Genomic DNA, 57,068 nt, shown 5'->3' on the forward strand with positions numbered 1-57,068 from the left:
AACCTTCCGGTGGCAGGTAGAAGTCGACGATCTCCGGGAACTGCTTTTGCAGGATCGGCACGAACACTTCGTTCAGCGCCACGCCGAGAATCGCCGGCTCATCCGGCGGACGGCCCGTGTAGGTGCTGTGGTAGATCGGTTTTTGCCGGTGAGTGATGCGCTCGACCGTGAACACCGGGAAGCTGTCCACTTCGTTGTAATAGCCGGTGTGGTCGCCGTAGGGGCCTTCCGGCGCCATTTCGCCTGGGTGAATCACGCCTTCGAGAATGATCTCGGCGGTGGCCGGTACCTGCAGGTTGCTGCCACGGCACTTGACCAGCTCGGTGCGGTTGCCACGCAGCAGGCCCGCGAAGGCGTATTCGGACAGGGTATCCGGCACCGGCGTCACGGCGCCCAGGATGGTTGCAGGGTCTGCGCCCAGCGCCACGGCCACTGGGAACGGCTGGCCGGGGTGCTTCTCGCACCATTCGCGGTAATCCAGCGCGCCGCCACGGTGGCTCAGCCAGCGCATGATGACCTTGTTGCAGCCGATGACCTGCTGGCGGTAGATGCCCAGGTTCTGGCGGTCCTTGTTCGGGCCGCGGGTAACGGTCAGGCCCCAGGTGATCAGCGGGGCCACATCGCCTGGCCAGCAGTGCTGGATCGGCAACTGGCCAAGGTCGACGTCGTCACCTTCGACCACGACTTCCTGGCACACCGCATCCTTGACCACCTTCGGCGCCATCGACACGACCTTCTTGAAGATCGGCAGCTTCGACCAGGCATCCTTCAGGCCTTTCGGCGGCTCTGGTTCTTTGAGGAAGGCCAGCAGCTTGCCGATTTCGCGCAGTTCTTCGACCGACTCGGCGCCCATGCCCATGGCCACCCGCTCGGGCGTGCCGAACAGGTTGCCCAGTACCGGGATGTCGTACCCCGTGGGCTTCTCGAACAGCAACGCCGGGCCTTTGGCACGCAGGGTGCGGTCGCAGACCTCGGTCATTTCCAGGACGGGAGAAATCGGAACCTGGATGCGCTTGAGTTCACCGCGCTGTTCCAGGCCACGGATGAAGTCGCGCAAGTCGCGATACTGCATGCAGGAGCCTCGTGTTGGCCGTATCGGTCGGGGTGCAGAGTGTAGCGCCGTTCGGCGCCTAATGGCCAAAAATGACTTGGGGCCGCTTCGCCCCCATCGCGACACAAGGCCGCTCCTACAGGTAATGCATAATCCTGTAGGAGCGGCCTTGTGTCGCGATGGGGCGCGAAGCGACCCCAATCGATTCCAGCCTGAAACGCTTACTTACGCTTCATCGACAAGAAGAACTCGTCGTTGGTCTTGGTCTGCTTGAGCTTGTCGACCAGGAACTCGATGGCGGCGATTTCGTCCATCGGGTGCAGCAGCTTGCGCAGGATCCACATGCGCTGCAGTTCGTCGTCGGCGGTCAGCAGCTCTTCGCGGCGGGTGCCGGAGCGGTTGATGTTGATGGCCGGGAACACACGCTTCTCGGCGATACGACGGTCCAGGGGCAGCTCCATGTTGCCGGTACCCTTGAACTCTTCGTAGATCACTTCGTCCATCTTCGAGCCGGTTTCGACCAGCGCGGTGGCGATGATGGTCAGCGAACCGCCTTCTTCGATGTTACGCGCGGCACCGAAGAAACGCTTCGGCTTCTCCAGGGCGTGGGCGTCGACACCACCGGTGAGGACCTTGCCGGAGCTCGGGATCACGGTGTTGTAGGCACGTGCCAGACGGGTGATGGAGTCGAGCAGGATGACCACGTCTTTCTTGTGCTCGACCAGGCGCTTGGCCTTCTCGATGACCATCTCGGCAACCTGCACGTGGCGGGTTGGCGGCTCGTCGAAGGTCGAAGCGACCACTTCGCCGCGCACGGTGCGCTGCATTTCGGTCACTTCTTCCGGGCGCTCGTCGATCAGCAGGACGATCAGGTGGCACTCGGGGTTGTTACGGGTGATGTTCGCCGCGATGTTCTGCAGCATGATCGTTTTACCCGCTTTCGGCGGGGCGACGATCAGGCCACGCTGGCCTTTGCCGATCGGGGCGCACAGGTCGATGACGCGGCCGGTCAAGTCTTCGGTGGAACCGTTACCGGCTTCCATCTTCAGGCGCTTGTTGGGGAACAGCGGCGTCAGGTTTTCGAACAGGATCTTGTTCTTCGCGTTTTCAGGGCGATCGAAGTTGATCGTGTCGACCTTCAGCAGGGCGAAGTAACGCTCCCCTTCCTTCGGCGGGCGGATCTTGCCGACGATGGTATCGCCGGTACGCAGGTTGAAACGGCGGATCTGGCTAGGCGAGACGTAGATGTCGTCGGGGCCGGCCAGGTAGGACGCATCAGCCGAACGCAGGAAACCGAAACCATCCTGGAGAATCTCCAGCACGCCGTCACCCGAGATCTCTTCGCCGCTTTTCGCGTGCTTCTTCAGCAGGGCGAAAATCACGTCCTGTTTGCGCGAACGGGCCATGTTTTCGATGCCCATCTGTTCGGCCATTTCCAGCAGATCGGTAATCGGCTTTTGCTTGAGTTCAGTCAGGTTCATAAGGGGAGTGACGTAATCATGTATGAAGGGAGGATTAAGCTTCTGGCTTAATGAAGCCGCGCCGCTAGAAGGCGATAGGATCGCGCACAGATTCTAATTAGGAGTGCGTCGGCGACGGCGTGCAGGGGGCACTGGAGAAGCAGTGCGAGGCCGAATGTAACACTTGCTTTTTTCGACGTCTAGTGGGTTGGAAAAGAAAAGCCCCGGTATTTCCGGGGCTTTTTCACATCACAGGTGGGCGTCGAGGAACGCGGCCAGCTGCGATTTGGACAGTGCGCCGACCTTGGTAGCCTCGACGTTGCCGTTCTTGAACAGCATCAGCGTCGGGATGCCACGCACGCCATGCTTGGCCGGGGTTTCCTGGTTGTCGTCGATGTTCAGCTTGGCGACAGTCAGTTTGCCTTCGTAGGTGGAAGCGATGTCGTCCAGAACCGGAGCGATCATCTTGCATGGACCGCACCATTCAGCCCAGTAGTCGACCAGCACCGGGCCTTGGGCTTGCAGGACTTCGGCCTCGAAGGTGGCGTCGGTGACGTGTTTGATCAGATCGCTGCTCATGGATATCTCCGGGGTCGTAAGCATAAAAACGTGGCCCATCATAGCCGCAGAGGCTGACTACAGGAAGTCACAGACGATTGAGTGTAACTATAGTTGTGCAAGACGCCGCGAATCGAAACTGTCATATGCGTGTCATAACATCGAATGGCACATTGCCCTGCATCAAGCCTTGGCGTGCCACGCGTTGGCGACAGCCCCGTATCGTGTCACGATTGCCAGGTTAACGACCGAGAACATCCAGATCATGCCGCATACCAACGCGAAGAACCTGTCTCTGATCGCCGCCATCGACCTTGGCTCCAACAGTTTTCACATGGTCGTGGCCAAGGCCCACCACACCGAGATCCGCATTCTCGAACGGCTGGGGGAAAAGGTTCAGCTGGCCGCCGGCATCGACGAAGAGCGCAAGCTCAGCGAAGAAGCCATGGAACGGGGCCTCGAATGCCTCAAGCGCTTCGCCCAACTGATCAACGGGCTGCCCGCGGGTGCGGTGCGCATCGTTGGCACCAACGCCCTGCGCGAGGCGCGCAACCGCAACGAATTCATCCAGCGCGCCGAGGCCATTCTCGGGCACCCGGTGGAAGTGATTTCCGGCCGTGAGGAAGCCCGCCTGATCTACCTCGGCGTCTCCCACACCCTGGCCGACAACCCCGGTAAGCGCCTGGTCGCCGACATCGGCGGCGGCAGTACCGAGTTCATCATCGGCCAGCGGTTCGAGCCACTGCTGCGCGAGAGCCTGCAAATGGGCTGCGTCAGCTTCACCCAGCGCTACTTCCGCGACGGCAAGATTACCCCGGCGCGTTATGCCCAGGCCTACACCGCCGCGCGCCTGGAGCTGATGAGCATCGAAAACGCCCTGCACCGCCTGACCTGGGACGAAGCCATCGGTTCGTCCGGCACCATCCGCGCCATCGGCGCAGCTATCAAGGCCAGCGGCCTGGGCAATGGCGAGGTCAACGCCGAAGGGCTGGCGTGGGTCAAACGCAAACTGTTCAAGCTGGGCGAGGTGGACAAGATCGACTTCGAAGGGGTCAAGCCAGACCGCCGCACCATCTTCCCGGCAGGCCTTGCGATTCTCGAGGCCATCTTCGACGCCCTCGAACTGCAACGCATGGACCACTGCGACGGCGCCCTGCGCGAAGGTGTGCTGTTCGACCTGCTCGGCCGCCATCACCACGAAGACGTGCGCGAGCGCACCCTCAACTCCTTGATGGAGCGTTACCACGTCGACCAAGGCCAGGCCGCGCGCGTCGAGCGCAAGGCACTGCACGCGTTCGACCAGGTAGCAAAAGCTTGGAATCTGGAAGAGGGCAATTGGCGCGATCTTCTGGGATGGGCCGCGAAAGTGCACGAAGTTGGGCTGGACATCGCCCACTATCACTACCACAAGCACGGCGCCTACCTGATCGAGCACTCCGACCTGTCGGGCTTTTCCCGTGAGGATCAGCAGATGATGGCCCTGCTGGTACGCGGCCATCGCCGCAACATCCCCAAGGACAAGTTCGCCGAGTTCGGCGATGAAGGCGTGCAGCTGATTCGCCTGTGCGTGCTGCTGCGCTTCGCCATCTTGTTCCACCACATTCGTGGCACGCAGCAAATGCCGAAGGTACAGCTGCAAGCAGGCGACAACAGCCTCGATGTGGTCTTCCCAGAAGGCTGGCTGGAGCAGAACCAGCTGACCCAGGCCGACTTCGCCAACGAGGCGGAGTGGCTGGCCCGGGTCGGCTTCGTCCTCAGCGTACGTTGAGGACCGGGTTGCTCAGGCGCTCCAGCAGGGTCGCCTGGGCACTGCGCGGGTTCTGGTTACCGGTCGGGGTGCTGCGCACGTAGCGCCCATCCGACTGCAGCGTCCAGGCATGGGTGTTGTCGGTCAGGTAGCTTTCCAGCTCTTTCTTCACCCGCAGCAACAGCTTCTTGCCTTCGACCGGGAAGCAGGTCTCGACGCGCTTGTCGAGGTTGCGCTCCATCCAGTCGGCACTGGACAGGTAGATCTGCTCCTCGCCGCCATTGAGGAAGTAGAACACCCGGGTGTGCTCCAGGAAGCGGCCGATGATCGAGCGCACGTGAATGTTGTGCGAAACCCCCGGAATACCTGGCCGCAGGCAGCACATACCGCGCACCACCAGGTCGATGCGCACCCCGGACTGGCTAGCCTTATACAGCGCCTTGATGACCTTGGCATCGGTCAGCGAGTTGAACTTGGCGATGATGTGCGCAGGCTTGCCGTCCAGTGCGAACTGGGTCTCGCGGGCAATCATGTCGAGCATGCCCTTCTTCAGCGTGAAGGGTGCGTGCAGCAGCTTTTTCATGCGCAGGGTCTTGCCCATGCCGATCAGCTGGCTGAACAGCTTGCCGACGTCTTCGGTGAGGGCGTCGTCAGAGGTCAGCAGGCTGTAGTCGGTGTACAGGCGGGCGTTGCCGGCGTGGTAGTTGCCGGTACCCAAGTGCGCATAGCGGACGATTTCGCCCTGCTCACGCCGCAGGATCAGCATCATCTTGGCGTGGGTCTTGAACCCGACCACCCCGTAAATCACCACCGCACCCGCCGCTTGCAGGCGGCTGGCCATCTGCAGGTTGGACTCTTCGTCGAAACGCGCGCGCAATTCGATCACCGCAGTGACTTCCTTGCCGTTACGGGCAGCGTCCACCAACGCGTCGACGATCTCCGAGTTGGCACCGGAGCGATACAGGGTCTGGCGCACGGCCAGCACATGCGGGTCCTTGGCGGCCTGGCGCAGCAGGTCGACCACCGGCGTGAACGATTCGAACGGGTGCATCAGCAGCACGTCCTGCTTACTGATCACGCTGAAGATGTTGTCAGCGTTCTGCAGCAGCTTGGGGATCGCCGGGGTGAACGGCATGTATTGCAGCTGCGGGTGGCTGTCGAGGCCGGTGATGCTGAACAGGCGGGTCAAGTTGACCGGGCCATTGACCTGGTACAGCTCGCTCTCGCTCAGGCTGAACTGCTTGAGCAGGTAGTCCGACAGGTGTTTCGGGCAGGTATCAGCCACCTCAAGCCGCACGGCATCACCGTAACGGCGCGAGAACAGCTCGCCGCGCAGGGCGCGGGCCAAGTCGTCGACTTCTTCGGAGTCCAGCGCCAGGTCGGCGTTTCGGGTCAGGCGGAACTGGTAGCAGCCCTTGACCTTCATGCCCTGGAACAGGTCGTCGGCGTGCGCGTGGATCATCGACGACAGGAACACGTAGTTGGCGCCCGGGCCACCGACTTCTTCAGGCACGCGGATGACCCGCGGCAACAGGCGCGGCGCCGGGATGATCGCCAGGCCCGAGTCGCGGCCGAAGGCATCGACGCCTTCGAGCTCAACGATGAAGTTGAGGCTCTTGTTCACCAGCAAGGGGAACGGGTGCGTCGGGTCGAGGCCGATCGGGGTGATGATCGGCGCGATCTCGTCACGGAAGAAGCGCCGCACCCAGGTCTTGAGCTTGGGCGTCCAGTGACGGCGACGGATGAAGCGGATGTGGTGTTTTTCAAGCTCTGGCAGCAGCACGTCGTTGAGGATCGCGTACTGGCGATCCACCTCGGTGTGCACCAGCTCGCTGATGCGCGCCAGCGCCTGGTGCGGCTGCAAGCCGTCGGCCCCGGCCTGTTCGCGGGCGAAATTGATCTGCTTCTTCAGGCCGGCGACGCGGATCTCGAAGAATTCGTCGAGGTTGCTGGAGAAGATCAGCAGGAATTTCAGACGCTCGAGCAGCGGGTAGCTCTCGTCCAGTGCCTGCTCCAGCACCCGAATGTTGAACTGCAGTTGCGACAGCTCGCGATGAATGTACAGGCTGCTGTCGTCAAGGCCCGGGACGGTGATCGCCGGTGCCGGCGCGGGGGCCGGTGCCGCGGCCTCGACCACAGGCTCGGGCTCTGGCTCTGGCGCCGGCGGCAGGTCTGGCGGGGTTTGCACCATCTCTTCGGGGACTGCCTGGGCGTCCTTGATCGCGACAGGGGTGAGCACTTCATTATTCATCTGGACGTTCCTGGAGGACGTTAACGCCCTATCATCAATTGAGCGGGACGATAAGCGGCCATTATGACGCCTGTGTTACACCCACTGGCAAGCCTGCGACTTGTGGCCGAAGGCATTGTCCTTGTAGGAATTGTTCACGTCGAGACACATTTGGACACTTTCATCCACGCGCGCGAAGGGGTAGGCTGCGCGTTCATTTCGCCAGCACCTCAGAAAATGCTTCAACAATTCCTGCAGGATTTCGGCTACTTCGCCCTTTTTCTAGGCACCTTCTTTGAAGGCGAGACCATCCTGGTGCTTGCGGGTTTCCTCGCGTTCCGCGGTTACATGGACATCAAGCTGGTGTGCCTGGTGGCCTTCTTCGGCAGCTATGCCGGCGATCAGCTGTGGTACTTCATGGGCCGTCGCCATGGGCGCAAGATCCTGGCACGCAAACCGCGCTGGCAGGCCATGGGTGATCGGGCGCTGGACCACATCCGCCGCCACCCCGACATCTGGGTGCTGAGCTTCCGCTTCGTCTATGGGCTGCGCACGGTCATGCCGGTGGCCATTGGCCTGTCGGGCTATCCGCCGCGCCGCTACCTGCTGCTCAACGGCCTCGGTGCCGCCATCTGGGCGCTGGCCCTGGGCGCAGCGGCCTACCACTTCGGCGCCATCCTCGAAGGCTTGCTGGGCAATGTGAAGAAGTACGAGCTATGGGTGCTCGGCGGCCTGTTGTTGCTCGGTGTCCTGCTCTGGCTGCGCCGGCGCTTCCGCACCCTGCGCGCGGAGCGCAAGGCGGCGGCACTGGCTCAGGCCCCAGAGGCTGAGCAGGCTGTAAGCCAGGAGCAGGACCCACCCAAGCGGCGTGATCACCGCTAAGCCCAGCGCGCCAGCCAGGTACAGCGCTGGCACATTCGACAGCAACCGCGCCCACTCCAGGCGCACGGCCCAGGGCCGGTTCTCTAGCAGCGCGCCGAGCACGAACAGGCCCAAGGCCATGACCGACCAGCCCAGTATCAGGGCGGCGGCAGGCACGCGCTCCGCGGCCTCCATCAAATAGCTGCCCAAGGCCACATAGACGACGAACTGCGCCGCTACATAGGCCTGCTGCGCCCGCCCCAGGGCAACCTCGAACTTGCGAAACAGCGCCAGGTCCGGCTTGGCCTGCGGGTAACGCGCCGCGACATCGGCCGGGCGCCAGCCCGTGGGCATGAACCAGATCCGCCATTTGTCCCACACGCTGCGCGTGCGCCGGGCATCACGCCACAGCTGGGCGTAGAACTGCAGGTTGGCCCACAGCGGGTTCCAGCTGGCCAGTGGGGTGGTCACGCCGAACACCACGGGCTCGGCCGGGTCCTCTTCCTTGAACGTTCCGAACAGGCGGTCCCAGAGAATGAACACGCCGCCGTAATTGCGATCCAAGTAAACAGGATTTTGCGCATGGTGGACGCGATGGTTGGATGGCGTGATGAAGATCCACTCAAGCCAACCGAGTTTGGCAATGTGCCGGGTATGCACCCAGAACTGGTACAGCAGGTTCAGCGACGCCACGGTGATGAACACCAGGGGCGGCACGCCGATCAGCGCCAATGGCAGGTAGAAGATCCACGAAAAGATGAAGCCGCTGCTGGTCTGGCGCAGCGCCGTGGTGAGGTTGTACTCCTCGCTCTGATGGTGCACCGAATGGGCCGCCCACAGCACGTTGCGTTCGTGCCCCAGGCGGTGCAGCCAGTAGTAGCAGAGGTCGTACAGGACGAACGCCAGCACCCACACCCACCACGCTTGCTGGGGCAAGCGCAGCAGCGCCAGATGCTCCCAGGCCAAGGCATAGGTCAGCAGCCCGACCCCTTTGGTCAACAGGCCAGTGCTGGTCGACAAGGCGCCTGTACTCAGGCTGTTGATCGCGTCGGCCAAGGTGTAATTACGCTGGCCACGCACGCGGTCAGCCACCAGTTCAACGGCGATCAATACGAAGAAGAACGGCACGGCCAGCAGTATCAGGTCCATGGTGACGACCTCAGGCGTTATCTACAAAGATTAGGCCGCGACCGCGGGAATCCCTATGGCTACATCTGCCAAACTAGAGGACATTTAGCGCCTCGACACTGGAGTAATGAGCATGACGAAAAAAGTAGCGGTGATACTTTCCGGCTGTGGCGTCTATGACGGCGCCGAAATCCACGAAAGCGTGATCACCCTGCTGCGCCTCGACCAGCGCGGGGCGCAGGTGCAGTGCTTTGCGCCGAACATCGCGCAGATGCATGTGATCAATCACCTGACCGGCGAAGAAATGCCCGAGTCGCGCAACGTGCTGGTGGAATCGGCGCGTATTGCCCGTGGCGAGGTCAAGGACATCCGCGAAGCCAATGCCGAAGACTTCGATGCACTGATTGTGCCCGGTGGTTTCGGGGCGGCGAAAAACCTCTCGAACTTTGCCGTCGAAGGCACCAACTGCAGCGTCAACCCAGACGTACTGGCCCTGGCCGAAGCCTTTGCCGATGCCTGCAAGCCGGTTGGGCTGATCTGCATCTCGCCAGCACTGGCGGCGAAGATTTACGGCCCAGGCGTGGTCTGCACCATCGGCAACGATGCCGGCACGGCTGCTGCGGTGGAGAAGATGGGTGGCAAGCATGAAGAGTGCGATGTGCACGACATCGTTGAAGACACCCAGCGCAAGCTGGTGACGACCCCGGCCTACATGGTTGCGAAGTCGATCAGCGAAGCGGCCGGTGGGATCTACAAGCTGGTAGACCGGGTGCTGGAGCTGACCCACGAGGGCGACCAATAACCCAAGCCTGCCCTGCCTTTGTAGGAGCGGCCTTGCGTCGCGAAAGGGCTGCGCAGCGGCCCCGGCAATCTATGCCTGATGCGCAGATCGTGGGGCCTTGCGCAGCACAAGGCTGCTCCTACAAAAGCCGTGGACGTCAGGTGGGCTTGGACAAGCGCGCGATAATCCGGTCCAGCGCATTGGCGAATGCCTGCTTCTCGCGCTCGCCATAAGGCGCCTGCCCTCCCCCAACCTGCCCTTGCTCGCGCAAATCGGTGAACAGGTTGCGCGTCGCCAGCCGGTCACCCATGTTGCGCTCGTCAAACTCGCGCCCGCGCGGGTCCAGCGCCGCCACGCCTTTCTTGACCAGCCGATCGGCCAACGGCACGTCGCTGCAGATCACCAATTCACCCGGCGCGGCGTTGTCGACCAAATAGTCGTCGGCCGCATCCATACCGCTGGGTACCACGATCAGCCGCACACAGGCAAAGGCCGGTTTGCTTTGCGCCTGGCCGGCCACCGTCACCACCTCGAGTTTGCGCTTGAGGGCGAACTTGACGATCAAATCCTTTGCCGCCTTGGGGCAAGCGTCGGCATCGATCCATACACGCATCCGTAAACACCTCTAAATCAGCGAGACTACGCTCATGCAGCCCATCATGCCCGAAGCGGGCTGAAAGCTGGAGTCGGCGGGTTTCACCCACACGCAAGGACGCTGGAAAAATGACGCCAACAAATCGATTTAGCGCTTATCCGACTGGTTCACTCAGGCTAAACTCGCCGCAGCCCTACTGGCCTGCCACGAGCGCGCAATGAACCACCCCCAAGAAATCCGCCCAGACCTGGACGAAGGCATCGACCGGAAAGTTCTGGCGACCTTGCGTGCGCGCTTTCTGACACTCAACCAGGGTCGCCTGCAACGTGCGATGGAGGGGCTGTCGACGCGCCAGCAACAGGTACTGACGCTGTTGCCGCTGCTGTTCCACGTCAACCACCCACTGCTGCCCGGCTATGTCTCGAGCAGTACGCCCGCCGGGGTGGCCGGTTTCGAGCCTGCCGACGACCTGGTCGCCGAAGCGCAACGGCTGGCACGCTCGTTTGCCTACAAGGCCCGCCAGGGGCAGGCAGCGCGCCCAATCCATGGCGTGTTCCTGATGGGCAGCCTGGGCTCGCTGGCCCAGGCCGAACAAAGCGACATGGACTTGTGGGTCTGCCATGCGCCAGGCCTGGGTGATGACCTGCTGAACGAGCTGCGCCGCAAATGCCAACTGCTGGAAACCTGGGCCGCCAGCCTAGGCGCCGAAGCACACTTCTTCCTCATCGACCCGCAAGGCTTTGCGCAAGGCGAGCGGGACGGCCAGCTTGGTTCCGACGACTGCGGCACCACCCAGCATTACCTGCTGCTCGACGAGTTCTACCGCACCGCCATCTGGCTGGCTGGGCGCACGCCGCTGTGGTGGCTGGTGCCGGTCTACGAAGAGCACAACTACAGTGCCTATACCCAGACCTTGCTCAGCAAGCGCTTCATCCGCAGCCAGGACGTGCTCGACCTCGGCAACCTGGCGCATATCCCCCCCGGCGAGTTCGTGGGTGCTGGGCTGTGGCAACTGTTCAAAGGCATCGACTCGCCCTACAAATCGCTGCTCAAACTGCTGCTGACCGAAGCCTACGCCAGCGAGCACCCCGCCGTGCGCTGCCTGAGCCTGGACTACAAGCATGCGGTGTTCGCCAACCAGCTCGACCTCGACGAGCTGGACCCTTACGTGATGGTCTATCGGCGCATCGAGCACTATCTGCGGCAACGCGGCGAAACGGCGCGCCTTGAGCTGGTCAGGCGCAGCCTGTACCTGAAGGTCAACAAGAAACTCAGCGGCCAGGTGCGCGCCAACGGTTGGCAGCGCCAATTGCTGCAGCGCCTGGCGGACGAATGGGGTTGGGACGAGCGCCAGCTGGCCCTGCTCGACAGCCGCAGCCAATGGAAGGTTGGCCAAGTCGCGGTCGAACGCCGCGAGCTGGTGGCTGAGCTGAACCACAGCTACCGCTTCCTCAGCCAGTTCGCCCAGACCCGCAACGCCAGCAGCCGCGCCGACCAGCGTGACCTCAATGTGCTGGGCCGGCGCCTGTACGCCGCCTTCGAGCGCCGTGCCGGCAAGACCGAGGTGATCAACCCAGGGATCGCCCCGGACCTCGCAGAAGGCACCCTCACCCTGGTCCAGGCCCCCAACCGCAAAGAGCCGGGCAGCCACCACTGGGAGCTTTACACCGGCAACCTGAGCACGCACGAGGTCACGCATTTCAGCCCGATCAAACGCTGCCGCGAGCTGCTCGAACTGCTGACCTGGGCCCATCGCAATGGCGTCATCGACAGCAGTACACGCTTCGCCGTGCACCCTGGCGCCAGTGACCTGCGCGAGCTCGAGCTGTTCAACCTGCTGGGCAGCTTGCAGCAGACCCTCGACCTGCCGCTGCCGACCGTCAGCGAAGTCCGCCTGCTGCAACCCAGTGTGGCCGACGAAATCCTGTTGCTGATCAACGTCGGCATCGACCCGCTGCGCCAGCACCGCGACCTGAACATCCTGATGACCACCGAGCGCACCGACTCGCTGAGCTACGCCGGCGTGCGCGAAAACCTGGTGCTGACGCTGGACCAGGTCACCCTCAACAGCTGGAATGAAGTGCTGGTGCAGCGCTACGACGGCGAGCACGCATTGCTGCGCTGCCTGCGCGACTACCTCAACAGCCTCGGCCAGCGCGGCCACCGCCCCCGGCTACGGGTACGCTGCTTCTGCCACAACCGCGCCCAGGCCATCGAGCAGCGGGTCGAGGAGGTTTTCGCCACGGTGCAACAGTTGCTCGACCAGGGGGCGAACTACCGCTACCTGCTGCAGGTAGCCCAGCACACCCATGTGCTGGAGCTACTGCCCGGCCAGGTAAGCCTGGCGACCCTGGCTGACCACCAGGCGCTGCTGGACTACCTGAGTGAAGAACGCAGCCGCTACAGCCCGCTGCACCTGGACGCCAATGCCCTGCAGGACCACGACCTGGCACTGGTGCTGGAGCAGGGGCGGCCCGCGTGCATCCAAGTGTTCTATCGCCTGCAAGGCGCCTGGGCCGATCTGTATGTGCTGGATGAGTACAACGCGCTGTGGCAACAGCGCCTGCCATTGCAGGATGAAGCCCATCTGCTGCTGCCACTGCAACGCTTCCTGCGTTCGGTGCTGATGCGCCGCGATACTCAACTGCCGCTGGACGCCCTGCGCCCCGCTTCGCTGGATATCCACTATGGGCAGTTGTTGCCGTCAGGCCCGGGCAGGGCGCGCAGCATCGAGCCACGGCTGGTGCCTGTCGAGGGCAGCGGCCAGCCGTACTATGAGGTTCAGGCGATTATCCAGGGCGGTGCCGCGGGCGCCGTGACGGTCACCTTGTACTGTGACCAGCAGGAGTTCTCCGAGCTGGACCATGGCGACCAGCTGTACGCCGTGGTCGCCCGGCAGATCATCGGGCAACGCCGCAGCGCCGGTCATTACCGCTGCTACATTACCGACCTGGATTTGTCCGAGCTGCTGGGTGATGAGCTGGGCGCGACCGTTTTGTACCTGCGTTATAAGCGGGAGCTGGAACAGGCGCTGAATGAGGGGCTAGAGCAGTTGCAGGCAGCGGTCGAGGGATGAACCAGTGGGGCCGCGTTGTACCCCTATTTACTGGGCATGCGCGAACATTGTGGGAGCGGCCTTGTGCCGCGATGGGCCGCAAAGCGGCCCCCAAAAGGCTCACAGGTCAAAATCACCCGCCGCTTCTGGCTGGTACTCGACTTCCAGCAGCTTCAGCTTGAGGGTCTTGCCGCCCGGCGCCGGCCAGTCGATCTGCTCACCGACCGAAAGGCCCAGCAAGGCACAACCAATCGGCGCCAGGATCGACACCTTGCCTTCCGGCCCAGCATCCTTCGGGTACACCAGGGTCAAGTGGTAGTCCTTGCCGCTGGCCTCTTCACGGCAGTGCACGCGCGAGTTCATGGTCACCACCCCGGCCGGGACGTCCTCGTGACCGACCACCTGTTCGGCGCGGTCAAGCTCGTCCTGCAGGGCGAGCACACCCGGCGTACTTTCGTCGAGGCTGTCGATCAGACGCTCGAGACGTTGTACGTCCAATCGGGTGAGGATGAGGGAAGGCTTGGTGCTCATGATCCAGTCAGACTCCTTTGAACAGGCAATTTTCGTCGGGCAAATAAAGCAAAACCCCGCCCAAGGGCGGGGTTTATGATGACTTTGGCGTCACCGACGCAGAACCTGACACTACCACAGCCGGGCAAATACTCAAGCCCGTGCGCGCAAGGCCTCGGCTTCGCGGCAGATCTGCCGGCGCCGCTCGTCGTCTGCAGACCGCCATTCGCGGATGTGCTCCACAGGGCGGTGGCAGCCGGTGCAGACACGCTGCTCATTCAGGCGGCAGACGCTGATGCACGGAGATTTCACGGCCGTGCTGACATTGCTGTAGAGCGGCTTGGGCGGCCGCGGCTGCTCACTCATCTCAGATCTCGTCGAAGTCCAGCTTCTCGCCGGCCCGCTCCCAGACGATGCGCTCCAGCATCTCGCCGAGCAGCTCTTCGCTCTTCTCGCAGATCCACTTCTTGCTCTCTTCGTCGTAGTCGAAGTGGAAGCCACCCGACTTGTCCGCCAGCCACAACTGGCGCAGGGGCTCCTGGCGGCTGAAGATCAACTGGCTGCCGTTGTCGAACTTGATGGTCAGGACACCGGCGGAGTTCTCCATGTCCAGGTCCATGCCGCTCTCGTCGAACAGGTCTTCCAGGGCCTGTTGGGTCGCGTCGACCAGATCATGGAAACGCGCTTCGCTCAAACTCATTGCAGGAACCTCGAAATTGGCTGCGTTACAGGCAAGCCGGGCAAGATACGGGCGCTTGCCGCCGAATGCAAAGATTAGCCATTGCAGGCGGCAAGAATAGCCCGCCCGGCGGACCGGCTCTTGCATAGGCAATCCGCCGGTCGCTCGGTATACTCGGGCGCAATACTGCATATTTCAAAGGATTTCACCCATGAAGCGCCTGATTTCCTCGCTCGCGGCGCTGGTCGCGGTTGCCTGCCTCGTTTCGGCCTGCGGTCAGAAGGGCCCCCTGTACCTGCCGGAAGACGGCAAGGACGGCAAGGGCAGCCAGAAGTCGCATCAGCACAAGCACGCTCCGGCGGTACAGCCGCAAGAAGAGCAGCCTATCCAGCCCGAGCAAACGCCAGAGCAGTAAGGAAATCAGATGAACGCTTTCAATTACCGCGACGGTGAACTGTTCGCGGAAGGTGTGGCCCTGTCGGCCATCGCCGAACGTTTCGGCACCCCGACCTACGTGTACTCGCGTGCCCACATCGAAGCCCAGTACCGCAGCTATACCGACGCGCTGCAAGGCGTCGAACACCTGGTGTGCTTTGCAGTCAAGGCCAACTCCAACCTCGGTGTGCTGAACGTGCTGGCCCGTATGGGCGCAGGCTTCGACATCGTTTCCGGCGGTGAGCTGGAGCGCGTACTGGCCGCTGGCGGCCGCGCTGATCGTGTGGTGTTCTCCGGTGTCGGCAAGACCCGCGAAGACATGCGCCGCGCGCTGGAAGTCGGCGTGCACTGCTTCAACGTCGAATCCACCGACGAGCTTGAGCGCCTGCAAGTGGTGGCCGCCGAGATGGGCAAGGTTGCCCCGGTCTCGCTGCGGGTCAACCCGGACGTCGACGCCGGCACCCACCCGTACATCTCCACCGGCCTCAAAGAAAACAAATTCGGCATCGCCATCGCCGACGCCGAAGCCATCTACGTGCGTGCCGCCCAACTGCCAAACCTGGACGTGGTCGGTGTCGACTGCCACATCGGTTCGCAGTTGACCACCGTCGAGCCGTTCCTCGATGCCCTCGACCGCCTGCTGGACCTGGTCGACCGCCTGGCCGACTGCGGCATCCACCTGCGCCACCTCGACCTGGGTGGCGGCGTTGGCGTGCGCTACCGCGATGAAGAGCCGCCTTTGGTGGCCGACTACATCAAGGCCATCCGCGCGCGCGTCGGCGACCGCGACCTGGCCCTGGTCTTCGAGCCGGGCCGCTACATCGTGGCCAACGCCGGTGTTCTGCTGACCCGCGTCGAGTACCTCAAGCACACCGAACACAAAGACTTCGCCATCATCGATGCGGCGATGAACGACCTGATCCGGCCGGCCCTGTACCAGGCCTGGATGGGCGTCAGCGCGGTCACCCCACGCGAAGGCCAAGGCCGCGCCTACGACCTGGTCGGGCCGATCTGCGAAACCGGCGACTTCATTGCCAAGGAGCGCGAGCTGAACCTGGCCGAAGGCGATCTGCTGGCTGTGCAGTCTGCCGGCGCCTATGGTTTTGTCATGAGCTCGAACTACAACACCCGTGGCCGTTGCGCCGAAATCCTGGTCGACGGTGACCAGGCGTTCGAAGTACGCCGCCGCGAAACCGTCGCCGAACTGTATGCTGGCGAAAGCCTGCTGCCGGAGTGAGCCCATGCTGCTGCGTTTCACCAAGATGCATGGGCTGGGCAATGACTTCATGGTCCTCGACCTGGTCAGCCAACACGCACACATCCAGCCCAAGCATGCCAAGCAATGGGGCGACCGCCACACCGGCATCGGCTTCGACCAGCTGCTGATCGTCGAGGCACCGAACAATCCAGAAGTGGACTTCCGCTACCGGATCTTCAATGCCGACGGCTCCGAAGTCGAACAGTGCGGCAACGGTGCGCGCTGCTTTGCCCGCTTCGTGCTGGACAAGCGCCTGACCGCGAAAAAGCGCATCCGCGTCGAAACCAAGAGCGGCATCATCGAGCTGGACGTGCAGAACGACGGCCAGGTGAGTGTCGACATGGGCCCGCCGCGCCTGGTGCCGGCCGAAATCCCCTTCGTCGCCGACGAGCAGGCACTGAGTTACCCACTGGAAGTCGACGGCGAGGTTCACGCCATTGCCGCTGTGTCCATGGGCAACCCACATGCCGTGTTGCGCGTCGATGACGTGCATACCGCGCCTGTACATGCCCTGGGCCCGAAGATCGAAAACCATCCGCGCTTCCCGCAGCGGGTCAACGCTGGCTTCATCCAGGTCATCGACCGTCACCGTGCCAACCTGCGGGTCTGGGAACGCGGTGCCGGCGAGACCCAGGCCTGCGGCACCGGCGCTTGCGCTGCGGCCGTGGCGGCTATCAGCCAAGGCTGGATGGACTCACCGGTAACCCTCGACCTGCCGGGTGGCCGCCTGCACATCGAATGGGCCGGCCCCGGCAAGCCCGTGTTGATGACCGGCCCGGCCGTACGCGTCTACGAAGGACAGGTTCGTCTCTAAGCGAGTAACCGCCATGACCGATCAGCCCAAGGTTGTACCCCAGCAGTCCACCGAGCTTGATGCCGAGGCGGTGGTCGCGTACCTGCGCGCCCACCCGACCTTCTTCGCCGAGCACGACGAACTGCTGGTCGAGCAGCGCATCCCCCACCAGCGTGGCGACAGCGTGTCGCTGGTGGAGCGCCAGCTCAAGCTGCTGCGCGACCGCAACATCGAGATGCGCCATCGCCTGTCGCAACTGATGGACGTGGCGCGAGACAACGACCGGCTGTTCGACAAGACCCGCCGGCTGATCCTCGACCTGCTCGATGCAGGCAGCCTGGAAGAAGTGGTGATGGCGGTCGAAGACAGCCTGCGCCAGGAGTTTCAGGTGCCCTTCGTCAGCCTGATCCTGTTCGGCGATAACGTCGCGCCAGTGGGCCGCTGGGTCAGCAACGCCGAGGCGCACCAAGCCATCGGCGGCCTGCTGGGGGGCGGCAAAACGGTCAGCGGCAACCTGCGCGACCATGAGCTGGCGTTCCTGTTCGGTGAAGATCAGCGCCTCGAAGTCGGCTCCAGCGCCGTTGCCGCCCTCGAATACCAAGGGCTGCACGGCGTGCTGGCGATTGGCAGCCGCGACCCGCAACACTACAAGAGCAGCGTCGGCACCCTGTTCCTCGGCTACATTGCCGAGGTGCTGGGCCGTGTCGTGCCGCGCGTTACCCAGACCCTGCGTCCGGTGCGCTGATGGAACGCCAGCTGGAGGCTTATTGCGCACACCTGCGCAATGAGCGCCAGGTGTCCGAGCACACCCTGCTGGCTTACCGCCGTGACCTCGACAAGGTCATTGCCTACTGCAACGATCAGGGCATCGCCGGCTGGCAAGCGCTGCAAATCCAGCAGCTACGCCAGTTGATCGCCCGCCAGCACCACCAAGGCCAATCCTCGCGCAGCCTGGCGCGCCTGCTGTCGGCCGTGCGCGGCTTGTACCGATACCTGAACCGTGAAGGGCTGTGCCAGCACGACCCGGCCAGCGGCCTGTCTGCGCCCAAGGGCGAGCGCCGCCTGCCCAAGACGCTGGATACCGACCGCGCCCTGCAACTGCTCGACGGCGGCGTCGACGACGACTTCATTGCCCGACGTGACCAGGCCATACTCGAACTGTTCTATTCGTCAGGCCTGCGCCTGTCCGAACTGGCTGGCCTCGACCTCGAATACCTCGACCTTGCCGGCGGGCTGGTGCAGGTGCTGGGCAAGGGTGGCAAGGCGCGCGTACTGCCTGTCGGCCGTAAAGCCCGCGAGGCCCTGCAGGCGTGGTTGCGCCTGCGCGGCATCGGCGGCCCACGCGACAGCGCCGTGTTCATCACGCGCCAAGGCAATCGCTTGAGCCCACGGGCTATCCAGATGCGGGTCAAGGTCGCCGGCGAGCGTGAGCTGGGCCAGCACCTGCACCCGCACATGCTTCGCCATTCTTTCGCCAGCCATCTGCTGGAATCGTCCCAGGACCTGCGTGCGGTGCAAGAGATGCTCGGCCATGCCGACATCAGCACCACGCAAATCTACACCCACCTGGACTTCCAGCACCTGGCCGCGGTGTACGACAGCGCCCACCCCCGGGCCAAACGCAGCAAAGGCACAGACTCATGAGCATCAAGCTGATCACCTTCGACCTCGATGACACCCTGTGGGACACCGCGCCGGTGATTGCCAGCGCTGAAGTGGTCCTGCGCGACTGGCTCGAAGCCAACGCGCCGATCCTCGGCGGCGTGCCGGTCGAACACCTGTTCGCCATTCGCGAGCGCCTGGTGCAGGCCGAGCCCGGCCTCAAGCACCGTATCAGCGCCCTGCGCCGGCGGGTGCTGTTCCATGCCCTGGAAGAGGTCGGCTACAGCGAAAAGCACGCGCAGGCGCTGGCCAACGAAGGCTTTGAAGTGTTCCTGCATGCACGCCACCAGGTGGAAATTTTCCCTGAGGTGCAGCCGGTGCTGGAAATCCTGCGCCACCAGTACACCCTGGGGGTGGTCACCAACGGCAACGCCGATGTGAGCCGCCTGGGCTTGGCGGACTACTTCCGCTTTGCCTTGTGCGCCGAGGACCTGGGCATCGGCAAACCGGACCCGGCACCGTTTCTGGAGGCGCTGAAACGTGGCGAGGTCGAGGCCAGCGCGGCGGTGCATGTGGGTGACCACCCCGGCGATGACATTGCCGGCGCCCAACGGGCCGGGCTGCGGGCCGTGTGGTTCAACCCACAAGGCAAGGCCTGGGTCGGTGAGCGGGCACCCGATGCCGAGATCCAGCGGCTTTCGCAACTGCCTGAGGTAATGGCGCGCTGGCGCTGACAGGGGCCGCTTCGCGGCCCATCGCCGGCAAGCCAGCTCCCACAGGTATGCGCTGCGCCTAAGGTAGCTTTATCCTGGGGGAGCTGGCTTGCCGGCGATAGGGCTCCTAAACCCAACACGCACAAAAAAGCCCGCAGCGACGGCGGGCTTTTTTGTGGGCGACCACTCAGATAGGGCGGCTGCCGTATTTGTTGTCCGGCTTCTTGGGCGGATCGGCGACCACGTTGGCCTCCACTTCCTGCACCTTGCCACCGCGCGAAAGGAACTCTTCCATCGCTTTGGCCAGCGCATCGCGCTCCTTCTGCTTGGCTTCCATGCTCGGCATCTCGTCTACCGAGACAGCGGCCTTGGACTTGCCTTTGGCAGTGGGCGCAGGGCTATCGTCTTCGCCAGCGTCTTCCGCAACGTCGTCAGCCGCTGCTTCGAGACCCTCATCAGCCTCATCATCGTCGCCTACTTCGAGGTCGTCGTTTTCCAGATCATCGTCGCTCATGTTCTACCTCATGACTTGCGAAAAGCAGGTTGGTTATAGACCAGTGCAGCCGTAGACCGGCAGCCACCAGTGAAAATTCAACTGGCCGTGGGTTGGCCACTGCCTTGGGCATCCACCTCCTGATGGGAGGGTCGTACCCTGCAGGCCCTGCTCCTGGCAGGACCTGACGAAATCCTTGAGCCACCTGCTGGCCACGCGCTAATGGCAAGCCTAGCAAAGGCTGGGGAAGCGTGCGGACTGCATGTCAAACACCCTTCGGCGCGCATTCTAGCGCGCCCGTGGAAAAAGCAAAGCTCCATAAACGCTCGGCATCTTGTAAGTTTTCTGCCTACGTCGCGAACGTGACGGATAAACCGTTTGCCGTGCGGGAAATGGCAAAAATCAGACGAAAAAATGCCCGGCGAACCGGGCAAGTTTTTACCGCGTCGCAGTTACAGGTTGTAGCCGCGTTCGTTGTGCTGAGCCAGGTCGAGGCCGACCGACTCTTCTTCTTCGTTGACCCGCAGGCCCATCACCAGGTCCAGCACCTTGAGGATCACGTAGGTGACGATGGCGGTGTAGACCACGGTGAAAATCACGCCTTTGGCCTGGATCCAGACCTGCATGCCGATATCGGTGACCGTGCCGAAGCCGCCCAGGGCCGGTGCGGCGAACACACCGGTAAGGATAGCGCCGACGATACCGCCGATACCGTGTACGCCGAAGGCATCCAGCGAATCGTCATAGCCCAGCTTGCGCTTCAAGCTAGTGGCGCAGAAGTAGCAGATCACACCCGAAGCCAGGCCGATCACCAGGGCGCCCATCGGGCCCACGGTGCCTGCGGCAGGCGTGATTGCGACCAGGCCGGCGACCACACCCGAGGCGATGCCCAGGGCACTCGGCTTGCCGTGGCCAAGCCACTCGGCAAACATCCAGCCCAAGGCCGCAGCGGCGGTGGCGATCTGGGTCACCAGCATGGCCATGCCAGCCGTGCCGTTGGCGGCGGCGGCAGAACCTGCGTTGAAGCCGAACCAGCCGATCCACAGCATCGCTGCGCCCATCAGGGTGTAGCCCAGGTTGTGCGGGGCCATCGGCGTGGTCGGGTAGCCTTTGCGCTTGCCCAGCACCAGGCAGCACACCAGGCCAGCGATACCTGCGTTGATGTGCACCACGGTGCCGCCGGCGAAGTCCAGCACGCCCCAGTCCCACATCAGCGCGCCATCACCGCTCCACACCATGTGCGCGATCGGTGCGTACACCAGGGTGAACCAGATGCCCATGAATACCAGCATCGCGGAGAACTTCATGCGTTCGGCGAAGGCACCGACGATCAGCGCCGGCGTGATGATGGCGAAGGTCATCTGGAAGGTGATGAATACCGCCTCAGGGAACAACGCGGTGGCCGAAGTCAGGCTGTCGGGCGTGACGCCGCTGAGAAACGCCTTGGAGAAGCCACCGACGAAGGAATTGAAGTTGAGCACGCCCTTTTCCATACCACTGGTATCGAAGGCCATGCTGTAGCCGTAGACGACCCAGAGAATGCTCATCAGACCGGTGATCGCGAAGCACTGCATCATCACCGAAAGCACGTTCTTGGAACGCACCATGCCGCCATAGAACAGGGCCAGGCCCGGGATGGTCATGAACAGCACCAGCGCCGTAGCGGTCAACATCCAGGCGGTGTCGCCGGAGTTCAGCGCTGGGGCAGCTTCCTCTGCCAGGGCGAGCCCGGGCATTACGAGGGACAATAGGGCTCCTAGCCCTGCGATCTTACGCAGAGTCATGTTGTTTTCTCCTGGGGCGTTGGGTTTGGTGAGGCTTTTTTTGTTACTTAGATCGCGTCGGTATCGGTTTCGCCGGTACGGATGCGGATCGCCTGCTCCAGATTCACCACGAAGATCTTGCCGTCACCGATCTTGCCGGTGTTGGCTGCCTTGGTGATGGCTTCGATTACCCGATCAAGGTCCTTGTCGTCGATGGCGACGTCGATCTTCACCTTGGGCAGGAAGTCGACCACGTATTCAGCACCGCGATACAACTCGGTGTGGCCCTTCTGCCGACCGAAGCCTTTGACTTCAGTGACGGTGATGCCCTGCACGCCGATTTCCGACAGTGACTCGCGCACGTCGTCCAGCTTGAACGGCTTGATGATGGCTGTGACTAGCTTCATGAAACTCTCTCCCGATTTGGTGGACTTGCCCCAGGAAAACAAACCCGTCTCAAGTCTAAGCGCAGCGGTTGGCTTTGTAACGCGTCGTCGGCATCCGGCTCCGCGTGCGCACTGCCTGGTCACAAGGAACTGCATCAGTGCATGGCTCGTACAGGTCATTGCAGAAACCTTGCCAGTTCCACTAAAACGCCGGAAAACAGCGAGTTGCACGAAATAGTCGGGATTGGCCAGTCGCCAGCATTGAAAAGATGCACGATTTCGGTGCGCGCCGGCTTGGCCCACTGCGCGAAAAATGTGCAGTGCACACTGCTTGCTCACTGGCCAAACCGCGTTTTGCTGCGTGTTACACTGCGGGTCATTTTTCAGTTTCAGTGGACAGCCGAACATGCTCGCGCCCAAAGCCCTTCTCGATGCCCTGAGCGACCAGGCCTCACGCCTGTTCAGCAGCGATACCGCCCAGCCCCGCGCCGAACTGGAAAGCCAGTTCAAAGTGCTGATGCAGGGTGCCTTCAGCAAGCTGGACCTGGTCAGCCGCGACGAATTCGACAGCCAGATGGTCGTGCTGGCCCGTACCCGCGCCCGCCTGGAGGCCCTGGAGAAGCAGGTCGCTGAGCTGGAAGCGCGGATGGCGCCGCCCAGCGAATAAGGCTCAGGCGGAGGCCTGCAATCGATCCTCGCGCCGATTACCTGGTTTCGGCGGTAACTCGCTGGCGTGCAGTGTGCCGCGGAACAGCGTCGCGCCGCACAAGGTGAACAGCGTCTTCACCCGGTTGTGCGAGTTGAGTATCTCGGCCTGGATATGTTCGATGTCGTTATCAGCCGGCTGCAATGCGACCGCACGGTTGATCCACTCGATGGCGGCGAAGCGGCTTTGCTTGCGCGTGCCCTGCCCTTGCATCCAGGCCAGCCCTAGTTCAGCACTGGCGCGAGCGGCAATACCGGCGTCCGGGTGTTCGACCAGCGCCTGCAAGTAGTCGACGGCTTCGGCCTGTTCCTGCGGTTCGCCGAACTGACGCAGCAGAATACCCAGCTGCAGACGCGCACTGGCAGCGGTCTGCAAATCGCCCAACGCATCGTTCAACAATCGCCTGACGGCCAGCATGGCACTGCGCTCATTCAAGGCTTCTGCGCTTTGCATGCGACGGCAGGCCAATGTGTACTTCGCCTGCTTGCAACCGGTCTCTACCGCGCGCAACAACCAATAGTCGGCAGCACTCGCGTCCAGGTACTGCGCGGGGGTGTTGGGCAGCGCGCCTCGGTGCAGGTCATGAAGGCTAAGGGCAGCCTCTGGCAGGCTCAGCTCGGCACAGCGTTCATAAAGGTAGAACGCTGCCTCGTGCTGGTTGGCAGCCCAGAGCAGGCGTGGCACTTCAAGCACGTCCAAACCCGGCCCTTGGCGGCCACATTGGCGCTTTACTGCAGCCAGTGACCACACACGTGCCTGCTCGTACGAGCACTGAAAACCCCACAGCCCAAACGCATGCCCAACCGCCCGCAACGCACAGGCGGCGGGGTGCGAGCGGCTCGCGCAGAGCTGCTCGATAGTGATACGAAAGGCCTGCTGGTCATCCTTCACTGCGTGGAACAGCATGACGCAGACAAAACTACGGAAGGGCTGGCCGATGCCCGGGACGAACCCAAGGTCAGGGTAAAGATTTACACTGACGGCAAAATCGCGCAGGGCGCCGGCGTAATCCTGCTGAGCACAACCACGCAAAGCACCACGCCAGGCCAGCAAGGTGGCACGCTCCCTGGGCCTGAGTGCTCGCAGCGACCATGCCTTGAAGACCTGCAGCCACACAGCGATCGACTGTGACTGGCCGGCATGCGGCAGTTCGAGCTGGTCCTCGATAGCCAGCCAGCGCAGTGCATTACGCTGTTCCTCGGGCCAACGCTCACACAGCGGCCCAATGGCCAGGGCGTCGATCGCGGCGTCACTGCCTCCCCAGCAGGGCAACAGGTAGGTTGCATAAGCCTGAATCGCTTCGAAACAGCCGGGGAATGCGCCAAGTGCTTGATGCAGCCAATAGTGCTGGACGTTTTCTCGCCCCTGCTCGGCCCGCTCGCACAGGCACGCCGGTAAGGCCTGAGGCAGTTCGGCCAGAGGTAGCAGGCCGTATTTCACCAGCAGCGGCGCTGCAGCCTCTTGCACCTCCACGTCGGCCTGAGCACAGGGGCTGAAGCGCACCGGCTGGCCGTCGAACAGGCCCAGCAACCAGCCTGGCTCCGCGAAATGCGCGCTGATCTTCAGCATGCCGATCGCCGCTGCCACGGGTTGGTTTGAGCGCCCCATGGCACGCAGCAGGTGCGCCACGCCAATCTCGCAAACCTGTTCCGCCGCCAGCCGACGCTCGGCGCTGATGGGCTCGGTGTTGGCAGACTCGCGGATATGGCAGGCCCGGCTGAAACAATGAAAGCCCATCACCACCTGAGGGTGATAGGCCTTGGGGCAGGCATCGATCCAGGCCTTGAGGATCTGCGTCAGGGCCTTGTCACCCTGGCTGTCCCAATCGACCAGCATGTATCCTTCGACGGCCTCCAGGTAGGCCGGGAACTCGCCGGGCGGCGACTGCCGCCAGCGCACTTCGAGGATGTCGAAGAAGCGGTTGAGTTCAACGAATGCACTGGCCTGCACCAGTTCACGGATTGCCTGGCGAGTGCGAGTGAGCGTTTGCACGGGGCAATACCTCAAGTCCATTTGTAGGAAGTTGTGTTGCCATCCCATGGCAATCACAGTAGCCCTTCAACACTAAGCCATACCCTGGATCTGCGCAAAAATAATTGGATCCATTTGTGTCGAATTCTAAGAAAACCCAGGGGAAATACCTGACCTGAAAAACCAGGACGCACACTTATTGCGCTGATCCTGGCTGCCGCCGCTAAGCTTGCCCAAGCCTCGCCCAGCTCAGCCTGCAGCCACCGACGGACAGCTGCATCACAGCGCCCAAATCATCTAGCGTTTCGTTTATTTCGACTATTGCCTGTTTCGTTTGTTTCGAATATAAATCGGATACCTGTCGTATCAGCCGCCGGGGATTCCTATTAGCTACTGGAGAACACCGATGACCACCGCCGACTTCGCCCGAACCATCCTTCCAGATGAAAAAGCGATCGCTGCGGCCACTGAGTCAAGTCGCCAGATTGCCGCTTTCGTCTCAACGAAGCTGGATACTCAGCGCATTGAGCTCGTAGATGAAAACCAGCAGCGCCAGACCGTTGAACTGCCGACTTTCGCGCTCAGACTGCTCGGCGACATCCTCAACGAACTGGCCTCGGGCAACACCGTTAAGGTGGTGCCTATCCATGCAGAACTTACCACTCAAGAAGGCGCCGACCTGCTCAACGTCTCACGTCCTCATCTGGTCAAGCTGCTGGATGAAGGGCTAATCCCGCACACCAAAACCGGGAGCCACCGCCGCATAAAATTCACCGATCTTATGGCTTACAAAGCCGATCGTGATAAAGCGAGCCAGGCCGCCATGGAAGAACTGGCGGCACAAGCTCAAGCACTTAATATGGGGTATTGATGAGGCACTCACCCTTTACCGTCATTTATGACGCCTGCGTTCTATATCCAGCGCCCTTACGTGATCTGCTGATGCATCTGGCGCTGACGGGTGTGTTTCGCGCTCGCTGGTCCGAGCAAATTCACGATGAGTGGACGCGCAATGTGTTGAAAAACCGCCCTGACGTATCGCCGACACAACTTCATCGCACAGTCGCATTCATGAATCAGGCTATTCCTGACTCCTTGGTGAACGACTATGAGCCGTTGATACATGGGCTGGACCTTCCTGACGAAGACGATCGACACGTCTTGGCGGCAGCAATCAAATGCGGCGCCACGGTGATCGTCACGTACAACCTCAAAGATTTCCCGTCCGAAATCTTGAAACGTTTTGAGATCGAGGCATTGCATCCCGATGTGTTCCTTTCCGACATTTGGGACCTTGACCAAGCAGCCGTGCTCGAGGCCGTCCAGAAGCAGCGCGCGGCACTTAAAAACCCTGTTTACACCCCCCGCGAACTAATGGATTCGCTCCTCAAACAGCGACTCCCAGAGATCGTCAAGCTTCTCTCGAACTACGAACTGCTGATCTGACCATACTGGCCAGGTGCATCCGTCCAACCCTCGCCTGCGACCGCTTCACAATGAGCCTGAAAAACCCCGACGCACACTTATTGCGCTGATCCTGGCTGTCACCGCTAAGCTTGCCCAAGCCGCAGGAAGCGGCCCCATTCCGCGACAATGGAGCGTCCATGTCACTTGCTCTCGTCCACAGCCGCGCCCAGGTCGGCGTGCAGGCACCGGCGGTCAGCGTCGAAACCCACCTGGCCAACGGCCTTCCCCACCTGACCCTGGTCGGCCTGCCCGAAACCACGGTCAAGGAAAGCAAAGACCGGGTCCGCAGTGCCATCGTCAATTCCAGCCTGGATTACCCAGCCAGGCGCATCACGCAAAACCTGGCGCCTGCCGACCTGCCCAAGGATGGCGGGCGTTATGACCTGGCCATTGCCTTGGGCATCCTCGCCGCGAGCGGGCAGGTGCCGGTGGCCACCCTCTGCGACATCGAATGCCTTGGCGAACTGGCGCTGTCCGGCCAGTTGCGCCCCGTGCAGGGCGTGCTACCGGCGGCGCTGGCGGCACGGGAAGCAGGCCGGGCGCTGGTAGTCCCGCGGGAGAACGCCGAGGAAGCAAGCCTGGCAGGCGGGCTGGTGGTGTATGCCGTCGGGCACCTGCTGGAGCTGGTCGCCCACCTGAACGGCCAAGTGCCCTTGCCGCCGTATGCCGCCAATGGCCTGGTCTTGAACAGCCGGCCCTACCCCGACCTCAGCGAGGTACAGGGCCAAATCGCGGCCAAGCGCGCCTTGCTGCTGGCGGCCGCCGGGGCCCATAACCTGCTGTTTACCGGCCCGCCTGGCACCGGCAAGACCTTGCTTGCCAGCCGCCTGCCAGGGCTGTTGCCGCCACTGGACGAGCGCGAAGCGCTGGAGGTGGCAGCCATTCAGTCAGTCAGCGGCCATGCGCCGTTGAACAGCTGGCCGCAACGCCCGTTGCGCCACCCACACCACTCAGCCTCGGGCCCTGCGCTGGTAGGCGGTAGCAGTCGGCCGCAACCCGGCGAGATCACCTTGGCTCACCATGGTGTGCTGTTTCTCGATGAACTGCCCGAATTTGAGCGGCGTGTGCTGGAGGTATTGCGCGAGCCGCTCGAGTCCGGCGAGATCGTGATTGCAAGGGCCCGGGACAAGGTACGTTTCCCTGCGCGGTTCCAGTTGGTGGCCGCGATGAACCCCTGCCCTTGTGGCTATCTGGGCGACCCTACCGGCCGCTGCCGCTGCAGCACCGAACAGATCCAGCGCTATCGCAACAAACTGTCGGGCCCACTGCTGGACCGCATCGACCTGCACCTGACCGTGGCGCGTGAAACCACCACCCTCAACAACCAACCCAGCGGCGAGACCAGCGCCGCTGTCGCCGAACGGGTGGCCGAAGCACGCGAGCTGCAGCAACGCCGACAAGGGTGCGCAAATGCCTTTCTCGACCTCAACGGCTTGCGCCGCCATTGCCCGCTGGAGGCGGCGGACCAAGCCTGGCTGGAGACAGCCTGCGAGCGGTTGACCCTGTCGTTGCGCGCGGCCCATCGGCTGCTGAAAGTGGCACGCACGCTGGCGGATCTGGAAGGTGTGGCGTCGATTACCAGGGCGCACTTGGCCGAGGCGCTGCAGTATCGGCCTGGGAGCTGATCTGAATCCGCGATTTTGGGGCCGCCTTGCGGCCCATCGCGACGCAAGGCCGCGCCTACACGTACAGCGCCCGCCTCCGCCCGGGGGAGGCTGTGCGGCGTTATCGGTCGACCAACGCCGCCTCAACCGCCGCCAGCAACGCCTCTTCAGAAAACGGCTTGCCCAGGCACGCCACCGCCCCATGGCGCTGCGCAGCCTTCAGCGCCATGTCGTCCCAATGCGCCGACATGCAGACGACCGGCAGCCGCCAGCCCCTGCGCGCCAGCTCACGCAGCACGTCTAGCCCGGAAAGCCCAGGCATCTTCAAGTCCAGCAACGCACACCCGGCCTCGCGCGCCAGCGTCGAGGCCAAGAACTCTTCGCCCGAACCAAACAGCAATGCGCCGAAGCCTGTCGCTCGCAGCAGGTTGGCCAGGCTTTTGCGCACAGACGCATCATCGTCGACGATGCACACCCACGCCCTGTCGCGTTCAACCTTGGGGTTCATGCGGCGCCCTGGCCCTCGGCACGGGCCTCGAGCACGTTGTGCATGGCGACCAGTTCGACCAGCGAGCGGGACTGCATCTTGTTCATGATGTTCTTTTTGTGCACCTTGGTCGTCACCTCGCTGGTGCCAATCTCTTTGGCAATCTGTTTGTGCGACAACCCGCCGACCACCAGCGCGAACACCTGCCGCTCACGTTGGGTCAGGCGCGCGTACTTTTCCCTGACTTGCCGTGTATGCCGCCACGCGCGCCCAGCCGTCAGCGCACGGGCACGCAGCGCCGTCAGCAGGGTCAGCAATTGCGTCTCATCAAAGGGCTTGGTCAGGAACTCCACAGCACCCGCACGCATCGCCTGAACGGTCATGGGAATAGTGCCGTGGCCGGTCATGAACACGATCGGCCAGGGCAGGTCGAGCCGACGCACCATCGCCTGCAGCTCCAAACCGCTGGCCTCAGGCAGGTTCATGTCCAGCAACAGGCAGGCATAAGGCGTGTCGGCATGCGCTTCAAGCAGCGCCTCAGCCGAGGCGTACAGGCGATGCACAATGTCGTGCGAGCGAAAGAGGCGCCCCAAGGCGTTGAGCACCGATGGGTCGTCATCCACCACCAGCACGGGCACCGCTGCGCAATCAGCCGCGGGCTCAGCCGTATCGAGGTCGAAGGCTAGCGAAGCGTTGCTCAAGGGTCTCGCCGGCAGGTCGAGGGCCACTTCAGATGCCAGCCGATAGCCGCGGCGTGGCACGGTCTGGATCAGGCCGCGGTCACCGAACGCCTTGCGCAACAAGGAGATCTGCACCTGCAGGTTGTTGTCTTCGACCACCGTGCCGGCCCACACCTGGCTGAACAGCTCGTCCTTGCCAACCACACGGCCTTTGGCGCGGATCAGTGTTGCCAGCACCTCGAAAGCGCGCCCGCCCAACACGATCGGCTTGCCGTCGAGAAACGCTTCTCGTCGCTCCAGCGACACCTGGGCATTGCCAAATCGGATCATGGTCTTCTCGAGTCTCACGGGTCCGGGCGGTTGCGCAGCCCCGTGCAATCTAGGCCAGCGCCCGCATTCATACAATTATCCCGAGGGATAGGTTGGCCTTGGACTATACAAGCGCCCGCCACGGCCAAGGGGACGATAACGGTCAAGATGGTTCCCGTTCCTGCCAAGCCGTCTGGCCCGCGCATGCGCGGGGGGATCGCTGCGTATACTCGCGCCCTTGGATGTGGTTAGCAGGGGGTGCTTGATGCTCGATGAACGCCTCGCTTACAGGCCCATCGATTATGACCAGTCAATCGACGAGGGCTGGTTGAATCGGTGCGACATCACTCGCCTGGGGCAGGAAGGCGAGCTGACCTACTTCCGCCTGTGTGACCCCGGCACGGGGCAGGCCTGGATCGCTGTGCGGGCCCCGATCGAATCCCCTGCTGCCTGCCAGCGCCTGGAGCGCGATTATCGCCTGCGCCTCGACCCGGAGTGGGCGGTGATGCCCTCGGCCTACGTGCGTTCGGCTGAAGGGCCGCTGCTGGTGTATCCGGGCGGCCGCTCGGTCGCCGACCTCATCGCTCAAGGCCCGGCAGCGCTCCCCGGCTTCCTCGACATCGCCGTCAAAGCCGCATCAGCATTGGCGCTGGCACACGCTGCCAACGTACTGCACGGTGCCTTGCAACCCGCGCATATCTGCGTGCAGCACGCGCAGCGGGTGAGGCTTGGCGGGTTTCGCGCGGATGCGCACGCGCTCATCAGCGAGCAAGGCGCCCCCATTGGCAACTGGTCCTACCTGGCGCCGGAACAGATCTGCCCCCTCGGCTCCAGCAGCGACCAACGCAGCGATATCTATGCGCTGGGTGCCATCCTGTACCAGCTTTTGCTGGGCGAGTTGCCGCTCGCCGGGCGCGACACACTGCACTGGCGCCAGCTGCATGCCGGCGTGCAGCCACGGGCGGCCATCGAGGTCGACAACCGCGTGCCGCAGCCGCTCAGCCGCATCCTCGCCAAGGCCCTGGCCAAAGAGCCCGATGCCCGCTACCAGACCGCCCGTGCGCTGGCGGTGGACTTTGCTCACTGCCAGCGGCAGTGGCTGGCGGCCCAGGCCATCGAAGATTTCGAGCCTGGCAGCGCTGACCCCCTTTCGCCCAACCACGAACGCCTTTATGGCCGCACAGCCGAGCAGAAGGTCATCACCCTGCTGCTCAAGGCATTGCGCCGCGACAGCGCGCCCCAGGCCCTGTTCATCAAGGGCGCTACCGGCATGGGCAAGTCCAGCCTGGTACAGGCAGCGCTCAAGGGCGGCGCCGAGGGTTATTGGGCCAGCGGCAAGTGCAACAGCCTGGAACGGGCGGTGCCCTATGGGCCCTGGATCGAGATTCTCGGTTCGCTGACCACCCAATTGCTGGCCAAGAACCGCGATGACCTTGACGCGTTACGCCGTGAAATTCTGCGGCGCATCAAAGGCCGCGGCCGTTTGCTGGGCAAGCTGGCCCCAGACTTGAAGCTGGTGATCGGGCCCATGGCCGAGTTCCCGGAAAAGCCCACACGGCTGGCCTTGCAGAAAGAGCTGCGAGCGATCGTCGAATTCCTGCAGGTGTTCAGCCGCCCCGGGCGACCATTGGCGCTGTTTCTCGATGACATGCAGTGGGCTGACGACGCCACGCTGCACTTGCTTGATGAGCTGCTGGAGCAAGCGCCCAGCAACCTGCTGTTGATCTTCGCCCGGCGCAGCGATGCACCACCCGGCAGCAAGCCCTTGGTTACCCCCGCGTCCATCCGTAGCACCACCCTAGACCTACGCCCCCTCACCGTGGGCGCCGTGATGGAGATGATCAGCGAGCGCTACCACGCCGCGCCTGACGCTGCCTTGCAGCTCGCCGAGCTGGTGCATGCGAAGACCGCTGGCAACCCGTTCTTCATCCACCAGATCCTCGGGGCGATGGTCGAGGACCAGTTGTTCACCTTCGACACCCAGACCATGCGCTGGTCGTGGTCGCTGCCAGCAGTAGCGCAACACCGCTATGCCGACAACGTCGCCGACCTGATGGTCCATCGCCTGGCACGCCTGCCTGAAGCCCAGCGCACTGTGCTGCGCTTTGCCAGCGCCGCGGGTGGCCGATGCGACGAACGCCTGCTGCGCCGCATGCTGCCACTGCCCGCCGAGCAACTGGCCGAACAGCTCAAGGCATTGATTGGCGCGGGCTTCCTGCTGCCGGGGCACAAGGCGCTGGTGTTCTCGCATGATCGCGTACTGGACGCCGCCTACGCACTCACCCCATCGCGCGAGCGGCCGGCGCTGCACGCGCATATTGCCCAAACCATGCGGGCGGCCTGGCAAACGGCTCAACACGACGCGGTGTTCGAAATCGCCAACCAGGTGCAGTTGGCCAGCCCGCATGCATTTGCTGCCAGCGACTGCGAAGGGTTTCTGGTGCTGCTGCAGGAGGCCGCGTTGCGGGCGCGCGACAATGCCGCCTATGAGCAGGCCGCCGGCTACCTGCAGGCGGCCGACGAACTGCTGCGCCTCGGCATCACGCTCGGCAGCCAGGCGAACCACGCCTTTACCATCGCCTGCCTGGCCGCAGAGTGCGACATGCAACTGTCACGCATGCCACAAGCCGAAGTTCGCATCCTCGAATGCCACCAGCGTGCGCTATCGGCGCTCGACAAGGCCCGGGTATGCAAGCTTGAAGCACGCCTGCATACCTTGCGTTCGGACTACCCAGCCGCCATCGCCTGCGCCATCGGCGGCCTTGAGCTGTTGGGCATCACGCTTGCCCAGGGCATCCACCCCGAGCAAGTCGAGGCAGCCTATGGCCGTGTCCACGCCCTGATCGAGAACAAGGGCCGTCATTGCCTGGAATCGTTGCCCAGGGCCGATTCGGAAGACGCGGCGGTGGCAATCGCGCTGCTGGCGACCCTTTCATCATCGTTCTTCGTCAAGGACGACCTCTGCTTCCTGCACCTGGCCAAGATCATGGAGCTGTCATTGCTCCACGGCGTCGCCCCCGGCAGTACTTATGGCCTGGCCTGGTTCGGCGTGATGGCGGCCGAGCGCTTTGCCGCCTACCATGACGGCCATGCTTACTGCCTGGCGGCGCTCAAGCTGATCGAGCGGCACGGTTTCGAGGCCGACTTGACCAGCGCCCTGCTCGCCCTCGACCAGGTCAGCGCCTGGACGGCGCCGATGGAGTTTGCCCGGCGCACGGCACTGGAAGCGGTCGAATCGCCGCGCCTGAGCGGCGACCTGGCGATGGCCTGCTATGCCCGCAATCACCTGGTTTCCGACTCACTGTTCATGGGCCAACCCTTGCAGGAAGTCAGCGGCGAAGTGGAGCAAGGGTTGGGCACCGTTCGCGGCTACGGCTACAGCGATGTCGAACACATCCTCTTGGCCCAGCAAGCGTTCGTCGCTGTCATGACCGGCAGCAGTGGCAGAGTCGGCCTTGCGTCGCGCTTGGGGTGCGAAGCGCCTGCCGAAGCCCGCGTGCACAGCATAAAGTCCTGCACCACGCTGTTCTTCAAGCACCTCTACGCCGGCATGTCGGCCTTTTACCTGGGCGATATCAATCAGGCCGTACACCTACTCGCCAGCGCCGGCAGCCATGCCTGGGCCGCCCCTGCACACATCAACCTGGCCGACTACCACCTGTTCCGCGGCCTGACCCTGGGCAGCCCGGAAGCCCCGGGCAGCGCGATGGGCAAATTGGCTGCGCTGCACGAATTGCGCGAGCGCTTTGCTACGTGGGCGAGCTTCAACCCGGTCACCTTCCGCAACAAGCTTCTGCTGATCGAGGGCGTGATCGCCAAGCTCAGCGGCGATGGCCTGGCCGCCATCCGCTGCTTCGACCAGGCCCAGATCGCCGCCACGGCCGCCGGTTTCATCCATGAGCAGGCCCTGGCCCACGAGCAATTGGCTGAAGTGTGCATCCCCAGTGGCTTGATCTCTGGCGCCAACCTGCACCTGCGCATTGCCCGTGACTGCTTCCACATCTGGGGTGCCACGGGCAAGGTGCGCCAGCTCGAAACCCTGCACCCGTTCTTGCGCACCCAGCCCGTGCAGGAAACCTACCGCTCTGCCAGCCAGGCCAGGCTCGACCTGGAAGTCGGCCTGGAAGCCGCGCGCGCGCTGTCCGAAGAGGTATTGCTAGAGGGCCTGATCGAAACCTTGATGGGCCACCTGACCCAGCACTCCGGCGCCGACCACGGTGCCCTGCTGATCGTCAGCGGCGCCGAGTTCCAGATGGCCGCGCTGGCCTACATCGACGATGCCGGTCTGCACGTGCGCATGGACAATTGCCAGAAGTTCCTGACCCAGGCGCCGCTGTCGATCATCAATGCCACCCTGCGCACCAAGAAACCCATGGTGCTGAACGACGCCCTCAGCGACTGCCCAGAAGCGTTTCGCCAGGAGCTGCACGCACGCAACGCCCGCTCGGTGCTGTGCCTGCCGCTGCTGCTGCAGGGTGTGCTGATCGGCCTGGTCTACCTGGAAAACCGCCTGGTGCCGAACCTGTTCGGCAGCCAGCGCCTGGCCATGCTGGAGATTCTCGCTTCGCAGGCTGCGGTATCGCTGCAAACGGCCAAGTTCTATACGCGCCTGGCCGAGGACAACCAGAGCCGCGCGCAGATGGAGGCCGAGCTGCGCCGCTCACGTGCAGAGCTTGCCCGCAGCGCGCACCTGCAGGTGATGAACGAGTTGTCCGCCTCCATCGCCCACGAGATCAGCCAGCCCCTGCTCGGCATCGCCGCCAATGCGGCCGCCAGCCTGCGCTGGCTCAAGCGCGGCCAGCCCGACCTGGAAGAAGCCATCGCCGGCCTGGAAGATATCCGCAACGACAGTGAACGGGCAGCCAACATCGTCCGCGCACTGCGGTCGCTGGCCAAACAGTCGCCGATGCAACTCAAGCCGGTGAAGCTCGATGCGCTGATTCTGGAAGTGGTGCGCCTGACATCCTCGGATGCCTTGAAAGGCGGCGTGAAGGTGCAAACCCGGTTGCAGGCCGCAACGAGCCTCATGGCCGACCCTGTGCAGTTGCAGCAGCTGATCTACAACCTGATCACCAATGCCCTGGAAGCGCTGGCGGGGTTCCGCGACGATGGCCTGTTGCGCATCACGTCTGCCGTGGTCGAGGCGGGGGTGGAGATTTGCGTGGACGACAATGGGCCAGGGATTGCGCCAGAGGAGCTGGAGCGGGTGTTTGGTGCGTTCTACACCACCAAGAGTGGCGGACTGGGGATGGGGCTGGCGATCTGCAGCTCGGTGATTCAGGCCCATGGTGGGCAGTTGCAGGCTCAGGTTTCGGAGTTGGGCGGGTGCCGGATCAGGTTGACGGTGCCGGTTCGGGCGGATGATTGACCTGTTTTAGCCTATCCGCGAATGGCTGCGCAGCAGCTCCAACCCAACATCGAAATATTTTGGGAAACATCCCACGTAGATAGCGGACGGCATCACCGCGCAAATTCAGGTCCCTGAGAACAGACTGGGCGTCCGGAAATTCTTCAGGAGTACTTGGATGCGCCATTCTATAGTTGACTTGAAAAGTGTAAGGCGTGGCCTTACGATCAGTTCTCTATGATCAAGAGTTTCAGGCAACTGGCGTCTTGTGTTCCGCTTCGTTGGTACCGACGTGGAACTTGTCGATTATCTGGACTACCACTAGGAAGCTGAAACCCATGCCTATGTATGATCCACCCCATCCCGGTGAGTCTCTGCGCGAAGACGTTTTGCCTGCTATAGGCATGAGTGTCTCGGGGCTTGCACGCCATCTCGGCTATTCGCGGGGGCAACTGTCCACCGTACTCAATGGGCGTGCCGCCCTATCTGCGGACCTGGCTTATCGTCTTGAACTGGCGGGCCTCGGCGATGCGCGGCAGTACCTTGCCGAACAGGCGGCTTATGATCTCTGGCAAGCCGCGAACCGTGAGCACCCCCAGATTACGCGGCTGGTGTTTGCCTGAAACTCAATCCGCATCCGAATCAAACAACCGCTCCAACTCCACCCGCGCTTCCTTCGCCGTCTGCATCACCTTGGCCCGGTCATCGCGCACCTGCCCCTGCGCCTCCAGCACTTCTTCGTCATGCTGGGTGAACCGCGCAATACGGTCCGCCGCTTGTTCGTCACTCAACCCTAACCCCACCAGCGCACGGCGGGTCAGCTCCAGGCTTGAGTAGAACGTCTCGCGAATGGGCTCGGCACCCACGTCCACCAGCTTGTGCACATGCTGGCGGTTTCGTGCCCGGGCCAGCACTTTCAGGTGCGGGTACAGGCGCTTGACCCGCTCCGCCGTGCGGGTGGTGACTTCCGGGTCGTCGGTGGTGATCACGAAGTATTCCGCCTCGCCCACCTTGGCCGCATGCAGCACTTCGGGGCGCAGGGGGTCGCCGTAGAACACTGGGGCCTGCTCGAACATGCGGGTCATCTCGATGGCGTCCACCGAGGTTTCCAGGGCGATGAAGGGGATCTTCTGGGCACGCAGGATGCGCGAGACGATCTGCCCCATGCGGCCCATGCCTACGATCACCACGCGCGGTGCATCGGTCTGGATCTGCTTGTACTGTTCGGGCACTTCACGCTGCGGTTGCGGGCGCTTGAGGGCACGGGCGCAGCCGAGCATCAACAGGGGCGTGATGGCCATCGACAAGGTGATGGTCATCATCAGCAGGTCGTAGGTCTGGGTGTCGAACAAGCCTTGGTCCTTGCCCAGCTTGAACACAACGAAGGCGAACTCGCCACCCGCCGCCAGCACCATGCCCAAGCGCAGGGCGCTGGCGCTATTGAGGCCGCCGGCGAGCCGGCCGACCACTATCAGCAAGGTCAGCTTGACCGCGATCAGCAGCAGGGTCAGGCCCAGCAGCACCAGCGGCATTTCCAGCAGCAGGCTGAGGTTGGCGCCCATGCCGACACTGATGAAGAACAGCCCCAGCAACAGCCCTTTGAACGGTTCGATCTGCGATTCCAGCTCATGCCGGTACTCCGAGTCGGCCAGCAACAGGCCGGCCAGGAATGCACCCAAGGCCATGGAGATACCGGCCTCTTCCATCAGCCAGGCGGTGCCGATCACCACCAGCAGTGCGGTGGCGGTTGAAACTTCTGGCAGGCCGGTGCGAGCGACGATGCGGAACACCGGGCGCAGTAAGTAGCGGCCGCCCACGATGACCACGGCGATGCTGGCGAACACCTTCAGTGCATGTTCAAGGTTGTCACCGTGGCCGGTATCCGGGCCACTGGCGGCCAGCAGCGGGACCAGGGCAATCAGCGGAATGGCAGCGATGTCCTGGAACAGCAGGATGGCGAACGCCAGGCGACCGTGCGGCGCGTTGAGCTGCTTGCTTTCGGCCAGGCTCTGCAGGCCCAGGGCGGTGGATGACAGCGCCAGGCCCAGGCCCAGCACCAAGGCGGCGGCCAGTGACTGGGCGAAGCCGAACAGGGCGATGGCGCCAATCACTGCGCCGGTCAGCAGTACCTGCGCAGCGCCCACGCCGAACACCGACTTGCGCATCAGCCACAAACGCTTGGGCGACAGTTCCAGGCCGATGATGAACAACAGCAGCACCACGCCCAGTTCCGAGATGTGCGCGACGCTTTCGGTATCGCGGATCAGCCCCAGTGCCTGCGGGCCGATGGCCACGCCGGCCAGCAGGTAGCCGATCACGGCGCCCAGTTGCAGGCGCTTGGCCAGGGGAACAGCAAGGACCGCAGCGAGCAGGAAGATCACCGCGGTTTGCAGAAGGCTGCCTTCGTGTGGCATTGGCTCGTACTCCATGAGCTGCCGGGGCAGCGTTGAACAATGTGGCCGGCAATTCTGGGCATTGTGCGGGTGTCAGACAATCCGGCTTGCAGGAGAAACATTGTCCCGCTTAACAAGACAATCAGCTGATCGCACGCGCATCGGCTCAGCTTTCGCCAAACTGCGCCCGGTACTGTGCTGGCGTCATGCCGATGCGCTCGCAAAACACCTTGCGCATATGCCGATCACTGCCAAACCCACAGCGGGCCGCCACCACCTTCAACGGCAGGTCGCTGCCTTCGAGCAGTTTGCGCGCCTGGTCGATGCGCGCATTTTGCAGGTACTGCAACGGCGTGATGCCGACCTCACGCTGGAATGTACGGGCAAAGTTGCGGCTGCTCATGGCCACCAGGTCGGCCATTTTCTGCACGGTAAAGGCCTGGTCGATATGGTCGACGATATAGGCCTGCACCCGCGCGGTTGGCGAATCATCACGCGGCACGGCCGCCAGCAACGGCCCATACGGGGTTTGCCCGCCCTGACGATGGCGAGCGACCAGCAGCACCTTGGCCACTTCCAGGGCCAGGGCCTTGCCGTGGTCTTCGGCGACCACGGCCAGCGCCAGGTCGATACCGGCGGTGATGCCGCCCGAGGTGATCAGGCAGCGGTCGATCACGTAGATCTGTTCGGTCTCGACGTTCGCCTCAGGGAAGGCCCGCGCCAGCCGTTCGACATAGTTCCAGTGGGTGGTGCAGCGATAGCCGCCGAGCAGGCCGGCCCGGCCCAGCAAGAACACGCCGGTGCAGATGGCGCCAAATCGCTTGGCCCCGCGCACGGCCTGTGGCAGCCAGTGCTCAAGGCCCGGCAGAGCGACGTCATAGGCCCCTGGGCCGCCGGGTACCAGCAACAGGTCGACGGCTTCGGGCAGCTCTTCCAGGCGCAGGTCGGCCATCACCCTCAGCCCGCATGAGCCGCGCACCATACCCTGGCCTTCGGCCAAGGTGATCAGCCGGTACTGCCGCTCAGCGGGCAAAAACCGGTTGGCGATGGCAAAGGCGTCCATGGGGCCGGTGACATCCAGCAACAGCACATCATTGAACAGCACCATCGCCACGGTGCGGTGGGCGGGATTTTCCTGCATGCCTCTTTCGCCTTGAATGCGGGCCGCCGGGAGCGGCCTGAAACTGAATACGCGCGCATCTTAAGGTATTGGTATAGCGGTCAGGGCCAGCACTGCACAATTAAGAACTCTTCAGGTTTGGCTCAGGACTTTGTCATGTCGCGGGGGCGAGACTTTCCTCATTGAACAGGAGAGTCGCCATGAGCCCTCTGACGATCCACAGCACCTCACCGGCCCCAGGCGCGCTGACCCCTGCGCGGCTGCGCCAGGCCAAGGAACTGATGCTGCACAGCCCTTTGTCGATCATCGAGATCGCCGGTGTGTGCAACCTGACCCGCAGCCATTTTTCGCGCGCGTTTAAGGTCAACACCGGTTTGTCGCCCCAGGCCTGGCGCCTGCTGGCGCGCATGGAGAAGGCCAAGCGCCTGCTGGCCACCGAGGTGCCGATCACCCATGTCAGCCTCGAATGTGGTTTCTGCGACCAGTCCCATTTCACCCGGGCATTCAGCCGCCTGGTCGGCCAGCCGCCCAAAGCGTGGCGGTTGACCACGCAAGGTGCCGCATCCGGCCCGCATTCTTAAGCGCCCTTTATCCATTGGTATACCACCTTCGGGTAGTACACCTGAGTTTCACACCCTAAGCCCAATGCAAGGAGTTACCCTCATGAGCCAACCGGATTACAAGCGCCTGAACAAAGACGACGCCGTGGTGTTGCTGGTCGACCACCAGACCGGCCTGATCTCCCTGGTGCAGGACTTCTCGCCCAACGAGTTCAAGAACAACGTACTGGCCCTGGGCGACCTGGCCAAGTTCTTCGGCCTGCCGACCATCCTCACCACCAGCTTCGAACAAGGCCCCAACGGCCCGCTGGTGCCCGAGCTGAAAGAGATGTTCCCGGACGCGCCGTACATTGCCCGCCCTGGCCAGATCAACGCCTGGGACAACGAAGACTTCGTCAAGGCGATCAAGGCGACAGGCCGCAAGCAGCTGATCATCGCCGGCGTGGTCACTGACGTGTGCGTGGCCTTCCCGACCTTGTCGGCGCTGGCTGAAGGCTTCGAGGTGTTCGTGGTGACCGACGCTTCCGGTACCTTCAACGAAACCGTGCAGCAGGCCGCGTGGGTACGCATGACCCAAGCAGGCGCACACATGATGAACTGGTTCTCGGTGGCCTGTGAGCTGCACCGCGACTGGCGCAACGACATCGAAGGGCTGGGCAATCTGCTGTCGCAGCGGATTCCCAACTACCGCAACCTGATGAACAGCTATGCGGCGTTGAGCGCTCGCTGATCCACGCCTGCACAGCGACAAAAAAGCCGGCGCCCTCACAGGGCGCCGGCCTTTTCGTTTGCCACTAGCGGGTGATTACTTACCCGCCGTCAGCGCGTTGTAGCTGGTCATCAAATTCCGATAATCCGGAATGTGGTTGGAGCACAGTGCCGCCAACCCTTCGACGTCATTGCGCCAGTCGCGGTGCAACTCACAGGCCACGCCGAACCAGGTCATCAGCTGCGCACCGGCACGGCTCATGCGGTCATGGGCGGCATCGCGGGTCATTGCATTGAAGGTGCCGGAAGCGTCGGTCACCACGAACACCTCGAACTCTTCTTCCAAGGCTGCCAGCGCCGGGAATGCCACACAGACCTCGGTCACTACACCGGCGATGATCAGCTGCTTCTTGCCAGTGGCCTTCACTGCCTTGACGAAATCTTCGTTGTCCCAGGCGTTGATCTGGCCTGGGCGGGCAATGTACGGAGCCTCTGGGAACAGCGCTTTCAGCTCGGGCACCAGCGGGCCGTTGGGGCCTTGCTCGAAGCTGGTGGTAAGGATGGTTGGCAGGTTGAAGAACTTGGCCAGGTCCGCCAGGGCCAGTACGTTGTTCTTGAATTTGTCCGGCTCGATGTCACGGACCAGGGACAACAGGCCAGCCTGGTGGTCGACCAGCAGCACAGCGGCGTCATCTTTGTTCAGGCGGTTGTAGGTGAATTTGCTCATGGTCCGTGCTCCTAAAAGGTTTTCGATGTTTTCAGTAAGTGGGGTGTTTCGCGTTGATGGGCACAGATTAAATTCATCACCTTTGCTGCGGTAGACTGCGAAAATTGCCTTTAGCGTTCCATTTGGAGAACGATCATTGGAAGACCTCAACTCCCTCTACTACTTCACCCAAGTCGTCGAGCACGGCGGCTTCGCCCCGGCCGGGCGGGCGCTGGACATGCCCAAGTCAAAACTCAGCCGGCGCATTGCCGACCTTGAGGACCGCCTGGGCGTGCGCCTGCTGCACCGCACCAGCCGGCACTGCTCGTTGACCGAAATTGGCCAGGCCTACTACAACCGCTGCCTGGCCATGCGCGTGGAAGCCGAGGGCGCGGCGGAGATCATCGAGCGCAACCGCAGCGAGCCTCGCGGCCTGGTGCGCATCAGCTGCCCGACCACCCTGCTCAACTCCTGGGTCGGGCCAATGCTGACCCGTTACATGCTCAAGTACCCGCAGGTGGAGCTGTTCATCGAAAGCACCAACCGCCGCGTCGACCTGCTGCACGAAGGCTTCGACGTCGCGCTGCGCGTGCGCTTTCCGCCACTGGAAAACACCGACATGGTGATGAAGGTGCTGAGCAACAGCACCCAGTGCCTGGTGGGGCATCCGCAGTACCTGGCGCAACTGCCCGAAGGCTTCGACCCGCAGCTGCTTGGCACGCTGCCCAGCGTGCATTGGGGCAGCGCCCAGCGTGAGTACCAATGGGAGCTGTTCCAGGGCGAGGACATGAGCCGCAGCATCGTGATCCCCCACACGCCGCGCATGGTCACCGACGACCTGTTCGCGCTGCGGCATTTTGTAGTGGCCGGGGTTGGCATCGCGCACTTGCCACGGGTCGCCGTGCGCGAAGACTTGGCCGAGGGCCGGCTGGTGGAGTTGCTGCCGGAGTGGCACCCGCGGTGCGGCATCGTGCATGCGATCTTCCCGTCACGGCGCGGGTTGTTGCCGTCGGTGCGGTCGCTGATCGATCACCTGGCCGAGGAGTTCGCGATCAGCGACATGGCCTGAGTCAGTTGCTGTCAGTACCGGCCTCTTCGCGGGCCCAGCGCCCTGGAGACCACGCGGTCCCTGTGGAAGCGGGCTTGCCCCGCGAAGAGGCCAGCACACCCTTACAAGACCTTGGCCTACGCTTGCCTCACAGTCTCGGATCATCCACCCCGGAGCCCTCATGATCCGCGCCAATCACGGACCAGGCCGCGCCCTGCTCGCCTCCCTCGCCCTCTGCCCCGCATTCAGCCAGGCAGATGAACCCGGCTGGTCGCTGCTCAGCCGCAACTACTTCCTGCACAGCGACTTCCGCTCGCCTTCCGGCAGCGGCCAAAACTATCGCCAGGAATGGGCACAAGGCTTCATCGGTGAAATCCGTTCGGGGTTCACCGAAGGCACGGTGGGTGTTGGCATCGACGCGCATGGCTTTCTCGGCCTCAAGCTAGACGGTGGCCGCGGCCATGCCGGTACCGGCTTGCTGCCGCGTGACAGCGGTGGCCGTGCCGAGTCCGACTATTCCAGCGCCGGTGCAGCCCTCAAGCTACGCCTGGGCAATACCCTGCTGCGCTACGGCGAGATGACTGTCGAGACACCGGTGTTCGACACCGGCGACAAACGCCTGCACCCCGAATACGCCACGGGTTGGTTGCTGGAGAACACCGACCTGCCCGATTGGCGCCTGCAGGCGGGCCGCTTCACTGCGTTCAACAACCAGGACAACAGTTCGACCCACGACGATTTCGCCGGCTACGGCGCCACCACCCATGGCCGCGCTATCAGCCTGGCCGGCGCCACGTTCGCCCCCGATGGCCCGTTCGGCGGTACGCTGTACACCAGCCAGCTGCAAGACACCTGGCGCCAGGCCTACCTCAATCTCAACCTGGCCGAGGGCAATTGGCGCCTGGACGGCAACCTCTACAAAACCCGCGATACCGGCAACGCCAGCGCTGGCGCCATCGACACCACCGCCTACAGCCTGGCGGGCAAATACCGCTTCGGTGCCCAGGCGCTGACCCTGGCCTACCAGAAGGTCGAGGGCGATACCCCCTTCGACTTCGTCGGCGGCGACTCCATCTACCTGGCCAACTCGATCAAGTACGCCGACTTCAACGGCCCCGGCGAGCGTTCGTGGCAACTGCGTTACGACCTCGACTTCGCCACCCTCGGCATGCCCGGCCTGAGCCTGATGGGCCGCTATGTCAGCGGCCGCGGTGTCGATGGCACGCATGCCCCGGCAGGTGGCGCCTACACCGCGCAACAGGGCCAGGGCGGGCGCCACTGGGAGCGCGATGTCGACCTCAAGTACGTGGTGCAGTCCGGCGCCGCCAAAGACCTCAGCCTGGCGCTGTCCCACGTCAGCCACCGCGCCAACCAAGCCCAGGCGGGCGATGATATCGACCGCTTCTACGTGATCATCGAATACCCGCTCAAAGGCGGCTTTTGAACAAAAAAGGGGCCTCTACGGGCCCCTTTCCTCATGTCAACTTAGAACGCAAAACACGAACACCCCAACGCCCCCCAGAACCCTTGGAAGTCGTTCACCGGCACGCTGGAATGCCGCGCCTTTTCGTGGCTGTGTGCATGCACCCCACACGGCCCGCTGCACTGGTGCACCGCCGCGGCCAGCGATGGCGTACCCACACGCCAGTGCCCTGGCACCTTGGCCACCGGCGACCATTCCGGCAGTACCGGTACCTGCGGTGGGCCGAGCCTGTCGAACTCGCCAGCAGCGTACACGACCTTGCCGTCAACGATGGTCAGCACCGACTCGATGCCCTTGATCGCTTCTTCCTCAACACTGAAGAAGTCCAGCGACAACGCCGCCAAGTCCGCCAACTGGCCAACCTTGATCTGGCCCTTCTTGCCCTGCTCGCTGGAGAACCAGGCGCTGCCCTGCGTGAACAATTGCAGCGCGGTGTCGCGGCTCAGGCCCTCGGGGTACAGCTCCATGCCGCCGACGGTTTTGCCGCTGACCAGCCAGTACAGCGAAGTCCACGGGTTGTAGCTGGAGACGCGGGTTGCGTCGGTACCGGCCCCAACCGGCACGCCCATGTCGAGCATGCGCTGGATCGGCGGAGTCTGCTCGGCAGCCTTGGCGCCGTAGCGGTCGACGAAGTACTCACCCTGGAAGGCCATGCGGTCCTGGATGGCGATACCGCCGCCCAAGGCGCGCACGCGCTCGATGTTCTGCGGGGTGATGGTCTCGGCGTGGTCGAAGAACCACGGCAGGCCATTGAACGGAATGTCGCGGTTGACCTTCTCGAACACATCCAGCATGCGCGTGATGGATTCGTTGTAGGTGGCGTGCAGGCGGAACGGCCAGCGCTGCTCGACCAGGTGGCGTACCACCGGTTCCAGCTCTTCTTCCATGGTTTGCGGCAGGTCCGGGCGCGGCTCGAGGAAGTCCTCGAAGTCGGCCGCGGAGAACACCAGCATCTCACCCGCGCCGTTATGGCGCAGGAAGTCGGTGCCGCTGTGCAGCTTGACGCTGGAGGTCCACTTCTTGAAGTCGTCGAGTTCTTCCTTGGGCTTCTGGGTGAACAGGTTGTAAGCGATACGCACGGTCAGCTGGTTGTTGTCTGCCAGCTCCTGGATCACCGAGTAATCGTCGGGGAAGTTCTGGTAGCCGCCCCCCGCATCGATGGCGCTGGTCAGGCCCAGGCGGTTGAGCTCACGCATGAACTGGCGGGTCGAGTTGACCTGGTACTCCAGCGGCAGCTTCGGCCCTTTGGCCAGGGTGGCGTAGAGGATCATCGCGTTAGGGCGGGCGATGAGCATGCCGGTCGGCTCGCCGAACTTGTTGCGCTGGATCTCGCCACCCGGCGGGTTCGGCGTGTCCTTGGTGTAACCCACGGCTTTGAGCGCGGCGCGGTTGAGCAGCGCGCGGTCGTACAGGTGCAGCAGGAACACTGGGGTATCGGGCGCGGCCTGGTTGATTTCTTCCAGGGTCGGCATGCGCTTTTCAGCGAACTGGAACTCGTTCCAGCCACCGACCACACGCACCCACTGCGGGGTCGGGGTACGGGCGGCTTGGTCCTTGAGCATGCGCAGGGCATCGGCTACCGAAGGTACGCCTTCCCAGCGCAGCTCCAGGTTGTAGTTCAGGCCACCGCGGATCAGGTGCAGGTGGGAGTCGTTCAGGCCCGGGATGACCGTGCGCTGCTTGAGGTCGATGATCTGCGTGGTGGCGCTTTTGTGGGCCATGGCTTCGGCGTCGCTGCCGACGGCGATGAAGCGGCCGTCCTTGATGGCGACGGCGGTGGCGGTGGGCTTCTCACGGTCGACAGTGTGCAGTTTGCCATTGAACAGAATGAGGTCGGCGGTCATGGAGCCTCCTTGAGTGGATGCATGGGCGGAACCGGCGGAGCCGGCGAAGGGCAATGCGGACCAGAGCGCGCCGGCGGCACCGAGCACGGTGCTGGTGGCGAGGAACTGGCGACGGCTCTTGTCGTTAGGGTCCTGGGACATGGTCTTCTCCGTCTGGGTGCGGCAGCGGCAAGCGCAACTGCGGAGCATGCCGGCTCAAGCCTGGTCAGGGATTGCATGGATGTGCGGTGGGTTGAAGAAGGTTAGCCCTGTTCACGTTTTGTGCTGCCAGGGCCGGCCTCTTCGCGGGCAAGCCCGCTCCCACTGGGGCATCACATGCCCCAAAAGCTGTGTTGATCCTGTGGGAGCGGGTTTACCGGGGCGCCGGACCGCCGCGAATGCCTCACACCGTCATCGCTGGAGGAACGCCAACAAGTCTTCATTCAGCTGCTGCGCATGCGTCACGGCAAACCCATGCGGCGCACCTTCATACACCTTCAGCTCGGCCCCACGAATCAACTCGGCGGCTTTCTTGCCCGTGGTCTCGAACGGCACGATCTGGTCCGCGTCACCGTGAATCACCAAGGTCGGCACCTCGATCTTGGCCATGTCCGGGCGGAAGTCGGTCTTGGAGAACGCGGTGACGCAATCCAGCGTGCCCTTGATCGAGGCCAGCAGCGCGATGTTCAGGGTCTGCGTCAGCACCCCCTGGGACACCTGCTGCCCTTGGTTCAAGCCATAAAACGGCGTGGCAAAATCGGCGATGAACTGCGCCCGGTCGGCACGCAAGCCCGCCTGAATACCCTCGAACACCGCAGCCTCGACCCCCTCAGGGTTGTCATCCCGCTGGCCAAACACCGGCGTCACCGCCCCCAGCAGCACAAGCCCGGCCACCCGCTCGTTACCATGGCGCGCGATGTAGCGGCTGACATCGCCACCGCCCATGGAGAAGCCCACCAAGGTCACTTCACGCAGGTCGAGGTGTTCGATCAGTTGGGCGATGTCATCGGCAAACGTGTCGTAGTCATAGCCATTCCACGGCTGGCTCGACCGGCCGAAACCACGGCGGTCGAAGGCGATGGCGCGGTAGCCACGGCTGGCCAGGAATTCCATCTGCGAATCCCACATGTCGGCGTCCAACGGCCAACCATGGCTGAACAGCACGGGCTTGCCGCTGCCCCAGTCCTTGAAATAGAGCGAAGTGCCATCGCGGGTTACGAGTGTGCTCATATCGGTATCTCCTTGAAAGTCTATGGGGAAGGGGCTGAATCAGCCACGCAGCCAGTTGGCGCAGCGGCGGGTTACCCACGGCATGATGTAGAACACCACGGGCAGGATGACAAACAGGTTGACGATCAGGTTGCCGGTGATCGCGCCGCCCAAGTGCGGAAAGCGCGCGAACAACGGCGCCAGCAGTTGCGGAATGACCATGGTCATCGGGCAGATCACCAGGTAGGTCAGCAACGCTTGCTTCCAGCGCGGCGGTTGTGCCGCCGTGGTGCTCGGTGGGGTGAACCAGAACTCTGGGTCTTCATGAACCTGGGTGTTGTCACCCTCCTCCAGCAGCGGCAGCACCTGGCTGACCAGCGTCTGGCGCTCGGTGGAGTTGACCCAGGCCTGCAGCAGGCTGGCATCGCTGAAGCGCACCACGGTGGTGAAGTGGCGGCCGCCGTTTTCGGGGCGGATCACGTTGACGTCGAGGTGGCCGGGTTGGCGGCGCGCGGCACTGACCGTGTGCTTGAGCCAGTCCTCGTAGCCGGCCAGCGCCTCGGCGCGAACCTTGTGCTGGATGACCAGGGTGACCACGTTGCGGTTGTCTTGGAGTGCGGTGTTCATCGACATTCCTTGGGATGAGCTGGCCCGCACTCACTGTGCAACAGCGAACGGGCGGAGGATTGAATGGGTGTGCTGCCCTTGCCGGGCACCGACGGTCGGTGCCCGGTGCGCGGCGGGTTACTTGCCGGCGTTGAAGGCGTTGTAGCTGGTCATCAGGTTGCGGTAGTCCGGGATGTGGTTGGAGCACAGCGCCGCCAGGCCTTCGACGTCATTGCGCCAGTCGCGGTGCAGCTCACAGGCCACGCCGAACCAGGTCATCAGCTGCGCACCGGCCTGGCTCATGCGGTCATGGGCGGCATCGCGGGTCATCGCATTGAAGGTGCCGGACGCATCGGTTACCACGAACACCTCGAACTCTTCTTCCAAGGCTGTCAGGGCCGGGAAGGCGACGCAGACCTCAGTCACTACACCGGCGATGATCAGCTGCTTCTTGCCGGTCGCCTTTACCGCTTTGACGAAGTCTTCGTTGTCCCAGGCGTTGATCTGGCCTGGGCGGGCGATGTAAGGGGCGTCTGGGAACAGCGCTTTCAATTCAGGCACCAGCGGGCCGTTGGGGCCTTGCTCGAAGCTGGTGGTGAGGATGGTTGGCAGGTTGAAGAACTTGGCCAGGTCGGCCAGGGCCAGCACGTTGTTCTTGAACGCGTCTGGCTCGATGTCGCGGACCAGGGACAGCAGGCCAGCCTGGTGGTCGACCAGCAGCACAGCGGCGTCGTCTTTGTTCAGGCGGTTGTATTTGAATGGGGCCATGGTCGTTGCTCCTAAGGGTTTTGATGTTCAGTAAGTTGGGTGTTTCGCGTTGATGGGAGAAGATTAAAACCATCACCTTTGGAGCGGTAGATAGCGGTTTTTGGCTTTAGCGTTCTGTTTTGTGAACGATTGATTGGCAGGCCTGTAAACCGGCAAGCCGGCTTCATGGACGCTGGGCTTGTTGAAGACCACAAGCCAATTCCTACGCCATGCTTCGTCTGAGGAAAATCCCTACAAGTAGTGTCGATACCGATCTGATTGTTCGTGTTGCCCGTGATACCTAGGCTTGTGGACTTGCCGTCGCTTCAGCAATCGCTAGTCGCCAGGTACTTCTTTGAACCCCCCTATCTCGCCCGCGATAATCACTGAGAAAACGTGTCAGAGCACTTGGTTGGATAGGGGGTTGCCAGACCTCAGGTCTCTTGACCGTGAAATGCGTGCACAAGCCATCGATGAGGTCGCTGCAGCAGGCACCCATGAGGGCGCCATCGAGCGGGTTGCTCACCACCTAGGCTTGAGCAACTCATCGAGCGCCTTTGTGGTCATCAACACACCCTTGGGGGATGTTCAGATTCGACGCAGCTGCATCCATCACATCGTCGAGAAAAGGCAAGATGCGCGGGAGCGCTACATCCAAGTCGCTGTGGATACCCTGACCGGGCCGTTTGAGGTGTGGAGCGTGGCCTATACCAACGACACACATAGGTTGGCATTTATAGGGGTATATGAAGCCAAGCGGCAGATGCTGGCGATCGTTACGCTCGAGAGCGGAAAAATACTGTGGAATTTCATGCAGTGCGACGCGAAAGCACTCAACAAGCACCGCCATGGCGAACTGCTGTACAAGCGCTATGAGTTTCTGCCGGGCAAAGAAAAGGGCCACTGTCACCAGTAGCCCTGAATAGACGCTTGATATTCATATACACACCCTCAAGCCGGGGTGTGGAGGTCTCACCCTGCGCTGATGATTCAGCCATCGACGGGGTTCCTACGCCAGTTACTGCCGCTGAATGGCAACTGGTTTCGCGCTCGGGTAAAACGCTATCACAGTCTTTGAGCAAGTCAACAGCTTTGCGGCAATGCGGGATGTAGTTGGAGCACAGCCCGCGACCCCTTCGACCACAGGGCAACGGCCTTGACCGTCAGATACAACTTACCCGTCCCCCATTGCCTGCCTGCCCAACCTGCTCTATTACTACGCACAGCCCTCCCCTCACCCCCGAGACCACCATGCTGGCTTTCATCCAGTCGTCCCCGTTGTTGCTCGGCACTTCACTGATCCTGCTCGACCTGATTCTCTGGCAACTGATCCCCCTCCAACGCCGGGCCTGGCGTATCGGCTCGCGGCTGGTGATTTTCCTGCTGTTCAGCTGGGTGCTGCTGGCCGCGGGCATGAGCCCTTTGCAGCCGCCGCCATGGCCTGACGATGTGTCGCGCAACCTGATGGCGACAGTGCTGACGATCGGCTGGTGGCTGTTCGGTGCGCGCACGGTGACTGTGGTGTTCGGGCTGTTGCTGGTGGCGCGTGGTAGCCATGGCGGGCGGTTGCTGCAGGATGTGCTGGGGGCGCTGATCTTTTTGGCGGCGGTGGTGGCTGCGGCGGGCTATGTGATGCAACTGCCGGTGAAGGGGCTGCTGGCCACCTCCGGGGTGATGGCCATCGTCATCGGCCTGGCGCTGCAAAGCACCTTGGCCGACGTGTTCAGCGGCATCGTGCTGAACACGACGCGGCCGTACCAGATCGGCGATGCCATCTCCATCGACGGCACCGAAGGCAAGGTGCTGGACATCGACTGGCGTGCCACGCGGCTGCTGACCAGTGCCGGCAGCCTGGCGGTGATCCCCAATTCGGTGGCGGCCAAAGCCAAACTGCTCAACCACAGCCGCCCGCCTGACGTGCATGGGGTGTCGATCAGTGTGGTGGTGCCGGCCAAGGTGCGCCCCAAGCGGGTGTTCGATGCGCTGGAAAAGGCCCTGCAGGGCACGCGCGCGATACTCGCCACGCCCAAGCCCAAGGTCACGGTGAAGGCTTCGACCCTGGAGTCGGTGGAGTACGAAGCCAGTGGCTTCATTGCCGACATGGGCGGCAAGACCGACGCGCGCAATCAGCTGTTCGACCTGGCCCATCGGCACCTGGAGGCCAGTGGCGTGATGTGGAACGTCGACCTGGCCCTGCCGCCGCGCAGCCGCCAACGCGAGGTGCTGGATGAAGTGCGGGTGTTCCGCTCGCTGAGCGATGAAGAGCGCGATGCGCTGAGCCAGCGCATGACGGCCGTGGAATACCTGGCGGACCAAGTGATCCTGGGTGTGGGCGAGCGCTCGGACCACCTGCTGGTGATTGGCAGCGGCGTGGTTTCAGCGTCGATTCGCGATGGTGACAAGCTGCTGGAGGCCGGGCGCATGGGGCCGGGGGAAGTGCTGGGGATCGAGGGCATCATCGACGAAGACGACGGCTTTGCCGAGTTCCGCACGCTGACCAGTTGCGTGCTTTACCGCATCGACAAGGAACAGGTGAAGAGCTGCCTGGTGCAGCGGGGCGAGGTGCAGACGGCGTTGAGCAAGTTGCAGCGGTTCAGGCGGCAGAGCCGGGAGTCGTTGTTGCTGCAGAAGCCGGCCCTGATCAAGAAAGGTGGCTTTCTCAGTTGGTTGCACAAGTAATATTTTTCACTGTGCTGGCCTCTTCGCGGGGCAAGCCCGCTCCCACAGATACATCGCAAAGGTTGAATTCACCGGTGTACTTGTGGGAGCGGGCTTGCCCCGCGAAGAGGCCAGTGGCTACAACACCACCCTCAAGCACTGCCCCGCGTGGTACAGCGAGAACCCGGACTCGTAGAACGCCGTGCGCAGCGACGGGGCGCTCACCCCGGTCATCGGCGAGAACGGAATCGGCAGGCTGTCCGCTTCGCCCTTGAGCAAGAACTCGGCAAACGCTCGCCCGATCACGGTCCCGGTGGTGTTGCCGCGACCGTTGTAACCGGTCACCGCCACCAGCCCCGGCGCCGGCTCGAACAGGCGCATCAGGTGGTCGGGGGTAAAGTCGATGCAGCCGGTCCAGTGCATCTCCCACTCGACCTTGCCCAGCTCAGGGTAGTAATGGCTCTGAATACGGTCAGCCCAGCTGCGCACGAACCAGGCCGGCTTGTTGTCGACCCGGCCCAGGCTGCCGAGCAGCAGGCGGCCCTGGTCGTCGCGGCGGATGCTGCTGAGCACAGTGCGGGTGTCCCAGGAGCCCTGGCCATGCGGCAGCACCTTGTCAGCGGCAGCGCCGTGCAGCGGCTTGGACGCGACCTGGTAGTAGTAACCGCGGAAGAACTGCTTCTGCAGGTTGCTCCAGTCGCCTTCGGTGTAGGCACCGGTGGAAATCACCACCTTGTGGGCGCGCACCGAGCCACGTGCCGTTTTTACGCGCCAGCCATCGCCTTCGCGCTCCAGGCCCTCGACCGAGGACTGCTGGAACACCTTGCCACCCAGGCGCGAAACCGCAGCGGCCAGGCCTTGGGTGTAACCCATGGGGTTGATGGTGCCGGCGCGGCGGTCGAGCAGCGCGGCGGAAATCTTGTCGGTACCGCAGTATTCCTGGCACTGGGCGCCGGTCAGCAGCTCGACGTCAGCACCGCGGCGGCTCCATTGTTCATGGCGGGCTTCGAGGTCGGCAATGCCGGTGGCGTTGTGCGCCATGTGCAGCGTGCCTTTGTGCTGGGCTTGGCAGTCGATGCCCAGGCGCTCGATCATGGCGAATACCTCGCCCGGTGCTTCGCCAAGCACTTTGTTCAAGCGGCTGCCCTGCTTCTGGCCGAGGGTCGCCTCGACGTCGTCGGGGCGGATCCAGGTGCCGGCATTGACCAGGCCGACGTTACGTCCGGAGCCACCGTGGCCGATCTTCCAGGCTTCCAGCAAGATCACCGACTTGCCCTGTTCGAGCAGGTGGATCGCTGCGGACAGGCCGGTGATGCCGCCACCGATGACACAGACATCGGCCTTGTGCTCACCGGCCAGGGCCTGGGCGGCGACGGTCGGTTTGCTGACGAATTCCCACAAGCATTGTTGACGCAGTTCGGACATGGCCGGCTCCAGCAGTGTTGTTCTTATTGCGGGTGCATCTGGTTTTGTTGGGGCCACTTTGCGGCCCATTCGCGGGACAAGCCCGCTCCCACAGGGACCACACAGGCCTGAAAGGCAGCGGGGATCCTGTGGGAGCGGGCTTGCCCCGCGAACCGGGGGCAAAGCCCCCGGCCATGCAGCATCAGTCGAACACGATACCCTGCGCCAGCGGCAGCTCGCGCGAGTAGTTGACGGTGTTGGTCTGACGACGCATGTAGCCTTTCCAGGCATCCGAACCGGATTCACGACCACCGCCGGTTTCTTTTTCGCCACCAAACGCACCGCCGATCTCGGCGCCGCTGGTGCCGATGTTGACGTTGGCGATGCCGCAGTCGCTGCCCGAGGCACTCTGGAAGCGCTCGGCTTCACGGATGTCGGTGGTGAAGATGCACGAGGACAGGCCTTGTGGCACTTCGTTGTTCAGGCGCAGGGCCTCTTCGAAATCATCGTAGGCCAGCACGTAGAGGATCGGCGCGAAAGTCTCGTGGCGAACCACGTCGCTCTGGGCCGGCATCTCGGCGATGGCTGGGGACACGTAGTAGGCGTTCGGGTACTGGTCAGCCAGCTGACGCTCGCCGCCAAACACCTGGCCACCTTCGTCGCGGGCCTTGGCCAGCGCGCCCTGCATGGCGTCGAACGACAGTTTGTCGATCAGCGGGCCCACCAGGTTGTCTTTGCGTGGGTCACCGATACGTACTTTGCCGTAGGCGGCTTTGACGCGGGCAACCACTTCGTCCTTGATCGAGCGGTGCACGATCAGGCGGCGCAGGGTGGTGCAGCGCTGGCCCGCAGTACCCACGGCGGAGAACAGGATGCCGCGCACAGCCAGGTCCAGGTCCGCGCTCGGGGCCAGGATCATGGCGTTGTTGCCGCCCAGTTCGAGAATGCTGCGGCCGAAGCGAGCGGCAACACGTGGGCCGACTTCACGGCCCATGCGGGTGCTGCCCGTGGCGCTGACCAGCGGCACACGTGGGTCATCGACCATCGCTTCGCCCGCTTCACGGCCACCGATGACCAGTTGCGCCAGGCCAGCCGGTGCATCGCCAAAGGCTTTCAGGGCTTTTTCGAACAGCGCCTGGCAGGCCAGGGCGGTCAGTGGGGTCTTTTCCGACGGCTTCCACACCACCGAGTTACCGGCCACCAGGGCCAGCGCGGTGTTCCAGGCCCAGACGGCAACCGGGAAGTTGAAGGCGCTGATCACGCCAACCACGCCCAGCGGGTGCCAGGTTTCACGCATGTGGTGGCCAGGGCGCTCGGAGGCGATGGTCAGGCCGTACAGCTGACGCGACAGGCCGACGGCGAAGTCGCAGATGTCGATCATTTCCTGGACTTCACCCAGGCCTTCCTGGGTGATCTTGCCGGCTTCGATCGAAACCAGTTCGCCGAGGTCGGCCTTGTGTTCACGCAGCACTTCACCGAACAGGCGGACCAGCTCGCCACGGCGTGGGGCCGGCACGGTGCGCCAGGCGTCGAAGGCGCTTTGCGCCTGATCGATGCGGGCGATGGTCTCGGCCTTGCCGAGCAGTTTCACCGAAGCGATCTGGCTGCCGTCGATCGGCGTGTGAACAGGGTAGTCGCCCTGGGTGTAAGCCTCGGCGGCAACGCCAAGGCGCTCGAGCAATCCAGCAACCATTTGTGCATCTCCTACATCGGTGATGGGGTGGAAAAATGATGTGGATCAGTATTAATCCGATCACACCAGTGCAACAAACGACCTTTATTCCGCATATCATTCCGTCAGGTAATGATTTGAGCCGCAGAGACCGCTATGTCCAAACGCCTGGTGCCCTCCATGACCGCCCTGCAGTGCTTTGAAGCTGCAGCCCGTCATTTAAGTTTCACCCGTGCCGCCGAAGAGCTGCACCTGACCCAGAGCGCGGTCAGCAAGCAAGTGGCGCAACTCGAAGACATGCTGCGCCACCACCTGTTCCTGCGCATTCGCCGCCGCCTGCAACTGACGCCAGCGGGCAGCCTTTACCTGGCCGAGGTCAACAAGATCCTCACCCAGGTGGACATGTCGAGCCGCTACGTACTGACCTATGGCGAGCAGACCGAGATATTGAAGGTAGCCACTCAACCGAGTTTTGGCGTGCGCTGGCTGATCCCCCACCTCAAAGGCTTTGGCAAGCGCCACACCAATATCCACCTGGACATCCGTAACGAGATGGAGCCATTCGCTTTGCTGCAAGGCTCGGCGGATGTGGTGTTCTTCTATGGGCAAGGCACCTGGCCGGGGGCGACCTGCGTGGAGCTGTTCCGCGAAGAGGTGGTGCCAGTGTGCGCGCCGGAGCTGTTGGCCGGGCGGGCGCTGGCCGATGCCGGTGAGTTGGCCGAGCTGGTGCTGCTGCAGAGTACGTCGCGGCCAGAGGCGTGGCATGAGTGGTTTCTGGAGCTGGGGCTGCAGAGTGTGAGTGCCTACCATGGGCCGCGGTTCGATACGTTCTATATGGCCTTGAGCGCGGCGCAGGCGGGCTGTGGGGTGGCGCTGGTGCCGCGGTACCTGGTGGCCAAGGAGCTGAATGAAGGGAGCCTGGTCATTGCCTGGAATCATGCGATGAAGAGCACCGGGGCGCATTACCTGGCGTATGCCGAGCATGCGGCGGAGGTGCCGAAGGTGCGGGCGTTGGTGGAGTGGATTCGCGAGCAGTTGTAGGCTCTAGGGCCTCTTCGCGGGTAAACCCGCTCCCACAGGTACTGCACAGCGTTCAAACATTGCACCACCCCTGTGGGAGCGGGTTCACCCGCGAAGGGGCCCTAAGGTCGATCAAAAAAGGAATGACACTCGCACTTTTTTTCGCTTGTGAGGCATGTGCATTCCCAGCTTTCATGTAAGCGTCCGAACCCAACCAGGAAGCTAGCGATGCCCGCCCACGATTTCGTCAGCCCAGACAGCATCCGCGCGCAGTTCTCTGCCGCCATGTCGCTCATGTACAAACAGGAAGTGCCGCTGTATGGCACGCTGCTGGAGCTGGTGAGCGAAATCAACCAGCAGGTGATGACCCAGCAACCAGAGGTGGCCGAAGCGCTGCGCTGGACCGGCGAAATCGAGCGCCTGGACCAGGAACGCCACGGCGCCATCCGCGTCGGCACCGCCGAAGAACTGGCCACCATCGCCAAACTGTTCGCGGTGATGGGCATGGAGCCCGTCGGCTACTACGACCTCAGCTCTGCAGGCGTACCCGTGCACTCCACCGCCTTCCGCGCCGTGCACGAGCAGTCCCTGCATGTCAGCCCGTTCCGGGTGTTCACCTCGCTGCTGCGCCTGGAATTGATCGACAACCCGCAACTGCGCGAACTGGCACAGGGCATCCTGGCCAAACGCAAGATTTTCACCCCGCGCGTACTCGAGCTCATTGCCCAGTGCGAGCGTGACGGCGGCCTCAGCGCAGCCGACGCCGAGGCGTTCGTGCAGGAAGCGCTGCACACCTTCCGCTGGCACCATGACGCCACGGTAACCGCTGAGCAGTACCAGCAACTGCACGACCAGCACCGTCTGATTGCCGATGTGGTGGCCTTCAAGGGCCCGCACATCAACCACCTGACCCCGCGCACCCTGGACATCGACGCGATCCAGGTCGGCATGCCGGCCAAGGGCATTCCACCAAAGGCCGTGGTCGAAGGCCCGCCCACCCGCCGCCACCCAATCCTGCTACGCCAGACCAGCTTCAAGGCGCTGCAGGAAAAAGTCGCCTTCAGCGGCCAGCAAGGCAGCGAGGGCAGCCACACCGCGCGTTTCGGCGAGATCGAACAACGCGGTGCCGCACTGACGCCGAAGGGTCGCCAGCTGTACGACAAACTGCTTGATGCTACCCGCGCCGCCTTGGGCGGTGTGCCAGCCGAAGCCAATGCCGAGCGTTACAGGACGCTGTTGAGCCAGACCTTCGCCGAGTTCCCCGACGACCTGGCGCAGATGCGTGAACAGGGCCTGGCCTACTTCCGTTACTTCGCCACCGAAAAAGGCCTGGCCGCTCGCGATCACAGCGACCGCCCGACCACCCTGCAAGGGCTGATCGATGCGGGGCATGTGCACTTCGAGGCGCTGGTGTACGAAGACTTCCTGCCAGTGAGTGCAGCGGGGATCTTCCAGTCCAACCTGGGCGATGATGCGCAGGCAGAATACGGCAGCAACGCTAACCGTGAGGCGTTCGAAGCTGCATTGGGGCTGAAGGTGCAGGATGAGCTGGCGTTGTATGCGCAGAGCGAGCGCCGCTCGTTGCAGGCGTGTGCACAGGCGCTGAACCTGGGGTCGATGTAAGCCTTAGGGTCGCATTGGGTCGCGCTGCGGCCCAAGCGTCGGCAGGACCTGCACATCTGGCAGGTCCATCGCCGCCACCTCCGCGTGCAAGAATTCGCTCAAGCGCCGCAACCGCTCGCCACCCGGCCGGGTGCGCGGCCACACCAGGTAGTAATCCATGCCGCTGGGCACCGCCGTTGGCCAGGGCAAGCTCAAACGCCCCTGCGCCACATCCTCGGCCACCATCAGCAAATCCCCCATCGATATGCCATAGCCACGCGCCGCTGCGATCATGCCCAACTCCAGGGTATCGAACACCTGGCCGCCCTTGAGCGACACCTTGTCGCTAAGCCCCATGCGTTCCAGCCATTCGCGCCAGTCACGCTTGTCCACGGTCGGGTGCAGCAGTTCGATGCAGGCCAGCCGACGCTCGTCCCACGGCCCATCATCGAGCAGGTCCGGGGCGCCCACCGGGATCAGCAGTTCGGGAAACAACCGGCGCACTTCCCAATGCGCCGGGAACACGCCATCGCTGAGCAACACGGCGCAATCGAAAGGTTCCTGGTTGAAGTCGACATGGTCGACGTCCATCCAGGCACTGGTCAGCTGCACTTCGTTACCGGGCTGCAGGTGACGAAAACGGCTAAGGCGGGCCAGCAACCAGCGCATGGTCAGGGTAGAGGGCGCTTTCATGCGCAAGATGTCATCTTCGCCGCGCAAGGTGTCGCAAGCCCGCTCCAGCGCGGCGAAGCCTTCGCGCACGCCGGGCAGCAACACCCTGGCCGCTTCGGTCAATTGCAAGCTGCGGCCGCTGCGCACGAACAGGCGGCAAGCGAAGTGTTGTTCAAGGGTGCGGATATGGCGGCTGACCGCACTCTGGGTAATCGAAAGCTCTTCGCCGGCACGGGTGAAGGAGCTCAGTCGCGCAGCGGCTTCGAATGCGCGCAAGGCATACAACGGTGGAAGCTGACGAGACATTAGGCACCTGCCATGCGGGCTGGGGAACGGATCGCTGACAGCATAAACACATGAGTCAAACTCATGCCAATGATCGTTTTTATCCTTTTGTGCAAAGCTGACCAAAGCCTCAGAATCGCCCTTCGCTCACGGGATCAGGAAAAGGACCACACGCATGCATGTAGCGCCTACCACCGAACTCAAGGCTTTGCTGCGCCTGGCTGGGCCGCTGATCGCCTCGCAGTTGGCGCACATGCTGATGGTGCTGACCGACACCCTGATGATGGCCCGCATCAGCCCGCAAGCCTTGGCGGGCGGCGGTTTGGGCGCTGCGAGCTACTCGTTCGTGTCGATTTTTTGCCTGGGCGTGATCGCCGCGGTCGGCACGCTGGTGGCCATCCGCAAGGGTGCCAACGACATCGAGGGCGTCACACGCCTGGCACAAAGCGGCCTGTGGCTGGCCTGGGGCCTGGCCCTGGTCGCGGCGCTGGTGCTGTGGAACCTGGAGCCGGTGTTGCTGATGTTTGGCCAACAGCCGGAGAACGTCGCCTCGGCCGCCGAATTCCTCACCCTGCTGCCGCTGGCCCTGCCCAGCTACCTGACCTTCATGGCCCTGCGTGGCTTCACCAGCGCGCTTGGCCGCTCGACGCCGGTGATGGTCATCAGCGTGATAGGCACGGTGC

At 63.1% G+C, this 57,068-nt stretch carries 49 protein-coding genes and 2 pseudogenes (2 of these 51 only partly in view); 26 read left to right on the forward strand and 25 right to left on the reverse strand.

Going from position 1 to position 57,068, the window contains the following annotated elements:
- The 3 genes from ubiD to trxA form a co-directional block, all read right to left on the reverse strand.
- Window positions 1-1,072, reverse strand: partial view of a 4-hydroxy-3-polyprenylbenzoate decarboxylase gene (gene ubiD, locus HU750_RS17495; RefSeq protein WP_186681432.1) — the 5' portion only. Its footprint begins 395 nt before the window's first position; the window shows 1,072 of its 1,467 coding nt (coding positions 1-1,072); its start codon is at window positions 1,070-1,072; its stop codon lies beyond the left edge, outside the window.
- Between the two features lie 200 nt (window positions 1,073-1,272).
- The gene (gene rho / locus HU750_RS17500) at window positions 1,273-2,532 is read right to left on the reverse strand and encodes a transcription termination factor Rho (RefSeq protein ID WP_003253661.1); all 1,260 of its coding nucleotides are present in this window, start codon (window positions 2,530-2,532) and stop codon (window positions 1,273-1,275) included.
- A 228-nt stretch (window positions 2,533-2,760) separates the two neighbouring features.
- On the reverse strand, window positions 2,761-3,090 hold the full coding sequence (gene trxA, locus HU750_RS17505; RefSeq protein ID WP_009684153.1) for a thioredoxin TrxA: 330 nt from the start codon (window positions 3,088-3,090) through the stop codon (window positions 2,761-2,763).
- A gap of 244 nt (window positions 3,091-3,334) precedes the next feature.
- Here trxA and ppx point away from each other — a divergent pair, with 244 nt between their 5' ends.
- Window positions 3,335-4,837, forward strand: a complete 1,503-nt coding sequence (gene ppx / locus HU750_RS17510; RefSeq protein ID WP_027592219.1) for an exopolyphosphatase — start codon at window positions 3,335-3,337, stop codon at window positions 4,835-4,837.
- On the opposite strand, the gene ppk1 is transcribed toward ppx, so the two are convergent.
- A complete protein-coding gene (ppk1, locus tag HU750_RS17515; protein ID WP_186681435.1) occupies window positions 4,824-7,067 on the reverse strand; it encodes a polyphosphate kinase 1 in 2,244 nt (747 codons plus the stop codon). The two genes, ppx and ppk1, sit on opposite strands and share 14 nt — an antisense overlap.
- 216 nt (window positions 7,068-7,283) lie before the next feature.
- Between ppk1 and HU750_RS17520 the strand changes: the two genes are divergently transcribed.
- Complete coding sequence (locus HU750_RS17520; RefSeq protein WP_172961384.1) at window positions 7,284-7,928, forward strand: DedA family protein; 645 nt, start codon at window positions 7,284-7,286, stop codon at window positions 7,926-7,928.
- Between the two features lie 501 nt (window positions 7,929-8,429).
- Here HU750_RS17520 and HU750_RS27205 read toward each other — a convergent pair.
- Window positions 8,430-9,056, reverse strand: a pseudogene (locus HU750_RS27205) (sterol desaturase family protein); the annotation flags it as partial.
- Window positions 9,057-9,168: 112 nt separating this feature from the next.
- Here HU750_RS27205 and elbB point away from each other — a divergent pair.
- The gene (elbB, locus tag HU750_RS17530; RefSeq protein WP_027592215.1) at window positions 9,169-9,837 is read left to right on the forward strand and encodes an isoprenoid biosynthesis glyoxalase ElbB; all 669 of its coding nucleotides are present in this window, start codon (window positions 9,169-9,171) and stop codon (window positions 9,835-9,837) included.
- Between the two features lie 136 nt (window positions 9,838-9,973).
- On the opposite strand, the gene HU750_RS17535 is transcribed toward elbB, so the two are convergent.
- Window positions 9,974-10,429 (reverse strand): YaiI/YqxD family protein, encoded by a 456-nt coding sequence (locus tag HU750_RS17535; RefSeq protein ID WP_186681437.1) that lies wholly within the window; start codon window positions 10,427-10,429, stop codon window positions 9,974-9,976.
- Window positions 10,430-10,628: 199 nt separating this feature from the next.
- Between HU750_RS17535 and HU750_RS17540 the strand changes: the two genes are divergently transcribed.
- On the forward strand, window positions 10,629-13,487 hold the full coding sequence (locus HU750_RS17540; RefSeq protein WP_186681439.1) for a class I adenylate cyclase: 2,859 nt from the start codon (window positions 10,629-10,631) through the stop codon (window positions 13,485-13,487).
- A gap of 99 nt (window positions 13,488-13,586) precedes the next feature.
- Here the strand turns inward: HU750_RS17540 and rnk are convergent, their stop codons facing one another.
- From rnk to cyaY, 3 genes are all read right to left on the reverse strand, one after another.
- Window positions 13,587-13,997, reverse strand: a complete 411-nt coding sequence (gene rnk / locus HU750_RS17545) for a nucleoside diphosphate kinase regulator (RefSeq protein WP_027592212.1) — start codon at window positions 13,995-13,997, stop codon at window positions 13,587-13,589.
- Window positions 13,998-14,129: 132 nt separating this feature from the next.
- Window positions 14,130-14,342 (reverse strand): DUF1289 domain-containing protein, encoded by a 213-nt coding sequence (locus HU750_RS17550; RefSeq protein WP_186681441.1) that lies wholly within the window; start codon window positions 14,340-14,342, stop codon window positions 14,130-14,132.
- 1 nt (window position 14,343) lies between these two features.
- A complete protein-coding gene (cyaY, locus tag HU750_RS17555; protein WP_027592210.1) occupies window positions 14,344-14,676 on the reverse strand; it encodes an iron donor protein CyaY in 333 nt (110 codons plus the stop codon).
- Between the two features lie 190 nt (window positions 14,677-14,866).
- Here cyaY and lptM point away from each other — a divergent pair, with 190 nt between their 5' ends.
- The 6 genes from lptM to HU750_RS17585 are packed head-to-tail and all read left to right on the forward strand — an operon-like array spanning window position 14,867 to window position 19,477.
- Entirely contained in the window at window positions 14,867-15,070 is a 204-nt protein-coding gene (gene lptM, locus HU750_RS17560; RefSeq protein ID WP_033693895.1) for an LPS translocon maturation chaperone LptM, read from the forward strand.
- A gap of 9 nt (window positions 15,071-15,079) precedes the next feature.
- Complete coding sequence (gene lysA, locus HU750_RS17565; RefSeq protein WP_027592209.1) at window positions 15,080-16,327, forward strand: diaminopimelate decarboxylase; 1,248 nt, start codon at window positions 15,080-15,082, stop codon at window positions 16,325-16,327.
- 4 nt (window positions 16,328-16,331) lie between these two features.
- Window positions 16,332-17,162, forward strand: coding sequence for a diaminopimelate epimerase (gene dapF, locus HU750_RS17570; RefSeq protein ID WP_027592208.1), 831 nt, complete (start codon window positions 16,332-16,334; stop codon window positions 17,160-17,162).
- A gap of 13 nt (window positions 17,163-17,175) precedes the next feature.
- Entirely contained in the window at window positions 17,176-17,886 is a 711-nt protein-coding gene (locus HU750_RS17575) for a DUF484 family protein (protein ID WP_099430767.1), read from the forward strand.
- Window positions 17,886-18,785, forward strand: coding sequence for a tyrosine recombinase XerC (gene xerC / locus HU750_RS17580; RefSeq protein WP_027592206.1), 900 nt, complete (start codon window positions 17,886-17,888; stop codon window positions 18,783-18,785). Before HU750_RS17575 ends, xerC begins: the two co-directional genes overlap by 1 nt.
- A complete protein-coding gene (locus HU750_RS17585) occupies window positions 18,782-19,477 on the forward strand; it encodes an HAD family hydrolase (protein WP_186681443.1) in 696 nt (231 codons plus the stop codon). The genes xerC and HU750_RS17585 overlap by 4 nt, the downstream gene beginning before the upstream one ends.
- A 166-nt stretch (window positions 19,478-19,643) precedes the next feature.
- Here the strand turns inward: HU750_RS17585 and sutA are convergent, their stop codons facing one another.
- The 3 genes from sutA to glnK form a co-directional block, all read right to left on the reverse strand.
- A complete protein-coding gene (gene sutA, locus HU750_RS17590) occupies window positions 19,644-19,970 on the reverse strand; it encodes a dormancy-specific transcriptional regulator SutA (RefSeq protein ID WP_027592204.1) in 327 nt (108 codons plus the stop codon).
- Window positions 19,971-20,401: 431 nt separating this feature from the next.
- Window positions 20,402-21,733: an ammonium transporter gene (locus HU750_RS17595; protein ID WP_027592203.1), complete on the reverse strand. Its 1,332-nt coding sequence runs from the start codon at window positions 21,731-21,733 to the stop codon at window positions 20,402-20,404.
- A 47-nt stretch (window positions 21,734-21,780) separates the two neighbouring features.
- Window positions 21,781-22,119, reverse strand: coding sequence for a P-II family nitrogen regulator (gene glnK, locus HU750_RS17600; protein ID WP_002555808.1), 339 nt, complete (start codon window positions 22,117-22,119; stop codon window positions 21,781-21,783).
- A gap of 385 nt (window positions 22,120-22,504) precedes the next feature.
- Between glnK and HU750_RS17605 the strand changes: the two genes are divergently transcribed.
- Window positions 22,505-22,765, forward strand: coding sequence for an accessory factor UbiK family protein (locus HU750_RS17605; protein WP_085272187.1), 261 nt, complete (start codon window positions 22,505-22,507; stop codon window positions 22,763-22,765).
- Window positions 22,766-22,768: 3 nt separating this feature from the next.
- On the opposite strand, the gene HU750_RS17610 is transcribed toward HU750_RS17605, so the two are convergent.
- Window positions 22,769-24,796, reverse strand: coding sequence for a DUF4034 domain-containing protein (locus HU750_RS17610; RefSeq protein WP_186681445.1), 2,028 nt, complete (start codon window positions 24,794-24,796; stop codon window positions 22,769-22,771).
- Window positions 24,797-25,181: 385 nt separating this feature from the next.
- Between HU750_RS17610 and HU750_RS17615 the strand changes: the two genes are divergently transcribed.
- The 3 genes from HU750_RS17615 (at window position 25,182) to HU750_RS17625 (ending at window position 27,867) form a co-directional block, all read left to right on the forward strand.
- On the forward strand, window positions 25,182-25,646 hold the full coding sequence (locus HU750_RS17615) for a helix-turn-helix domain-containing protein (RefSeq protein ID WP_027592200.1): 465 nt from the start codon (window positions 25,182-25,184) through the stop codon (window positions 25,644-25,646).
- Window positions 25,646-26,221, forward strand: a complete 576-nt coding sequence (locus HU750_RS17620; RefSeq protein ID WP_085272185.1) for a VapC50 family PIN domain-containing toxin — start codon at window positions 25,646-25,648, stop codon at window positions 26,219-26,221. Before HU750_RS17615 ends, HU750_RS17620 begins: the two co-directional genes overlap by 1 nt.
- Before the next feature lie 158 nt (window positions 26,222-26,379).
- Window positions 26,380-27,867, forward strand: coding sequence for a YifB family Mg chelatase-like AAA ATPase (locus tag HU750_RS17625; RefSeq protein WP_186681448.1), 1,488 nt, complete (start codon window positions 26,380-26,382; stop codon window positions 27,865-27,867).
- A 100-nt stretch (window positions 27,868-27,967) separates the two neighbouring features.
- Here HU750_RS17625 and HU750_RS17630 read toward each other — a convergent pair whose 3' ends face one another.
- Window positions 27,968-28,321 carry a response regulator gene (locus HU750_RS17630; RefSeq protein WP_186681496.1) on the reverse strand — a complete coding sequence of 118 codons (354 nt, stop codon included), beginning with the start codon at window positions 28,319-28,321 and terminating at the stop codon, window positions 27,968-27,970.
- Window positions 28,322-28,350: 29 nt separating this feature from the next.
- Complete coding sequence (locus HU750_RS17635; protein WP_186681450.1) at window positions 28,351-29,343, reverse strand: response regulator; 993 nt, start codon at window positions 29,341-29,343, stop codon at window positions 28,351-28,353.
- A gap of 244 nt (window positions 29,344-29,587) precedes the next feature.
- Here HU750_RS17635 and HU750_RS17640 point away from each other — a divergent pair, with 244 nt between their 5' ends.
- The 3 genes and pseudogenes from HU750_RS17640 to HU750_RS17645 all read left to right on the forward strand — a co-directional run bounded on the left by HU750_RS17640 (window position 29,588) and on the right by HU750_RS17645 (window position 35,292).
- Window positions 29,588-34,690: a trifunctional serine/threonine-protein kinase/ATP-binding protein/sensor histidine kinase gene (locus HU750_RS17640; RefSeq protein WP_186681452.1), complete on the forward strand. Its 5,103-nt coding sequence runs from the start codon at window positions 29,588-29,590 to the stop codon at window positions 34,688-34,690.
- A 226-nt stretch (window positions 34,691-34,916) separates the two neighbouring features.
- Window positions 34,917-34,994, forward strand: a pseudogene (locus HU750_RS27210) (type II toxin-antitoxin system RelE/ParE family toxin); the annotation flags it as partial.
- A gap of 13 nt (window positions 34,995-35,007) precedes the next feature.
- Window positions 35,008-35,292, forward strand: a complete 285-nt coding sequence (locus tag HU750_RS17645; RefSeq protein ID WP_099430780.1) for a HigA family addiction module antitoxin — start codon at window positions 35,008-35,010, stop codon at window positions 35,290-35,292.
- 3 nt (window positions 35,293-35,295) lie between these two features.
- Here HU750_RS17645 and HU750_RS17650 read toward each other — a convergent pair whose 3' ends face one another.
- Window positions 35,296-37,083, reverse strand: a complete 1,788-nt coding sequence (locus tag HU750_RS17650; RefSeq protein WP_186681454.1) for a monovalent cation:proton antiporter-2 (CPA2) family protein — start codon at window positions 37,081-37,083, stop codon at window positions 35,296-35,298.
- A 145-nt stretch (window positions 37,084-37,228) separates the two neighbouring features.
- Complete coding sequence (locus HU750_RS17655; protein ID WP_099455700.1) at window positions 37,229-38,203, reverse strand: GlxA family transcriptional regulator; 975 nt, start codon at window positions 38,201-38,203, stop codon at window positions 37,229-37,231.
- A gap of 179 nt (window positions 38,204-38,382) precedes the next feature.
- Between HU750_RS17655 and HU750_RS17660 the strand changes: the two genes are divergently transcribed.
- Both HU750_RS17660 and ycaC (HU750_RS17665) read left to right on the forward strand, forming a co-directional pair.
- Window positions 38,383-38,763 (forward strand): helix-turn-helix domain-containing protein, encoded by a 381-nt coding sequence (locus HU750_RS17660; protein ID WP_186681456.1) that lies wholly within the window; start codon window positions 38,383-38,385, stop codon window positions 38,761-38,763.
- 82 nt (window positions 38,764-38,845) lie between these two features.
- Complete coding sequence (gene ycaC, locus HU750_RS17665; RefSeq protein ID WP_027592192.1) at window positions 38,846-39,472, forward strand: isochorismate family cysteine hydrolase YcaC; 627 nt, start codon at window positions 38,846-38,848, stop codon at window positions 39,470-39,472.
- Window positions 39,473-39,547: 75 nt separating this feature from the next.
- Here the strand turns inward: ycaC (HU750_RS17665) and ycaC (HU750_RS17670) are convergent, their stop codons facing one another.
- Window positions 39,548-40,177: an isochorismate family cysteine hydrolase YcaC gene (ycaC, locus tag HU750_RS17670; protein ID WP_099430781.1), complete on the reverse strand. Its 630-nt coding sequence runs from the start codon at window positions 40,175-40,177 to the stop codon at window positions 39,548-39,550.
- Between the two features lie 136 nt (window positions 40,178-40,313).
- Between ycaC (HU750_RS17670) and HU750_RS17675 the strand changes: the two genes are divergently transcribed.
- Complete coding sequence (locus HU750_RS17675; RefSeq protein WP_027592190.1) at window positions 40,314-41,225, forward strand: LysR substrate-binding domain-containing protein; 912 nt, start codon at window positions 40,314-40,316, stop codon at window positions 41,223-41,225.
- Window positions 41,226-41,385: 160 nt separating this feature from the next.
- Window positions 41,386-42,648 carry an OprD family porin gene (locus HU750_RS17680; RefSeq protein ID WP_186681459.1) on the forward strand — a complete coding sequence of 421 codons (1,263 nt, stop codon included), beginning with the start codon at window positions 41,386-41,388 and terminating at the stop codon, window positions 42,646-42,648.
- 41 nt (window positions 42,649-42,689) lie between these two features.
- Here HU750_RS17680 and HU750_RS17685 read toward each other — a convergent pair whose 3' ends face one another.
- The 4 genes from HU750_RS17685 to ycaC (HU750_RS17700) all read right to left on the reverse strand — a co-directional run bounded on the left by HU750_RS17685 (window position 42,690) and on the right by ycaC (HU750_RS17700) (window position 47,093).
- Window positions 42,690-44,531 (reverse strand): amidohydrolase, encoded by a 1,842-nt coding sequence (locus HU750_RS17685; protein WP_186681499.1) that lies wholly within the window; start codon window positions 44,529-44,531, stop codon window positions 42,690-42,692.
- Between the two features lie 390 nt (window positions 44,532-44,921).
- On the reverse strand, window positions 44,922-45,740 hold the full coding sequence (locus HU750_RS17690; protein WP_085272179.1) for an alpha/beta fold hydrolase: 819 nt from the start codon (window positions 45,738-45,740) through the stop codon (window positions 44,922-44,924).
- Between the two features lie 39 nt (window positions 45,741-45,779).
- Window positions 45,780-46,346, reverse strand: a complete 567-nt coding sequence (locus tag HU750_RS17695; RefSeq protein WP_186681461.1) for an antibiotic biosynthesis monooxygenase — start codon at window positions 46,344-46,346, stop codon at window positions 45,780-45,782.
- Between the two features lie 117 nt (window positions 46,347-46,463).
- Window positions 46,464-47,093, reverse strand: a complete 630-nt coding sequence (gene ycaC / locus HU750_RS17700) for an isochorismate family cysteine hydrolase YcaC (protein WP_186681463.1) — start codon at window positions 47,091-47,093, stop codon at window positions 46,464-46,466.
- Between the two features lie 433 nt (window positions 47,094-47,526).
- Between ycaC (HU750_RS17700) and HU750_RS17705 the strand changes: the two genes are divergently transcribed.
- Window positions 47,527-47,988, forward strand: a complete 462-nt coding sequence (locus tag HU750_RS17705) for a PBECR2 nuclease fold domain-containing protein (protein WP_159455775.1) — start codon at window positions 47,527-47,529, stop codon at window positions 47,986-47,988.
- Window positions 47,989-48,323: 335 nt separating this feature from the next.
- A complete protein-coding gene (locus tag HU750_RS17710; RefSeq protein ID WP_186681468.1) occupies window positions 48,324-49,751 on the forward strand; it encodes a mechanosensitive ion channel family protein in 1,428 nt (475 codons plus the stop codon).
- A gap of 117 nt (window positions 49,752-49,868) precedes the next feature.
- Here the strand turns inward: HU750_RS17710 and amaA are convergent, their stop codons facing one another.
- Window positions 49,869-51,155, reverse strand: a complete 1,287-nt coding sequence (gene amaA / locus HU750_RS17715) for an L-pipecolate oxidase (protein ID WP_186681470.1) — start codon at window positions 51,153-51,155, stop codon at window positions 49,869-49,871.
- A 181-nt stretch (window positions 51,156-51,336) separates the two neighbouring features.
- Window positions 51,337-52,827, reverse strand: coding sequence for an L-piperidine-6-carboxylate dehydrogenase (amaB, locus tag HU750_RS17720; protein ID WP_012274799.1), 1,491 nt, complete (start codon window positions 52,825-52,827; stop codon window positions 51,337-51,339).
- A 135-nt stretch (window positions 52,828-52,962) separates the two neighbouring features.
- Here amaB and HU750_RS17725 point away from each other — a divergent pair, with 135 nt between their 5' ends.
- Both HU750_RS17725 and hglS read left to right on the forward strand, forming a co-directional pair.
- Entirely contained in the window at window positions 52,963-53,847 is an 885-nt protein-coding gene (locus HU750_RS17725) for a LysR family transcriptional regulator (RefSeq protein ID WP_027592182.1), read from the forward strand.
- 207 nt (window positions 53,848-54,054) lie between these two features.
- Window positions 54,055-55,449: a 2-oxoadipate dioxygenase/decarboxylase HglS gene (hglS, locus tag HU750_RS17730; protein WP_186681472.1), complete on the forward strand. Its 1,395-nt coding sequence runs from the start codon at window positions 54,055-54,057 to the stop codon at window positions 55,447-55,449.
- Between the two features lie 3 nt (window positions 55,450-55,452).
- Here the strand turns inward: hglS and HU750_RS17735 are convergent, their stop codons facing one another.
- Window positions 55,453-56,406, reverse strand: a complete 954-nt coding sequence (locus HU750_RS17735; RefSeq protein WP_027592180.1) for a LysR substrate-binding domain-containing protein — start codon at window positions 56,404-56,406, stop codon at window positions 55,453-55,455.
- 154 nt (window positions 56,407-56,560) lie between these two features.
- Here HU750_RS17735 and HU750_RS17740 point away from each other — a divergent pair, with 154 nt between their 5' ends.
- Window positions 56,561-57,068: the beginning of a NorM family multidrug efflux MATE transporter gene (locus tag HU750_RS17740; RefSeq protein WP_027592179.1), read on the forward strand. 881 nt of this gene lie beyond the right edge of the window; the window shows 508 of its 1,389 coding nt (coding positions 1-508); it begins with the start codon at window positions 56,561-56,563; its stop codon lies off the right edge, out of view.

Source organism: Pseudomonas sp. SWRI50, assembly GCF_014269095.1.
GTDB lineage: Bacteria > Pseudomonadota > Gammaproteobacteria > Pseudomonadales > Pseudomonadaceae > Aquipseudomonas > Aquipseudomonas kermanshahensis.

Excerpts from the sequence above, each read along its gene's own strand:
- amaB (WP_012274799.1), bottom strand. The coding sequence starts at position 52,827 with ATGGTTGCTGGATTGCTCGAGCGCCTTGGCGTTGCCGCCGAGGCTTAC.
- HU750_RS17575 (WP_099430767.1), top strand. The coding sequence starts at position 17,176 with ATGACCGATCAGCCCAAGGTTGTACCCCAGCAGTCCACCGAGCTTGAT.
- xerC (WP_027592206.1), top strand. The coding sequence starts at position 17,886 with ATGGAACGCCAGCTGGAGGCTTATTGCGCACACCTGCGCAATGAGCGC.
- ppx (WP_027592219.1), top strand. The coding sequence starts at position 3,335 with ATGCCGCATACCAACGCGAAGAACCTGTCTCTGATCGCCGCCATCGAC.
- HU750_RS17550 (WP_186681441.1), bottom strand. The coding sequence starts at position 14,342 with ATGAGTGAGCAGCCGCGGCCGCCCAAGCCGCTCTACAGCAATGTCAGC.
- HU750_RS17650 (WP_186681454.1), bottom strand. The coding sequence starts at position 37,083 with ATGCCACACGAAGGCAGCCTTCTGCAAACCGCGGTGATCTTCCTGCTC.
- ycaC (WP_186681463.1), bottom strand. The coding sequence starts at position 47,093 with ATGGCCCCATTCAAATACAACCGCCTGAACAAAGACGACGCCGCTGTG.
- lysA (WP_027592209.1), top strand. The coding sequence starts at position 15,080 with ATGAACGCTTTCAATTACCGCGACGGTGAACTGTTCGCGGAAGGTGTG.
- HU750_RS17735 (WP_027592180.1), bottom strand. The coding sequence starts at position 56,406 with ATGTCTCGTCAGCTTCCACCGTTGTATGCCTTGCGCGCATTCGAAGCC.
- cyaY (WP_027592210.1), bottom strand. The coding sequence starts at position 14,676 with ATGAGTTTGAGCGAAGCGCGTTTCCATGATCTGGTCGACGCGACCCAA.
- HU750_RS17520 (WP_172961384.1), top strand. The coding sequence starts at position 7,284 with ATGCTTCAACAATTCCTGCAGGATTTCGGCTACTTCGCCCTTTTTCTA.
- HU750_RS17645 (WP_099430780.1), top strand. The coding sequence starts at position 35,008 with ATGCCTATGTATGATCCACCCCATCCCGGTGAGTCTCTGCGCGAAGAC.
- glnK (WP_002555808.1), bottom strand. The coding sequence starts at position 22,119 with ATGAAGCTAGTCACAGCCATCATCAAGCCGTTCAAGCTGGACGACGTG.
- sutA (WP_027592204.1), bottom strand. The coding sequence starts at position 19,970 with ATGAGCGACGATGATCTGGAAAACGACGACCTCGAAGTAGGCGACGAT.
- HU750_RS17595 (WP_027592203.1), bottom strand. The coding sequence starts at position 21,733 with ATGACTCTGCGTAAGATCGCAGGGCTAGGAGCCCTATTGTCCCTCGTA.
- HU750_RS17615 (WP_027592200.1), top strand. The coding sequence starts at position 25,182 with ATGACCACCGCCGACTTCGCCCGAACCATCCTTCCAGATGAAAAAGCG.
- HU750_RS17655 (WP_099455700.1), bottom strand. The coding sequence starts at position 38,203 with ATGCAGGAAAATCCCGCCCACCGCACCGTGGCGATGGTGCTGTTCAAT.
- trxA (WP_009684153.1), bottom strand. The coding sequence starts at position 3,090 with ATGAGCAGCGATCTGATCAAACACGTCACCGACGCCACCTTCGAGGCC.
- HU750_RS17685 (WP_186681499.1), bottom strand. The coding sequence starts at position 44,531 with ATGACCGCCGACCTCATTCTGTTCAATGGCAAACTGCACACTGTCGAC.
- rho (WP_003253661.1), bottom strand. The coding sequence starts at position 2,532 with ATGAACCTGACTGAACTCAAGCAAAAGCCGATTACCGATCTGCTGGAA.
- ppk1 (WP_186681435.1), bottom strand. The coding sequence starts at position 7,067 with ATGAATAATGAAGTGCTCACCCCTGTCGCGATCAAGGACGCCCAGGCA.
- HU750_RS17680 (WP_186681459.1), top strand. The coding sequence starts at position 41,386 with ATGATCCGCGCCAATCACGGACCAGGCCGCGCCCTGCTCGCCTCCCTC.
- HU750_RS17535 (WP_186681437.1), bottom strand. The coding sequence starts at position 10,429 with ATGCGTGTATGGATCGATGCCGACGCTTGCCCCAAGGCGGCAAAGGAT.
- ycaC (WP_099430781.1), bottom strand. The coding sequence starts at position 40,177 with ATGAGCAAATTCACCTACAACCGCCTGAACAAAGATGACGCCGCTGTG.
- HU750_RS17660 (WP_186681456.1), top strand. The coding sequence starts at position 38,383 with ATGAGCCCTCTGACGATCCACAGCACCTCACCGGCCCCAGGCGCGCTG.
- lptM (WP_033693895.1), top strand. The coding sequence starts at position 14,867 with ATGAAGCGCCTGATTTCCTCGCTCGCGGCGCTGGTCGCGGTTGCCTGC.
- amaA (WP_186681470.1), bottom strand. The coding sequence starts at position 51,155 with ATGTCCGAACTGCGTCAACAATGCTTGTGGGAATTCGTCAGCAAACCG.
- HU750_RS17585 (WP_186681443.1), top strand. The coding sequence starts at position 18,782 with ATGAGCATCAAGCTGATCACCTTCGACCTCGATGACACCCTGTGGGAC.
- HU750_RS17690 (WP_085272179.1), bottom strand. The coding sequence starts at position 45,740 with ATGAGCACACTCGTAACCCGCGATGGCACTTCGCTCTATTTCAAGGAC.
- rnk (WP_027592212.1), bottom strand. The coding sequence starts at position 13,997 with ATGAGCACCAAGCCTTCCCTCATCCTCACCCGATTGGACGTACAACGT.
- HU750_RS17725 (WP_027592182.1), top strand. The coding sequence starts at position 52,963 with ATGTCCAAACGCCTGGTGCCCTCCATGACCGCCCTGCAGTGCTTTGAA.
- hglS (WP_186681472.1), top strand. The coding sequence starts at position 54,055 with ATGCCCGCCCACGATTTCGTCAGCCCAGACAGCATCCGCGCGCAGTTC.
- dapF (WP_027592208.1), top strand. The coding sequence starts at position 16,332 with ATGCTGCTGCGTTTCACCAAGATGCATGGGCTGGGCAATGACTTCATG.
- HU750_RS17705 (WP_159455775.1), top strand. The coding sequence starts at position 47,527 with ATGCGTGCACAAGCCATCGATGAGGTCGCTGCAGCAGGCACCCATGAG.
- HU750_RS17625 (WP_186681448.1), top strand. The coding sequence starts at position 26,380 with ATGTCACTTGCTCTCGTCCACAGCCGCGCCCAGGTCGGCGTGCAGGCA.
- HU750_RS17540 (WP_186681439.1), top strand. The coding sequence starts at position 10,629 with ATGAACCACCCCCAAGAAATCCGCCCAGACCTGGACGAAGGCATCGAC.
- ycaC (WP_027592192.1), top strand. The coding sequence starts at position 38,846 with ATGAGCCAACCGGATTACAAGCGCCTGAACAAAGACGACGCCGTGGTG.
- HU750_RS17710 (WP_186681468.1), top strand. The coding sequence starts at position 48,324 with ATGCTGGCTTTCATCCAGTCGTCCCCGTTGTTGCTCGGCACTTCACTG.
- elbB (WP_027592215.1), top strand. The coding sequence starts at position 9,169 with ATGACGAAAAAAGTAGCGGTGATACTTTCCGGCTGTGGCGTCTATGAC.
- HU750_RS17695 (WP_186681461.1), bottom strand. The coding sequence starts at position 46,346 with ATGAACACCGCACTCCAAGACAACCGCAACGTGGTCACCCTGGTCATC.
- HU750_RS17620 (WP_085272185.1), top strand. The coding sequence starts at position 25,646 with ATGAGGCACTCACCCTTTACCGTCATTTATGACGCCTGCGTTCTATAT.
- HU750_RS17605 (WP_085272187.1), top strand. The coding sequence starts at position 22,505 with ATGCTCGCGCCCAAAGCCCTTCTCGATGCCCTGAGCGACCAGGCCTCA.
- HU750_RS17635 (WP_186681450.1), bottom strand. The coding sequence starts at position 29,343 with ATGATCCGATTTGGCAATGCCCAGGTGTCGCTGGAGCGACGAGAAGCG.
- HU750_RS17640 (WP_186681452.1), top strand. The coding sequence starts at position 29,588 with ATGCTCGATGAACGCCTCGCTTACAGGCCCATCGATTATGACCAGTCA.